56 protein-coding genes (2 of these 56 only partly in view) are annotated in these 56,836 nt (G+C 57.7%); 21 read left to right on the top strand and 35 right to left on the bottom strand.

Annotation, left to right across the window (positions count from 1 at the left end; all coding sequences use genetic code 11):
• Together AA74_RS0101055 and fkpA are read right to left on the bottom strand one after the other, a co-directional pair.
• Positions 1-612 carry the 5' portion of a transcriptional regulator gene (locus tag AA74_RS0101055; RefSeq protein WP_003861697.1) on the bottom strand. It extends 111 nt beyond the left edge of the window, so only the first 612 of its 723 coding nucleotides appear in the window; it begins with the start codon at positions 610-612; its stop codon lies off the left edge, out of view.
• Between the two features lie 165 nt (positions 613-777).
• Complete coding sequence (gene fkpA, locus AA74_RS0101050; RefSeq protein ID WP_008503008.1) at positions 778-1,596, bottom strand: FKBP-type peptidyl-prolyl cis-trans isomerase; 819 nt, start codon at positions 1,594-1,596, stop codon at positions 778-780.
• A 238-nt stretch (positions 1,597-1,834) separates the two neighbouring features.
• Between fkpA and AA74_RS0101045 the strand changes: the two genes are divergently transcribed.
• Entirely contained in the window at positions 1,835-2,053 is a 219-nt protein-coding gene (locus tag AA74_RS0101045) for a protein SlyX (protein ID WP_008503009.1), read from the top strand.
• A 51-nt stretch (positions 2,054-2,104) separates the two neighbouring features.
• Here AA74_RS0101045 and slyD read toward each other — a convergent pair whose 3' ends face one another.
• The 4 genes from slyD to kefG all read right to left on the bottom strand — a co-directional run bounded on the left by slyD (position 2,105) and on the right by kefG (position 5,363).
• Positions 2,105-2,695 (bottom strand): peptidylprolyl isomerase, encoded by a 591-nt coding sequence (gene slyD / locus AA74_RS0101040; protein WP_008503010.1) that lies wholly within the window; start codon positions 2,693-2,695, stop codon positions 2,105-2,107.
• Between the two features lie 94 nt (positions 2,696-2,789).
• Positions 2,790-2,990 (bottom strand): YheV family putative zinc ribbon protein, encoded by a 201-nt coding sequence (locus tag AA74_RS0101035; protein ID WP_010436300.1) that lies wholly within the window; start codon positions 2,988-2,990, stop codon positions 2,790-2,792.
• Positions 2,991-3,003: 13 nt separating this feature from the next.
• Entirely contained in the window at positions 3,004-4,809 is a 1,806-nt protein-coding gene (gene kefB, locus AA74_RS0101030; RefSeq protein ID WP_008503012.1) for a glutathione-regulated potassium-efflux system protein KefB, read from the bottom strand.
• Positions 4,809-5,363, bottom strand: a complete 555-nt coding sequence (gene kefG / locus AA74_RS0101025; protein WP_021242220.1) for a glutathione-regulated potassium-efflux system ancillary protein KefG — start codon at positions 5,361-5,363, stop codon at positions 4,809-4,811. Before kefG ends, kefB begins: the two co-directional genes overlap by 1 nt.
• 135 nt (positions 5,364-5,498) lie before the next feature.
• Between kefG and AA74_RS0101020 the strand changes: the two genes are divergently transcribed.
• Positions 5,499-7,403, top strand: a complete 1,905-nt coding sequence (locus tag AA74_RS0101020) for an ABC transporter ATP-binding protein (protein ID WP_025910353.1) — start codon at positions 5,499-5,501, stop codon at positions 7,401-7,403.
• A 13-nt stretch (positions 7,404-7,416) separates the two neighbouring features.
• On the top strand, positions 7,417-8,349 hold the full coding sequence (locus AA74_RS0101015) for a LysR family transcriptional regulator (RefSeq protein WP_021242218.1): 933 nt from the start codon (positions 7,417-7,419) through the stop codon (positions 8,347-8,349).
• A gap of 84 nt (positions 8,350-8,433) precedes the next feature.
• On the opposite strand, the gene mdcH is transcribed toward AA74_RS0101015, so the two are convergent.
• The 8 genes from mdcH to mdcA all read right to left on the bottom strand — a co-directional run bounded on the left by mdcH (position 8,434) and on the right by mdcA (position 15,479).
• A complete protein-coding gene (gene mdcH / locus AA74_RS0101010) occupies positions 8,434-9,330 on the bottom strand; it encodes a malonate decarboxylase subunit epsilon (RefSeq protein ID WP_025910351.1) in 897 nt (298 codons plus the stop codon).
• Positions 9,330-9,947, bottom strand: a complete 618-nt coding sequence (locus tag AA74_RS0101005; protein ID WP_025910350.1) for a malonate decarboxylase holo-ACP synthase — start codon at positions 9,945-9,947, stop codon at positions 9,330-9,332. Before AA74_RS0101005 ends, mdcH begins: the two co-directional genes overlap by 1 nt.
• A 2-nt stretch (positions 9,948-9,949) precedes the next feature.
• Complete coding sequence (locus AA74_RS0101000) at positions 9,950-10,909, bottom strand: AEC family transporter (RefSeq protein WP_021242215.1); 960 nt, start codon at positions 10,907-10,909, stop codon at positions 9,950-9,952.
• 122 nt (positions 10,910-11,031) lie between these two features.
• The gene (gene mdcE, locus AA74_RS0100995) at positions 11,032-11,832 is read right to left on the bottom strand and encodes a biotin-independent malonate decarboxylase subunit gamma (RefSeq protein ID WP_025910348.1); all 801 of its coding nucleotides are present in this window, start codon (positions 11,830-11,832) and stop codon (positions 11,032-11,034) included.
• Positions 11,832-12,665, bottom strand: a complete 834-nt coding sequence (locus AA74_RS0100990) for a biotin-independent malonate decarboxylase subunit beta (RefSeq protein ID WP_021242213.1) — start codon at positions 12,663-12,665, stop codon at positions 11,832-11,834. Before AA74_RS0100990 ends, mdcE begins: the two co-directional genes overlap by 1 nt.
• A complete protein-coding gene (gene mdcC, locus AA74_RS0100985; RefSeq protein WP_023294711.1) occupies positions 12,658-12,957 on the bottom strand; it encodes a malonate decarboxylase acyl carrier protein in 300 nt (99 codons plus the stop codon). Before mdcC ends, AA74_RS0100990 begins: the two co-directional genes overlap by 8 nt.
• 9 nt (positions 12,958-12,966) lie before the next feature.
• A complete protein-coding gene (locus AA74_RS0100980; RefSeq protein WP_023326217.1) occupies positions 12,967-13,824 on the bottom strand; it encodes a triphosphoribosyl-dephospho-CoA synthase in 858 nt (285 codons plus the stop codon).
• Positions 13,824-15,479 (bottom strand): malonate decarboxylase subunit alpha, encoded by a 1,656-nt coding sequence (mdcA, locus tag AA74_RS0100975; RefSeq protein ID WP_021242210.1) that lies wholly within the window; start codon positions 15,477-15,479, stop codon positions 13,824-13,826. Before mdcA ends, AA74_RS0100980 begins: the two co-directional genes overlap by 1 nt.
• 228 nt (positions 15,480-15,707) lie before the next feature.
• On the opposite strand from mdcA, the gene AA74_RS0100970 reads away from it, so the two are divergent.
• From AA74_RS0100970 to AA74_RS0100960, 3 genes are read left to right on the top strand one after another with little or no spacing between them, the layout of a single operon-like run.
• Positions 15,708-16,730 (top strand): hydrolase, encoded by a 1,023-nt coding sequence (locus tag AA74_RS0100970; protein ID WP_008503015.1) that lies wholly within the window; start codon positions 15,708-15,710, stop codon positions 16,728-16,730.
• Complete coding sequence (locus tag AA74_RS0100965) at positions 16,727-16,945, top strand: YheU family protein (RefSeq protein WP_008503016.1); 219 nt, start codon at positions 16,727-16,729, stop codon at positions 16,943-16,945. The genes AA74_RS0100970 and AA74_RS0100965 overlap by 4 nt, the downstream gene beginning before the upstream one ends.
• Before the next feature lie 30 nt (positions 16,946-16,975).
• Complete coding sequence (locus AA74_RS0100960; RefSeq protein WP_025910341.1) at positions 16,976-17,845, top strand: phosphoribulokinase; 870 nt, start codon at positions 16,976-16,978, stop codon at positions 17,843-17,845.
• Positions 17,846-17,930: 85 nt separating this feature from the next.
• On the opposite strand, the gene AA74_RS0100955 is transcribed toward AA74_RS0100960, so the two are convergent.
• Positions 17,931-18,335 (bottom strand): OsmC family protein, encoded by a 405-nt coding sequence (locus AA74_RS0100955; RefSeq protein ID WP_008503018.1) that lies wholly within the window; start codon positions 18,333-18,335, stop codon positions 17,931-17,933.
• Between the two features lie 311 nt (positions 18,336-18,646).
• Between AA74_RS0100955 and crp the strand changes: the two genes are divergently transcribed.
• Both crp and AA74_RS0100945 read left to right on the top strand, forming a co-directional pair.
• On the top strand, positions 18,647-19,279 hold the full coding sequence (crp, locus tag AA74_RS0100950; protein WP_000242758.1) for a cAMP-activated global transcriptional regulator CRP: 633 nt from the start codon (positions 18,647-18,649) through the stop codon (positions 19,277-19,279).
• Between the two features lie 57 nt (positions 19,280-19,336).
• Positions 19,337-21,424, top strand: coding sequence for a YccS/YhfK family putative transporter (locus AA74_RS0100945; protein ID WP_023345020.1), 2,088 nt, complete (start codon positions 19,337-19,339; stop codon positions 21,422-21,424).
• Here the strand turns inward: AA74_RS0100945 and AA74_RS0100940 are convergent.
• The 4 genes from AA74_RS0100940 to ppiA all read right to left on the bottom strand — a co-directional run bounded on the left by AA74_RS0100940 (position 21,421) and on the right by ppiA (position 24,584).
• Positions 21,421-22,641 carry an aspartate aminotransferase family protein gene (locus AA74_RS0100940; RefSeq protein WP_025910337.1) on the bottom strand — a complete coding sequence of 407 codons (1,221 nt, stop codon included), beginning with the start codon at positions 22,639-22,641 and terminating at the stop codon, positions 21,421-21,423. The two genes, AA74_RS0100945 and AA74_RS0100940, sit on opposite strands and share 4 nt — an antisense overlap.
• Before the next feature lie 86 nt (positions 22,642-22,727).
• The gene (gene pabA / locus AA74_RS0100935; RefSeq protein WP_008503021.1) at positions 22,728-23,291 is read right to left on the bottom strand and encodes an aminodeoxychorismate synthase component 2; all 564 of its coding nucleotides are present in this window, start codon (positions 23,289-23,291) and stop codon (positions 22,728-22,730) included.
• A 30-nt stretch (positions 23,292-23,321) separates the two neighbouring features.
• On the bottom strand, positions 23,322-23,906 hold the full coding sequence (locus tag AA74_RS0100930; RefSeq protein ID WP_025910334.1) for a putative adenosine monophosphate-protein transferase Fic: 585 nt from the start codon (positions 23,904-23,906) through the stop codon (positions 23,322-23,324).
• A gap of 105 nt (positions 23,907-24,011) precedes the next feature.
• Positions 24,012-24,584 carry a peptidylprolyl isomerase A gene (gene ppiA, locus AA74_RS0100925; protein ID WP_014885514.1) on the bottom strand — a complete coding sequence of 191 codons (573 nt, stop codon included), beginning with the start codon at positions 24,582-24,584 and terminating at the stop codon, positions 24,012-24,014.
• A 278-nt stretch (positions 24,585-24,862) separates the two neighbouring features.
• Between ppiA and tsgA the strand changes: the two genes are divergently transcribed.
• A complete protein-coding gene (gene tsgA, locus AA74_RS0100920) occupies positions 24,863-26,047 on the top strand; it encodes an MFS transporter TsgA (protein ID WP_025910332.1) in 1,185 nt (394 codons plus the stop codon).
• A gap of 18 nt (positions 26,048-26,065) precedes the next feature.
• Here tsgA and AA74_RS0100915 read toward each other — a convergent pair whose 3' ends face one another.
• Positions 26,066-27,367 (bottom strand): cytosine deaminase, encoded by a 1,302-nt coding sequence (locus tag AA74_RS0100915; protein WP_025910329.1) that lies wholly within the window; start codon positions 27,365-27,367, stop codon positions 26,066-26,068.
• Positions 27,368-27,606: 239 nt separating this feature from the next.
• Here AA74_RS0100915 and nirB point away from each other — a divergent pair, with 239 nt between their 5' ends.
• The 4 genes from nirB (at position 27,607) to AA74_RS0100895 (ending at position 32,289) form a co-directional block, all read left to right on the top strand.
• A complete protein-coding gene (nirB, locus tag AA74_RS0100910; RefSeq protein ID WP_025910327.1) occupies positions 27,607-30,150 on the top strand; it encodes a nitrite reductase large subunit NirB in 2,544 nt (847 codons plus the stop codon).
• On the top strand, positions 30,147-30,473 hold the full coding sequence (nirD, locus tag AA74_RS0100905; RefSeq protein WP_008503027.1) for a nitrite reductase small subunit NirD: 327 nt from the start codon (positions 30,147-30,149) through the stop codon (positions 30,471-30,473). The genes nirB and nirD overlap by 4 nt, the downstream gene beginning before the upstream one ends.
• 134 nt (positions 30,474-30,607) lie before the next feature.
• Positions 30,608-31,981 (top strand): siroheme synthase CysG, encoded by a 1,374-nt coding sequence (gene cysG / locus AA74_RS0100900; RefSeq protein WP_025910325.1) that lies wholly within the window; start codon positions 30,608-30,610, stop codon positions 31,979-31,981.
• Between the two features lie 137 nt (positions 31,982-32,118).
• The gene (locus tag AA74_RS0100895; protein ID WP_008503029.1) at positions 32,119-32,289 is read left to right on the top strand and encodes a YhfL family protein; all 171 of its coding nucleotides are present in this window, start codon (positions 32,119-32,121) and stop codon (positions 32,287-32,289) included.
• A gap of 142 nt (positions 32,290-32,431) precedes the next feature.
• Here the strand turns inward: AA74_RS0100895 and trpS are convergent, their stop codons facing one another.
• The 12 genes from trpS to pilM all read right to left on the bottom strand — a co-directional run bounded on the left by trpS (position 32,432) and on the right by pilM (position 42,400).
• A complete protein-coding gene (trpS, locus tag AA74_RS0100890) occupies positions 32,432-33,436 on the bottom strand; it encodes a tryptophan--tRNA ligase (RefSeq protein WP_023298773.1) in 1,005 nt (334 codons plus the stop codon).
• Positions 33,429-34,190: a phosphoglycolate phosphatase gene (gene gph, locus AA74_RS0100885; RefSeq protein ID WP_023326223.1), complete on the bottom strand. Its 762-nt coding sequence runs from the start codon at positions 34,188-34,190 to the stop codon at positions 33,429-33,431. Before gph ends, trpS begins: the two co-directional genes overlap by 8 nt.
• Entirely contained in the window at positions 34,183-34,860 is a 678-nt protein-coding gene (gene rpe / locus AA74_RS0100880; RefSeq protein WP_008503032.1) for a ribulose-phosphate 3-epimerase, read from the bottom strand. The genes gph and rpe overlap by 8 nt, the downstream gene beginning before the upstream one ends.
• A gap of 41 nt (positions 34,861-34,901) precedes the next feature.
• On the bottom strand, positions 34,902-35,714 hold the full coding sequence (gene dam / locus AA74_RS0100875; protein ID WP_008503033.1) for an adenine-specific DNA-methyltransferase: 813 nt from the start codon (positions 35,712-35,714) through the stop codon (positions 34,902-34,904).
• 67 nt (positions 35,715-35,781) lie between these two features.
• On the bottom strand, positions 35,782-37,083 hold the full coding sequence (gene damX / locus AA74_RS0100870; RefSeq protein WP_023294719.1) for a cell division protein DamX: 1,302 nt from the start codon (positions 37,081-37,083) through the stop codon (positions 35,782-35,784).
• A 92-nt stretch (positions 37,084-37,175) separates the two neighbouring features.
• Positions 37,176-38,264: a 3-dehydroquinate synthase gene (aroB, locus tag AA74_RS0100865; protein ID WP_023326225.1), complete on the bottom strand. Its 1,089-nt coding sequence runs from the start codon at positions 38,262-38,264 to the stop codon at positions 37,176-37,178.
• Positions 38,265-38,321: 57 nt separating this feature from the next.
• Positions 38,322-38,843 carry a shikimate kinase AroK gene (gene aroK / locus AA74_RS0100860; RefSeq protein ID WP_003861630.1) on the bottom strand — a complete coding sequence of 174 codons (522 nt, stop codon included), beginning with the start codon at positions 38,841-38,843 and terminating at the stop codon, positions 38,322-38,324.
• Between the two features lie 286 nt (positions 38,844-39,129).
• Complete coding sequence (gene hofQ, locus AA74_RS0100855) at positions 39,130-40,368, bottom strand: DNA uptake porin HofQ (RefSeq protein WP_025910313.1); 1,239 nt, start codon at positions 40,366-40,368, stop codon at positions 39,130-39,132.
• On the bottom strand, positions 40,280-40,648 hold the full coding sequence (locus tag AA74_RS0100850; RefSeq protein ID WP_371258210.1) for a HofP DNA utilization family protein: 369 nt from the start codon (positions 40,646-40,648) through the stop codon (positions 40,280-40,282). The genes hofQ and AA74_RS0100850 overlap by 89 nt, the downstream gene beginning before the upstream one ends.
• A gap of 25 nt (positions 40,649-40,673) precedes the next feature.
• Entirely contained in the window at positions 40,674-41,129 is a 456-nt protein-coding gene (locus AA74_RS0100845) for a hypothetical protein (RefSeq protein WP_025910309.1), read from the bottom strand.
• Between the two features lie 3 nt (positions 41,130-41,132).
• Positions 41,133-41,627: a PilN domain-containing protein gene (locus AA74_RS0100840; RefSeq protein WP_025910307.1), complete on the bottom strand. Its 495-nt coding sequence runs from the start codon at positions 41,625-41,627 to the stop codon at positions 41,133-41,135.
• Positions 41,624-42,400, bottom strand: coding sequence for a pilus assembly protein PilM (pilM, locus tag AA74_RS0100835; protein WP_025910305.1), 777 nt, complete (start codon positions 42,398-42,400; stop codon positions 41,624-41,626). The genes AA74_RS0100840 and pilM overlap by 4 nt, the downstream gene beginning before the upstream one ends.
• A 120-nt stretch (positions 42,401-42,520) precedes the next feature.
• Here pilM and mrcA point away from each other — a divergent pair, with 120 nt between their 5' ends.
• Positions 42,521-45,073: a peptidoglycan glycosyltransferase/peptidoglycan DD-transpeptidase MrcA gene (mrcA, locus tag AA74_RS0100830; RefSeq protein ID WP_025910304.1), complete on the top strand. Its 2,553-nt coding sequence runs from the start codon at positions 42,521-42,523 to the stop codon at positions 45,071-45,073.
• A gap of 80 nt (positions 45,074-45,153) precedes the next feature.
• On the opposite strand, the gene nudE is transcribed toward mrcA, so the two are convergent.
• Positions 45,154-45,714 (bottom strand): ADP compounds hydrolase NudE, encoded by a 561-nt coding sequence (nudE, locus tag AA74_RS0100825; RefSeq protein ID WP_008503041.1) that lies wholly within the window; start codon positions 45,712-45,714, stop codon positions 45,154-45,156.
• Positions 45,715-46,038: 324 nt separating this feature from the next.
• Between nudE and AA74_RS0100815 the strand changes: the two genes are divergently transcribed.
• From AA74_RS0100815 to pckA, 5 genes are all read left to right on the top strand, one after another.
• The gene (locus AA74_RS0100815; protein ID WP_008503042.1) at positions 46,039-48,174 is read left to right on the top strand and encodes an intracellular growth attenuator family protein; all 2,136 of its coding nucleotides are present in this window, start codon (positions 46,039-46,041) and stop codon (positions 48,172-48,174) included.
• Positions 48,175-48,241: 67 nt separating this feature from the next.
• Positions 48,242-48,925 carry a GMP/IMP nucleotidase gene (gene yrfG, locus AA74_RS0100810; protein WP_008503043.1) on the top strand — a complete coding sequence of 228 codons (684 nt, stop codon included), beginning with the start codon at positions 48,242-48,244 and terminating at the stop codon, positions 48,923-48,925.
• The gene (hslR, locus tag AA74_RS0100805) at positions 48,922-49,323 is read left to right on the top strand and encodes a ribosome-associated heat shock protein Hsp15 (RefSeq protein WP_025910302.1); all 402 of its coding nucleotides are present in this window, start codon (positions 48,922-48,924) and stop codon (positions 49,321-49,323) included. The genes yrfG and hslR overlap by 4 nt, the downstream gene beginning before the upstream one ends.
• Positions 49,324-49,341: 18 nt before the next feature.
• Positions 49,342-50,226 carry an Hsp33 family molecular chaperone HslO gene (hslO, locus tag AA74_RS0100800; protein ID WP_161958630.1) on the top strand — a complete coding sequence of 295 codons (885 nt, stop codon included), beginning with the start codon at positions 49,342-49,344 and terminating at the stop codon, positions 50,224-50,226.
• Between the two features lie 353 nt (positions 50,227-50,579).
• Positions 50,580-52,199, top strand: a complete 1,620-nt coding sequence (gene pckA, locus AA74_RS0100795) for a phosphoenolpyruvate carboxykinase (ATP) (RefSeq protein ID WP_021242192.1) — start codon at positions 50,580-50,582, stop codon at positions 52,197-52,199.
• Between the two features lie 66 nt (positions 52,200-52,265).
• Here pckA and envZ read toward each other — a convergent pair whose 3' ends face one another.
• Together envZ and ompR are read right to left on the bottom strand one after the other, a co-directional pair.
• Complete coding sequence (gene envZ / locus AA74_RS0100790) at positions 52,266-53,612, bottom strand: two-component system sensor histidine kinase EnvZ (RefSeq protein ID WP_008503047.1); 1,347 nt, start codon at positions 53,610-53,612, stop codon at positions 52,266-52,268.
• The gene (gene ompR / locus AA74_RS0100785; protein ID WP_001157751.1) at positions 53,609-54,328 is read right to left on the bottom strand and encodes a two-component system response regulator OmpR; all 720 of its coding nucleotides are present in this window, start codon (positions 54,326-54,328) and stop codon (positions 53,609-53,611) included. The genes envZ and ompR overlap by 4 nt, the downstream gene beginning before the upstream one ends.
• Positions 54,329-54,556: 228 nt before the next feature.
• Here ompR and greB point away from each other — a divergent pair, with 228 nt between their 5' ends.
• Positions 54,557-55,030: a transcription elongation factor GreB gene (greB, locus tag AA74_RS0100780; protein WP_008503048.1), complete on the top strand. Its 474-nt coding sequence runs from the start codon at positions 54,557-54,559 to the stop codon at positions 55,028-55,030.
• A gap of 88 nt (positions 55,031-55,118) precedes the next feature.
• Positions 55,119-56,836 carry the 5' portion of a Tex family protein gene (locus AA74_RS0100775; RefSeq protein WP_025910299.1) on the top strand. Its footprint extends 613 nt past the window's final position, so only the first 1,718 of its 2,331 coding nucleotides appear in the window; its start codon is at positions 55,119-55,121; its stop codon lies off the right edge, out of view.

The raw sequence follows: 56,836 nt of genomic DNA, 5'->3' as shown, positions 1-56,836 counted from the left end.
ATCAAAAATCCCTTTTTCATAGAGATTGAGCACGATCTGGCGATTCTTGGCGTTGTTCGAGACGTTGCGGTCGGCATTCACCTCTTCAATGGTGAACTCAAGCGTCTGCGTGACGAGATCTTCGACGGAAGAGGCAAAGTTAACAGAAGAGCCAACATCCGGCGTTTCGGGTGGAATAAAGGTGCTCATGATCTGCGAGAAAGGCACATCAAGGTTCATGTTGATGCACAGCAGCCCAATTACACGATGCTCGCGGTTTCGAATCGCGATGGTTTCTGATTTCATCAGCACGCCGCTTTTGGCGCGGGTGAAATAGCATTTGGAGACGCTGCTGTCCGCGCCGGTCATGTCATGCAACATACGCAATGCAAGGTCGGTAATTGGCGAGCCAATTTTACGGCCAGTATGCTCACCATTCGCAATGCGGATGGCGGAACACTTCAGATCTTGCAGGGAGTGCAATACGATTTCGCAGTGGGAGCCAATGAGCATCGCTAACCCGTCCACTACCGCTTCATAGGATTTCAGAATATCGAAGTCGGTCTGGTCAAAAGGACGTTGATCCAGCAAATCAAGTTCACTGGTTTCGTTGGTTAAAAGCGACCTGGACATGAAAAAAACACTCCTTTTCAGGAGCCTGTCGTTAGGTTTTCAGGGCAGGCTCATTATCTACACGGACAACTAAATTAATACAGCGTGCCTAACGCTTTCCAGTGTTAATTATATCTGCCCCACAATAAAAAACCGCCGCCTTAAAGGCGGCGGTTTTTTTCAGCATTACTTCTTAGCAGCAGCGGCTTTATCGTCAGCCGGTGCGTCTGCCTTGGCATCCGCTTTCGGTGCCGGTTTGATGTCCAGCAGCTCTACGTCAAAGACCAGCGTAGAGTTGGCAGGGATCCCCGGAACGCCGGTTTTGCCATAGGCCAGATCCGGTGGGATGACCATCTTGATCTTGCCGCCTTTCTTGATGTTTTTCAGGCCTTCAGTCCAGCCAGGGATCACACCATCCAGACGGAAGGAGAGCGGCTCACCACGGGTGTAAGAGTTATCGAACTCTTTACCGTCGATCAGCGTACCTTTGTAGTTCACGACAACCGTGTCGCTGTCTTTAGGCGCATCGCCGGTGCCTTCTTTCTCAACTTTGTACACCAGGCCAGTCGAAGAGGTTTTCACACCCTTCTCTTTAGCGAAAGCATCGCGGTAGGCTTTGCCTTTCGCTTCGTTGTCTTTTGCGTCCGCGTCCATCTTAGTCTGCGCGGCGCCCTTCACACGCGCTTCGAACGCCTGCAGAGTCTGTTCAATTTCCTGGTCAGACAGCTTGCTCTTATCGGCAAATGCGTCCTGAACGCCTGCGATCAGCTGAGCTTTATCCAGTTTGATGCCCAGTTTCTCTTGTTCTTTCAGAGAGTTTTCCATGTAACGACCCAGAGATGCGCCCAGTGCGTAGGCGGATTTCTGGTCGTCATTTTTGAACGCTGCTTTGCTGTCTGCAGTGGCAGCAGGCTTCGCAGCAGTATCAGCAGCGAATGACAGCGGCGCGTTCAGCGCAACAGCCATCGTCGTCGCCAGCAGCGTTACTTTAAACAGTGATTTCATCCATATCTCCAGGGCCTGGGGACTCTCACCCCAGCGTTAAACGTAAATGAGTGACGTACTATAAAACGTTGCAGAAGAAATCTACAGACAGACACGTCCAATTCTCGCCACTTTTCAGACTATTTTTGTTTAAATAAGTTTCTTGCCAGAGGGATGCGAACTGTACTTAAGGATAAACTCAGTTAAACTGCGCCGCCGCTGGGCCATTATGGCGAATCTGAAATAAACGAGGTGAATGATGAAGGATACAACGATAGAAGCGAGAATGGCTGAGCTGGAAAGCCGCCTGGCTTTTCAGGACATCACCATCGAAGAGCTAAACCAGACCGTGACCGCACATGAGCTCGAAATGGCGAAACTGCGGGATCATATGCGCCTGCTGACGGAAAAGCTGAAGGCTACGCAGCCGTCGAACATCGCCTCTCAGTCAGAAGAGACGCCACCTCCTCATTATTGAGGCGTAAAAAAAGCGGGATAATCCCGCTTTTTTATTTTCCGCATGACGGAATTAGTGGCAGCCGCAGCCGCCGTTACCGCAACCACCTTTACCGTGGCCGTGGTCATGACCATGGTCGTGGCCGTGACCACCGCAGCAGCCGTCGTGGCCGTGATCGTGGTCATGGTCGTGACCGTGCGCACCGTGAACGTGGCCATGAGCCAGCTCTTCTTCGGTCGCTTCGCGGATCGCAACAACTTCTACGTTGAACTTCAGGTTCTGGCCAGCCAGCATGTGGTTGCCGTCAACCACGACGTGGTCATCTTCCACTTCGGTGATTTCAACTGGAACCGGGCCCTGGTCGGTTTCCGCCAGGAAGCGCATGCCAACCTGCAGTTCGTCAACGCCCATGAATACGTCTTTAGGAACGCGCTGAACCAGGTTGTCGTCATACTGACCGTAAGCGTCGTTCGCGCCTACAGCAACGTCAAATTTGTCGCCAACTTCATGACCTTCCAGCGCGTTTTCCAGGCCGGAAATCAGGGAACCGTGACCATGCAGGTAGTCAAGCGGCGCACTCACCGGAGACTCATCAACCAACACACCGTCTTCTGTACGTACCTGATAGGCCAGGCTGACCACCAGGTCTTTTGCTACTTTCATGATATCTCCTGAGCGTGGGAAAATTGCTGGCGCAGATTGTAGCGGAAATCTGCACCTGTGTACCCTTTAGCTTAAAAAAACTCAGGGCATATCGCTAGTCCGGATGAAAAATCCCGATAACTTGCTCTTCTTTGCGAACGTGATCGCGGGCCTCTTTGTCGGCCTCACGCATCTGGTGACCGCACTTAACACACTCAACAACATCAATATTATTTTCCCGCCACATCGCCAGGGTATCTTGCGCCTGGCAGGTCGGGCATTTTGCACCCGCGATAAAGCGTTTACGTACAGCCATCTTTCGTTACCCTTTATTCAAATTCATCCCAGCCATCGAGCTGGCGTCGTTCCTGCTGCATCTCGCGCTGGAAGATCTCCTCCAGCTCGCGACGCGCTTCCCGGACGCGGGAGATCTGCGCCGTATCGGTATGGACCGGCATCAGCTCGCGCAGCATCCGCATATCCAGCCGGCGGAAGTGCATCTGGGCGCGCTGCGCCTGATGCGGATGCATGCCAAGCGAGATCAGCGCCTTGCGCCCCAGCTCCAGCGCGCTGGAGAACGTCTCACGGGAAAAGTGTTTCACACCCGCCTGCAATAATTCGTGAGCTTCAACACGTCCCCGCGCACGCGCCAGAATATGCAGATGGGGGAAATGCTGCTGGCAGAGATCCACCAGCTTCATCGTGTCTTCCGGGTCGTTACAGGTAATGACGATGGACTCTGCCGCCTCTGCCCCCGCCGAGCGCAGTAGCTCAAGCTGGGTCGCGTCGCCGTAGTAAACCTTGTAGCCATATTTGCGCATCAGGTTGACCGCGCTGATATCCCGCTCCAGCACCGTAATGCGCATTTTGTTCGCCATCAGCAAACGGCCGATTACCTGTCCAAAGCGGCCAAAGCCCACCACGATCACCTGGGGCTTATCGTCTTCCACCCACGGCGCTTCGTCTTCGTCGTCTGCCGGGTTCAGGCGGCGCGACAGCAGTCTATCCACCATCTTCATCAGCAGCGGCGTGGTCATCATGGACAGCGTGACCGTTACCAGCAAAAGCGCCATCTGATCGTCTTTAAACAGCTTCTGGGACGAGGCGGTAGAGAACAGCACAAACGCGAACTCGCCTCCCTGGCTCAACACGCTCGCAAACTGCATGCGCTCCGAGCTGCGCAGGCCGTAAATGCGCGCCATGACGTACAGTACCAGCGTTTTCACCGCCACCAGGATAGCGACGCTCACCACAACCCACAGGAGATGGGTATAGAGCACGCCAAGGTTGAGCGCCATCCCCACCGAAATAAAGAACAACCCCAACAGCAACCCTTTGAAGGGATCGATGGCAATTTCCAGCTCGTGGCGGTATTCACTTTCCGCCAGCAGTACCCCGGCGATAAAGGTCCCGAGCGCCATCGACAGCCCCAGCGCGTCCATAAACAATGCCGACCCCAGCACCAGCAGCAGCGTCGCGGCGGTAAACACCTCGCGCACGCCGGACGCGGCAATAAAGCGGAATACGGGACGTAACAGGAAACGTCCGCCAATCAGCATCCCCGCGAAGGCCAGCACCTTCATGGCGATTTTCGCCCAGTCAAAGTGGTCGTCGCCGGAGCCCGCCAGCAGCGGCACCAGCGCCAGCGCCGGGATGACCGCCAAATCCTGGAACAGCAGCACCGAAAAACCCAGCTGACCGGCTTCGTTACGGTTCATCCCCTTGTCGCGCATCAGCTGCAGGGCCATCGCCGTCGACGACATCGCAAGGCCTATTCCGCCGATCACCGCCGCCTGCCAGGAGAAATTCGTCAGCATTAACAGGCCACCCAGAATCGCGGCGCTGAGCAACACCTGAGCGGCACCTACGCCAAAGATTGAGCGTCGGAGCTGCCACAATTTAGAAGGGTTGAGCTCAAGGCCAATGATGAACATCAGGAACACCACGCCCAGTTCGGAGAAATGGAGAATTTCATCCACATCGCTGATGAATCCCAGTCCCCAGGGGCCAATCGCGATCCCCGCCAGCAGATACCCCAGCACCGCCCCGATGCCGATACGGGCGGCAAGCGGCACCGCGACGACGGCCGCAAATAAAAACAGCACCCCGGCGAGGAGCAAATTCGATCCTTCCATTAACGCCCTCCTGCCGGAATCGGTGACGCCAGCCATTCACCGTAGGCTCTGGCGTGGCTGGCCAGCTCTTTCGGATCCTGACGACGGGCCCAGTAGACAATAATCGGGCTCATCCAGTGCATACGGCACATGGCCGCCGTCAGCTCAAAAGGCCGCAGAATGTCGCTCATCGGATAGCGGTTCAGCCCGTCGTGGCGGTAGGCGCTTTCGGGTTCACCGGTCGTAATCACACTACGCCAGTACTTTCCCGCCAGCTGATTGCCCCCCACCCCGCTGGAGAAGCCCCGGCTAAGCACGCGGTCCAGCCACTCTTTGAGCAGCGCCGGACAGCTGTAGGTATAAAGCGGATGCTGGAACACAATCACGTCATGCTGACGCAGCAGTTCCTGCTCGTAAGGAATATCAATAAAGAAATCAGGATAGTGCGCGTAGAGATCGTGCACCGTCACGTTGCTGAGCTGAGTAGCCGGCTTAAGCAGCACCCGGTTTGCCACCGAGTCCTGAGATTCCGGATGGGCATACAGCAGCAGCACTTTTGCTGTCTGAGACATCATTCCCCTCCCGGTCTTGTTTCTGTTTTTGTGTATCGTCGCTGTTTTGGGCTACCATGGCGGCCCGGTGCGGAAAATGGCCCACACCTTACATTATCATAATGACAAATTAACATAGTCGGAACATACGGCGCTTCTATGATTGTTTTCTCCTCGTTACAAATTCGTCGCGGCGTGCGCGTCCTGCTGGATAACGCCACTGCTACCATCAACCCGGGCCAGAAAGTGGGTCTGGTCGGCAAAAACGGCTGTGGTAAATCCACGCTGCTGGCGCTGCTGAAAAACGAGATTAGCGCGGATGGCGGTAACTTCACCTTCCCGGGGAACTGGCAGCTCGCCTGGGTAAACCAGGAGACGCCCGCGCTGAGCGAACCGGCACTCGACTATGTTATCGACGGCGATCGTGAGTACCGAAAACTCGAAGCGGAACTCAATGCCGCAAACGAGCGCAACGACGGCCACGCCATCGCCACCGTTCACGGCAAGCTGGACGCCATCGACGCGTGGACCATTCGCTCCCGCGCCTCCAGCCTGCTGCACGGCCTGGGCTTCAGCAATGAGCAGCTGGAACGCCCGGTCAGCGACTTCTCCGGCGGCTGGCGTATGCGCCTCAACCTGGCGCAGGCGCTGATTTGCCGCTCTGACCTGCTGCTGCTCGATGAACCGACTAACCACCTCGATCTCGATGCGGTTATTTGGCTGGAGAAGTGGCTCAAGAGCTATCAGGGCACTCTGATTCTGATCTCCCACGACCGCGACTTCCTCGACCCGGTGGTGGATAAAATCATTCATATCGAACAGCAAACGATGTTCGAGTACACGGGCAACTACAGCTCCTTCGAGCGCCAGCGCGCGACGCGTCTTGCCCAGCAGCAGTCCATGTACGAAAGCCAGCAGCAGCGCGTAGCGCACCTGCAAAGCTTTGTGGATCGCTTCAAGGCCAAGGCGTCAAAGGCGAAGCAGGCCCAGAGCCGCATCAAGATGCTGGAGCGCATGGAGATGATCGCCCCGGCGCACGTCGACAACCCGTTCCACTTCAGCTTCCGGGCCCCGGAAAGCCTGCCAAATCCCCTGCTGAAAATGGAAAAGGTCAGCGCGGGTTATGCCGACCGCATTATTCTCGACTCCATCAAGCTCAACCTGGTGCCGGGTTCACGTATTGGTCTGCTCGGGCGCAACGGTGCCGGTAAATCCACGCTGATCAAACTGCTGGCGGGCGAGCTTAATCCGGTCAAGGGTGAAATCGGCCTGGCGAAGGGCATCAAGCTGGGTTACTTCGCCCAGCATCAGCTGGAATTTTTACGCGCGGATGAATCCCCGATTCAGCACCTTGCGCGTCTGGCGCCGCAGGAGATGGAGCAGAAGCTGCGCGACTACCTCGGCGGCTTCGGCTTCCAGGGCGATAAGGTCACCGAAAACACCGAGCGCTTCTCCGGCGGCGAAAAGGCCCGTCTGGTGCTGGCGCTGATCGTCTGGCAGCGCCCGAACCTGCTGCTGCTCGATGAACCGACCAACCACCTGGATCTCGACATGCGTCAGGCGCTGACCGAAGCGCTGATTGAATTCGAAGGGGCGCTGGTTGTCGTTTCGCACGATCGTCACCTGATCCGCTCCACCACGGACGATCTCTACTTAGTGCACGACGGCAAAGTCGAACCGTTCGACGGCGATCTGGAAGACTACCAGCAGTGGCTGACGGACGTGCAGAAGCAGGAAAACCAGCCGGAAGAGTCAGCGAAAGAGAACGCCAACAGCGCGCAGGCACGTAAAGACCAGAAGCGCCGTGAAGCGGAGCTGCGCACCCAGACGCAGCCGCTGCGTAAAGAGATTGCCCGTCTCGAAAAAGAGATGGAAAAGCTCAACGCCACGCTTGCTACCGTTGAAGAGAAGCTGGGCGACAGCGGTCTGTATGACCAGAGCCGTAAAGCCGAACTGACGGACTGCCTGCAAACCCAGGCGAAGACCAAATCCAGCCTTGAAGAGTGTGAGATGGCGTGGCTGGACGCGCAGGAACAGCTGGAAGCGATGCTGCAGGCTGACTGATACCGGGAGGGCTATGAGTTTCGATAACACGAGCGAGATTACATTCCGCAAGCTCAGCATCTTCATGACGTTTATGGAGAAGGGGAATATCGCGCGTACCGCCGAAACTCTGGGCCTGAGCGGCGTCAGCGTTCACCGTGCGCTGCACACGCTGGAAGAGAACGTGCGCTGTCCGCTCTTTACCCATAAGGGGCGCAACCTGATTGCTCTCCCTTCCGCCTGGACCTTACTGGAATATTGTCAGGAAGTGATGCAGGTGATGGAGCGCGGGCTGGAAGCGTCGCGCAAAATTGCCGGGATCGGCCAGGGGCGGCTGCGAGTCGGAACGCTCTACTCGCTCACCCTGGAAACCGTGCCGCGTCTGATCATGGGCATGAAGCTACGTCGTCCGGATCTGGAAATGGATCTGACGATGGGCTCCAACGAAACCCTGCTGCACATGCTGGATGAAGGCTCTCTGGACGCCATTCTTATCTCCATTTCCGAGAGCGATATCGACCGTAACAGCCTGGAAGTGCTCCCGCTGTTCCATGACGACATCTTCCTTGCCGCACCGGCCTCCGCGACGCTCAATACCCGCGGCCCGGCCGATCTGCGCGACTATAAAGATCGGAAATTTGTCTCTCTTGCGGAAGGGTTCGCCACCTATGCAGGCTTCCAGGAGGCGTTTCATATCGCCGGGTTCGAGCCGGAGATTGTTACCCGGGTGAATGACATTTTCTCCATGCTCAGTCTGGTGCAGGCGGGAGTGGGCTTTACGCTGATGCCGGGCAGGATGAAAAAGGTCTATGAGAATTCCGTGCAGCTCCTGAAGCTTGCCGAGCCGTACCAGATGCAACAGCTGATCGCCATCGTCTTTGCCCGCAACCGCGAGCAGGATCCAAGCCTGCGGGCGCTGGCCGCCGAAGGGCGGATGTATGCCCGCAGTTTGCAGGATAGTGCCTGATGTTATTGCCCGGTGGCGCTACGCTTACCGGGCCTACAGTCCGTAGTAGGCCCGGTAAGGCGCAGCCGCCACCGGGCTAAACCATCACGCACGGAGTCGCTTCGCCAGATGTACCGCCACGTCCACCCCGCTGCGCTCCAGTGAAATCGTCTCTCCTTCCCACGGCGCCTGACGCGTCAGGCAGGTCAGTACGCCGCCGGGGGGCATCTCGATCGCCAGCCGGGCTTCGCGTTCATTCGCTGAAATCATCGCCTCCTGCCAGCGCACCGTACGCGCCATGTTCATCGCCAGATCGTCGGCGATCTTTTCCGGCTGCCACAACACGCGCCCGGTGCTGCCGCTCAGGTAGGCGCAGCGTGGGCGTGAAAGCGTGACCGATTCAAACGCCGTTGCCAGCTTTTGCGCGGGTGCTGTCAGCAGTTCGCAGTGCGACGGCACGCTGACCGCCAGCCGTTTGGCCTTGCTCGCCCCTTTCGCCAGCGCGCGCGACGCCGCCTCCGCCATCCCTTCATCGGTTCCGGCAATCACGATCTGCGTTTCGGCATTCAGGTTGGCAATGTAGGTCCCGCTGCCCTGGATAAGGTCTTCCACCTGCGGCAGAGTGAGCCCCATAATTGCCGTCAGGCCGTAGCCGTGCGGATACGCCTGCTCCATCAGATCGCCACGCAGCGCCACCAGCTTCAGCGCATCCGTGAAGTCCAGCGCGCCTGCAATGACCGCCGCCGGATAAGCGCCGATGGACAGCCCGCTGACGATATCCGGCGCCACGCCGCGCCGTTCCAGCTCGCGCGCCCAGGCCACGCCTGCAATTAGCAGGCAAAGCTGAACCGCGCGGGTATGGCTTAACGCGTCTGCGCTATCCAGCGTATCCACTTCGGTGCCAAGCACCTCACGCGCCTGAGCCAGTTCCGTTCCCGGCAGGTTTTGCAGCATGCCTTCGTGCTGCGTGCCCTGCCCCGGAAAGGTAAACACTATTTTCATCACTCCTCCCTGCGCCACGGATCCGCCACCAGGCGCGGTCCACGGCGGGTTTTCAGCAGCGTTTTGCCGTCGCGCAGCCACTCCGCCAGCGCGAAACCGCCCTCGGGCGTATCCACCTGCGTATCGGCACGACACAGCGCACGGCTTAGCCGGGACTGCCACGTCGTCAGGGCGTCCGGTGAGATCGGCAGCGGAGCGCGGATAAGCAGATCGAGATCGCTGTCGGCATGGATCACCGGGATACCGGTCGCCAGCGCGTAGCCGGTACTGCCGGTAATGCCCCACGTCCACGGCCACGCCTGCTGAGAAAGCTGAAGCGCCACCTGAACGGGTGGCTGAGTCACAAAGGGCGAGCGCAGCAGTTCGGCCGCAACGCTCAGATCTTCTGGTGAAACCACGCGTATTACGTTTTCGGGCTTCCCCCATCCGGCCGCCCGCTGGTCGCGACGTAAACCGCGCACGCCAACGGGGATCCGGCCTTCGCTATCCACATCACGCCGCACCACCACCGGCAGGCCGGTATGCCAGGCGGCCTCCACCCAGGATTCAGTGATGCCTTCCAGCGCATCGCGGGAAGTAAGCCAGATAAGGTCGTGCGGGCGTAATGGGGTGGTCATGGTTACATTCCTGAAGTTAGCGAGATAAACAGCGGCAGCGACAGGATACACAGGACGGAGCTTAACAGCAGCACGGCTTCTGCATCCGGCGACTGCACGCCAAAGCGGTTACCGAACACGACGCCGAAGAAGCCCGCAGACAGCGCAATCATCAGGATAGCGGTGATCGCCACGGAGCCGTGCAGACCAAAGATCAAGACGATACCCCAGGCAATGGCTGGCTGAATCAGCAGCTTGGCGATCGTGGAGGTGATGACCATGGTATTAATCTGCAGCTTACGGGCAGAGAGGATCACCCCGGTCAGGAACAGCGCTGCAGCGGTCGCGGACAGCCCCAGCGGTTTGATCGCCGCCAGCACCAGCTCCGGCATTTTGATGCCGATGGCGGACAAAATCACGCCCAGCAGCGGGCCCATCACGATCGGTTTTTTAATGGAACGCCACATCAGCACCGGCAGCATCGAGAGCGTTGAGCCGGAGCTATTGCCTTCAGCGCGCGCTTTTTCACGCTCCAGAATGAGCAGGCAGAACGGGGTCATCAGCACCGAACCGCAGGCGATGGAGACCGCGACGGAGAGCGACGTAGAGGAACCTTCGCCCAGCACGCTGCCCAGAATCGGCAGACCCAGCGCTGCATAGTTGGGCAGCGCGACGGTGAGCGTCAGCACGGCCGCATCCTGTGGCGATTTCTTAAAGACGCCGGTGGCGAGGAAATAGATGACCGCATAGGTGATCCACATCGCCAGCGTCAGCACCAGGATCAGCGGCGACTGGGCAACGATGCCGGTCCACGGGGTTTGCACGGTGGCACTGAACAGCGCGGCAGGGAGTGCAAAATCCATTACGAAGATATTAAGCAGGGAAACATTTTTGTTATCGACCATCTTTGCCTTGCCGGCCCAGAATCCCAGCAGCATGATGACGAAAATCGGTGCAAGAGCATGAACAATTACGTAAGTCATAAATCACCTGTAGTAAAAAAGTTTTAGCACTGGCGCGATGATTATTATTTTCAGGATGCAGGTTCCCGCGTGGGCGCTGTCACGCGCCCACGGGTTGATGCATCTGGCAGGTCTCTTTTTACTTACCAGCTGGCTCGCATACGTTCGCGTACGAGCGCCGAGCTGCGGCGATTGTCAGCACCCAGACGGTTTTTCAACGTGGTGTCCTGACGAGCGTCACTGATGGCCTGTTGCAGGGTGGATTTCACCAGCGTCAGATCGTTATCGGAGGGGGCATCCGGGTTGCTGATATCCAGCAGGTTAGAGAGCAGCCCCAGCGTGGCGTAGTTGCTGATGTCGTAGGCCATTGGCGGAATGGTCGCCGCCAGTTTTTCCAGCGCCTCGACGGTACGCAGCGTGATGCGCGCCGCAGACTCTTTGCCCATCGCGTGGATCAGCACGCCTTTGTCGTTAAAGGCGATCAGACGGTTAGCCTGGTAGCCGTGCGCCAGGAACGCGCCGGACATCGCCTTGCCGACGATAAGCCCAATCACCGGGTGACCGGCCAGGCGGGCATTCGCATAGGCTGCTGCCGCACCGGCCAGCGCCTGATGAATCCCAAACGCCTCTTCGCGTCGGCCATAGGCCTGGCTTGGGACGTCGATCACCGCCACAATCGGGCGCTTCACGGGTTTGTCAGCATCCGCCGCGACGGTTTCACTGACCACTTTCGCCAGGGTCCAGCCTTCCAGCAGCCCCACTTCCCCTTTCGCCGCACGCGGGAAGTGGTTGTTGGCATCCGGCACCACGGCAACAAAGCGCACCGCCTCGCCGTTCAGCTCGCCGTCTGCCGCCTGGACGGACGGGCATAGCCCCTCGATACGTTTGGCGTTCGGGGCGAGGATGTCCAGCCAGCGTTCGCCACGGCTTATTGCGTTACTCATCATTTCACCTCCCGGGCAAAAAGCGCGTTAATCTGTTCGGCATCAGCCTGTTTGCGGGTGTCGAAATTCGTCAGACGGTTCAGGTAATCGTCGTAGTTATCGGTGCGATGTTTCGCGGGAACGCCTTTAGCAATCGCGTCGTTCATCGCCTGTTTCACCGCGTTGATACCGTCGCCGACGAGCGCATCCACCAGCCCGCTTTGATAGCGCACTTCACCGCCGGTCATGCTCCAGATAAACGGACGATCGCGGGAGTCGTACTCCTCAATGCCCGCCTCCTGTTCGATAACCTGCGGGCCGTTGAGGCCAAGACGCGCTTCGCGGGTCACGATCAGGTAGCTGCAGAGCGCCGCCGCGATGGACATCCCACCGAAGCAGCCCACGGTTCCGGCCACAATGCCAATAACCGGCGTGTAGCGACGCAGGTCCACAATCGCCGCGTGAATATCGGCAATCGCCGCCAGGCCGAGGTTCGCCTCCTGCAGACGCACGCCGCCGGTTTCGAGGCACAGTACCGCCTGAGTCGGAATGCCGTTGCGGTTATCCTCCGCCGCCAGCTCCAGCGCCGCCGCCATTTTGGCGCCGGACACTTCGCCCATGCTGCCGCCCTGGAACGCGCCTTCAATCGCCACGACGACGGCAGGCTTGCCGTTGATGGTGCCCTTCGCCACCACCATGCCGTCGTCCGCCTGCGGCACAATGCCCTGTGGCCCAAGCCACGGAGAAATAATACCTTCAAACGGATCCAGCAGTTCGCGGTAGCTGCCCTCGTCGAGCAGGGCCTGCGCGCGCTGGCGCGCTTTCAGTTCGATAAAGCTGCTGTCATCACGCATGGCTCACCCCCTCAAAAACCTGTTCGATGCGAATGCGCGCCACGCCCGGCGTCGCGCCGAAGTCGTGGATGGTCAGCTTCCCTGCGGGCAGGCTGCTGACGGTTTGCAGACGGTTGAACAGCGCCTCCCAGCGCCCCCGGCTGTTGTCCACGGAGGTGGTGATATCAATGGTTAACGTCTGGCCCGGTTCGGCGGTGAAGAGCACCTCCATATCCCCGGAACCGACTACCCCTGCCAGCGCCCTGCCGCTTAACGTGCGGCTGGCTGGCACGGTCAATGTGATTTTTTCCATAACATCCTCTTAATGCTTTGAATTTGGCGTTTCGATGCGGTCGAGAAACAGCGTGGCGGCAAGCAGGTCGGCAGCGCCGCCCGGTGAGGCGTTGAGCGCCAGCATCTGACGGTCTAACCTCGCCAGCGCCTGCTGGCCCGCAGGCGTTGCGCTGCCGCCGGCATTCAGCACCGCACGGGCGCCGTCCTGCATAGCATCAAGCCCTTCCATTCCGGCACGTGACAGCACGCAGGTGTCGGTGAGTGAGGTCATGATGGCCATCAGCGCGTCGAGCCTGGCGTGCGTTTCGCTGCTGCCGTTGAGGCGGCTCAGACGAAGCTGCGGCAGCGCGCGCTGCATAACGTGCGGGAACGCCTGCTGCGCCTCTTCACGCGCGCCCGGCACGCGGTAACGGTGCGTGGCGCGCAGGCCTTTACTGAACACCTTCGGCGCCGCGTCGTCCGGCAGTCTCGCCAGCTGTGCGGCGGTGCGGGCGACGTCTTGCGCCCTGGCATCACCGCCGAGCATCGCCACCGCGCTGACCAGCAGCCCCAGCGCCCAAATCGCGCCGCGATGGGTGTTTACGCCACCGGTTGCGGCCATCATCTGCTGCTCGCCTTCGCGACCGAGTCGCCCGACGGTTTGCCGAAGTGCGATATCTGCCGGGCGCTGCCAGCTTTGCAGCGCCAGCGCCTGAAACGTGGAGGTCAGGCTGTGCGCGGAGCGCTCCATCAGCGCAAGGGATAAATCGTGGTGCGCGCCGTTCCCCCGACTGTCCACCAGACCGGGTTTCGGGCTTAAACGTGCTTCGTCAATCAGACACTGCGTGGCGGTTCGCGCCAGCCATTCGGCACCGCCTTCAACCTCAATCTGGGGCAGAAGTTTCATTACCAGCTCCGGAATTTCGCAGGTGGGTTATAGAGACCGCCGGACCATTCCACCAGGTCCGACACGCTGCCTGCGGCCAGCAGAGATCGGGTGGCATCAGTGCGGCGGATCCCCATATCTTCCGGATAGAGCACCTTGCCGCTCTGACGCAGTTCCGCCACGCGTTTGGCATCCACGCCCAGACCGATGTCGGTGATCCCCGCGACGGCGGCGACCATGGCGCGACGCTCTTCCAGATCTTTCGCCCGATAGAGGTAGGCAATCCCCTCTTCCGTCAGCACGTGGGTGACGTCATCGCCGTAGATCATCACCGGCGCCAGCGGCATACCGGAGGCTTTCGCCACGTCAACGGCATCGAGTTTTTCCACGAAGGTCGGCTTCACACCCGCCTGGAAGGTTTCCACCATCTGCACGACCAGTTTTTTGCCGCGCTGCATTGGGTCAGGTTCGGTGATCATGTTCAGCCAGGCGGGCGTGGCGTGGCGACGACCGTGCGGGTCGTGACCCATGTTTGGCGCACCGCCGAAGCCGGACAGACGACCGCGGGTCACGGTTGAGGAGTTGGCGTAGCCGTCCACCTGCAGCGTAGAACCGATGAACATATCCACCGCGTACTGACCCGCCAGCTGGCAGAACGCGCGGTTGGAGCGCATGGAGCCGTCGGCACCGGTAAAGAAGACGTCCGGACGCGCGCGGATGTACTCTTCCATCCCCAGCTCGCCGCCGAAGCAGTGCACGCTCTCGACCCAGCCGCTTTCAATAGCCGGGATCAGCGTCGGATGCGGGTTCAGCGTCCAGTGTTTACAGATTTTGCCTTTAAGGCCGAGCTGTTCACCGTAGGTAGGCAGCAGCAGCTCAATCGCCGCAGTGTTAAAGCCGATCCCGTGGTTCAGGGACTGCACCTGGTGTTCCGCATAAATACCCTTGATGGCCATCATCGCCATCAGGATGTGTTCCTGTTTAATCAGGCGCGGGTCGCGGGTAAACAGCGGTTCGATAAAGAACGGCTTATCGGCCACCACCACAAAGTCAATCCACGAACCCGGAATGTCCACGCGCGGCAGGTCACACTCGTCATCCACCAGCTCGTTCACCTGCGCGATGACGATGCCGTCATGGAACGCGGCGGCTTCCACCAGCGCCGGGGTATCTTCGGTGCTCGCCCCGGTATAGAGGTTGCCTTTGCGGTCAGCTTTAAAGCCAGCAATCAGCGCCACGTTGGGCGACAGGTCGACGTAGAGACGGGAGTAGAGTTCGATGTAGGTGTGAATCGCGCCGATTTCGAGCTGACCATCCTCCAGCAGTTGGGAGATGCGCAGGCTCTGCGTCCCGGAGAAGGAGAAATCCAGCTTGCGGGCGATGCCTTTCTCAAAGATATCCAAATGTTCGCTACGGCCAACGCTCGGCATGATCATATGCAGGTCGTGGACGATCTGCGGGTTCACTTCGGCCAGCGAGCGGGAAAGGAAATCGGCCTGCTTCTGGTTGTTACCTTCCAGCACGACCTTGTCGCCTGGCGCGATCAGTTTTTCCAGCATGGCGACGAGATCGCCGGTTGGCAGTACCTTGCCCTGCACCGGTACGGAGGCCAGACGACGCGCTTTTTCGCTGCGTCGCGTGTTCCATTGCCGGGTGGGTGTTTGCCCAGATAACATTATTAACCTCCTGATTCAGCTAATCATTTTTATTTGCTTAACGTTGAGTAGAGTGTGCGTTCTGGTGAGAAAGGCATCAATTAAGCGTAGAGCTGAATCATTAGCCTGAGAGTAATAATCAAGGTAAATATTTGTGATCGGGATCAGTTCATGTTTCGGAAAACCAGGCTAAACGGGGTACAATTCGGAAAGTATCGTTAATTTCCGACAAGAATCAGCATCGCGCCTATGACCCAAATCATTCCATCAGGCTTCGACATTGCCGCCGAAGACAGCACTGAGTTCGTGCCTATGCGCGGCGTCGCCAATCGCCATTTGCAGACCATGCTGCCGCGACTGATCCGCCGCAAGGTTCAGTTCACCCCACACTGGCAGCGGCTAGACCTGCCAGACGGTGACTTTCTGGATCTCGCCTGGAGCGAAGCGCCGGATCAGGCTCGCCATAAGCCGCGGCTGGTGGTTTTTCACGGTCTGGAAGGCAGCCTGCACAGCCCGTATGCGCACGGGCTCATTGAGGCGGCCAAAGCGCGCGGCTGGCTCGGCGTGGTGATGCATTTTCGCGGCTGCAGCGGCGAGCCGAACCGGCAGAAGCGTATCTATCACTCGGGTGAAACCGAAGACGGCACGTGGTTTTTACACTGGCTGCGGGACAACTTTGGCACCGTGCCCACCGCGGCCGTAGGCTACTCGTTAGGCGGAAATATGCTGGCCTGCCTGTTAGCTAAAGAAGGGGAAAGCGTCCCGCTGGATGCCGCCGTCATCGTCTCCGCCCCGTTCATGCTGGAGCAGTGCAGCTACCACATGGATAAAGGCTTTTCCCGCGTCTATCAGCGCTACCTGCTCAACCTGCTGAAAGCCAACGCGGCGCGTAAGCTGAAGGCCTACCCGGACACCCTCCCGGTCAGCCTGCGCCAGCTGAAAAAAGTGCGCCGCATACGCGAATTCGACGATCTGATCACCGCGAAAATTCACGGTTTCGCCGATGCGATTGACTATTATCGTCAATGCAGCGCCATGCCGCTGCTCAGCAAGATCACGCAGCCGACGCTGATCATTCATGCCAAAGATGACCCTTTTATGGATCATCACTCGATTCCCGCTCAGGAATTCCTGCCCGACAACGTTCACTATCAGTTGACCGAGCACGGCGGCCACGTCGGGTTTATCGGCGGCACGCTGCGTCGCCCGAAAATGTGGCTTGAGGCGCGTATTCCTGACTGGCTAACCCCTTATCTGGACGGTGCAACATGATTATTCCCTGGCAGGATCTGGCTCCCGAAACGCTCGATAATCTGATTGAAAGCTTTGTATTACGCGAAGGCACCGATTATGGTGAACAGGAACGCTCGCTTGAGCAAAAGGTCAACGATGTAAAGCGCCAGCTGAAAAGCGGCGACGTGGTGCTGGTGTGGTCAGAACTGCATGAGACGGTCAATATCATGCCCCGCAACGCGTTTCACGGCTGATCTTCCACCCTTTTCAGTCAGGGAGTTGCTATGTCTGCCAGACATCCGGTTATTGCCGTTACGGGGTCGAGTGGTGCGGGAACCACCACCACCAGCCTCGCATTTCGCAAGATTTTCGCCCAGCTGAATCTCCGTGCGGCGGAGGTCGAAGGCGACAGCTTTCACCGCTACACGCGCCCGGAGATGGACATGGCCATCCGTAAGGCGCGCGATCTGGGTAAACACATCAGCTACTTCGGTCCGGAAGCCAATGACTTCGGCCTGCTGGAACAAACCTTTGTTGAGTACGGCCAGAGCGGTAAAGGGCAGTCCCGCAAGTATCTGCATACCTATGATGAAGCCGTTCCCTGGAATCAGGTGCCTGGCACCTTTACCCCCTGGCAGCCCCTGCCGGAACCTACCGACGTGCTGTTCTACGAAGGATTACACGGCGGCGTGGTCACGCCGCAGCACGACGTGGCGCGCCACGTGGATCTGCTGGTTGGCGTGGTGCCTATCGTTAACCTGGAGTGGATCCAGAAGCTGACGCGTGACATGAGCGAGCGCGGCCACTCGCGCGAAGCAGTGATGGATTCGGTGGTGCGCTCCATGGAAGACTACATCAACTTCCTGACGCCGCAGTTTTCCCGCACCCATATCAACTTCCAGCGCGTGCCGACGGTGGACACCTCCAACCCGTTCGCGGCCAAAAGTATCCCATCCCTGGATGAGAGCTTTGTGGTGATCCATTTCCGCAATCTCGAAGGCATTGACTACCCCTGGCTGCTGGCGATGCTGCAGGGCTCGTTTATTTCTCACATGAATACATTAGTCGTACCGGGCGGAAAAATGGGGCTGGCGATGGAGCTCATCATGACGCCGCTGGTGGAGCGATTGATGGAAGGGAAACAGATCGCGTGAGTTTTTTGCCCGGTGGCGCTGCGCTTACCGGGCCTACGGTCGTGCTTTTGTAGGGCGGGTCAGCGAAGCGCCACCCGCCAAAACATTAAGCCTCGATCACTTCATACGAATGGGTGATTTTTACCGCTTTCTCCAGCATTAACGCGACAGAGCAGTACTTCTCCGCAGACAGGTCCACCGCACGTGAAACCGCCGCGTCTTTCAGTTCTTTACCGGTGACCACAAAGTGCAGATTGATGTGGGTGAACAGGCGTGGCGCCTCTTCGCGGCGTTCTGACGTGAGTTTGACCTCACAATCCGTCACGTCATGACGGCCTTTTTGCAGAATCGACACCACGTCAATGGCGCTGCATCCCCCTGCCGCCATCAGCACCATTTCCATTGGGCTGGGCGCTTTATCGCCGGAGTTACCATCCATCAAAATCTGATGCCCTGACGCGGACTCGCCCAGGAACGTTAAACCTTCAACCCACTTCACGCGCGCTTGCATATTCTTAAACTCCAACGTTGCATTTTTGGTGACAGATTACGCGTGCGTTACATTTCTCGCAATGGAAGGCGACCTGCATCATGCTGAAGCGAGACACCAGGAGACACGCGGCGAAAGCTATGCTAAAACACTCAGGATGCTACAGTAATACATTGACGTTACACATGTATGCAGAGGACATCAAACTTTACTGGCTGCGAAACGTTACGGTAGCCGACTTCCCAGGGTATGGGTAAGAATTCGATTGCAACCCCAGAGTCCGGATGCATCTGATGACTCTGGTGACAGCTTATAACAGAGGATAACAGCGCATGGTGCTTGGCAAACCGCAAACAGACCCGACTCTCGAATGGTTCTTGTCTCATTGCCACATTCATAAGTACCCATCAAAGAGCACGCTGATTCACCAGGGTGAAAAAGCGGAAACGTTGTATTACATCGTTAAAGGCTCGGTGGCAGTGCTGATCAAAGATGAAGAAGGGAAAGAGATGATCCTTTCTTATCTGAACCAGGGCGATTTCATCGGTGAACTGGGCCTGTTTGAAGAGGGCCAGGAACGTAGCGCCTGGGTTCGTGCAAAGACAGCATGTGAAGTGGCTGAAATTTCTTACAAGAAGTTCCGTCAGCTGATTCAGGTTAACCCTGACATTCTGATGCGTCTCTCTTCCCAGATGGCGCGCCGTCTGCAGGTCACCTCAGAGAAAGTGGGCAACCTCGCCTTCCTGGACGTGACGGGCCGCATCGCACAAACTCTGCTGAACCTGGCGAAACAGCCGGACGCCATGACCCATCCGGACGGCATGCAAATTAAAATTACCCGTCAGGAAATTGGTCAGATCGTCGGTTGCTCCCGTGAAACAGTGGGCCGTATCCTGAAAATGCTGGAAGATCAAAACCTGATCTCCGCCCACGGTAAAACCATCGTGGTCTACGGAACGCGTTAATTCCGCTTAAACGGCGTGCCATCGCAAGGTGTCACGCCGTTTTTGTCTCTACTCCTCATGTGGCGCAGGCTGATCTATCACCCGGAAGTCAACTACGCACTGCGACAAACGCTGGTGTTGTGTCTACCCGTGGCCATCGGCCTGATCCTCGGACACCTTCAGCAAGGCCTGCTCTTTTCCCTCGTGCCCGCCTGCTGCAACATTGCCGGCCTGGACACACCGCATAAGCGCTTTTTCAAACGACTGATCGTGGGCGGCTGCCTGTTTGCTGGCTGTAGCCTTGCCGTACAGCTTTTACTGGCCCGGGACATCCCGCTGCCGCTGATCCTGACGGTGCTGGCGATGACGCTCGGCGTCACGGCGGAAATCAGCTCGCTGCACGCCCGCCTGCTACCCGCCTCGCTGATTGCGGCCATCTTCACGCTGAGCCTCGCCGGGAATATGCCGGTGTGGGAGCCGCTGCTGATCTACGCTCTGGGGACACTGTGGTACGGGCTGTTTAACTGGTTCTGGTTCTGGCTGTGGCGGGAACAGCCGCTGCGCGAATCCCTGAGCCTGCTCTATGTGCAGTTGGCGGAATACTGCGAAGCCAAATACACCCTGCTCACCCAGCATACCGATCCGGAAAAAGCCTTACCGCCGCTGCTGACGCGCCAGCAGAAGGTGGTGGATCTGATAAGCCAGTGCTATCAGCAGCTGCATATGCTCGCCGCCAACAAGAACCACGAGTACAAACGGCTGCTGCGCACCTTCCAGGTAGGCCTGGATCTGCAGGAGCATATCTCCGTTAGCCTGCACCACCCGCAGGAGGTGCAAAAGCTGGTTGAGCGCAGCCACGCCGAAGCGGTGATCCGCTGGAACGCGCAGACCGTCTCGGCACGCCTGCGCGTGCTGGCTGACGATATTCTCTACCACCGCTATCCCACGCGCTTTAACATGGAAAAACAGCTCGGCGCGCTGGAGAAAATCGCCCGTCAGCATCCGGATAACCCGGTCGGCCAGTTTGCCGCCTGGCACTTTAGCCGCATCGCCCGCGTGCTGCGCACCCAGCGCCCGCTTTATTCCCGCGACCTGATGGCAGATAAACAAAAACGGCTTCCCCTGTTGCCCGCGCTCAAAAGCTATCTGTCTCTCAAATCGTCCGCCCTGCGCAATGCCGCACGAATTAGCGTGATGCTCAGTATCGCCAGCCTGATGGGCATGGCGCTGCATCTGCCGAAGCCCTACTGGATCTTAATGACCGTGCTGTTCGTCACCCAGAACGGCTACGGCGCCACGCGGGTGCGTATTCTGCACCGGGCGGGCGGCACCATGGCCGGGCTGATCATTGCAGGCGTAACGCTGCACTTCCACGTGCCGGAAGGCTATACCCTGGCAGGCATGCTGGCGATCACGCTGGTGAGCTACCTGATTATCCGCAAAAATTACGGCTGGGCGATGGTGGGCTTTACGGTGACGGCGGTATACACCCTGCAGCTGCTTACGCTGAACGGCGAACAGTTTATTGTCGCCAGGCTGATTGATACCCTGATCGGCTGCCTGATTGCCTTCGGCGGCATGGTCTGGCTGTGGCCGCAGTGGCAGAGCGGGCTGCTCAGGCAGAACGCCCACGACGCGCTGGAGGCCGACCAGCAGGCCATTCGCCTCATCCTGAGCGACGACCCGCAGCCCTCCCCGCTGGCGTATCAACGCATGAAGGTCAACCAGGCGCACAACGCCCTGTTCAACTCGCTCAACCAGGCGATGCAGGAGCCGGGCTTTAACTCACATTATCTGGCCGATATGAAGCTGTGGGTAACGCACAGTCAGTTTATCGTTGAGCACATTAACGCCATGACGACGCTGGCGCGCGAGCACACGATGCTGACGCCGGATCTGGCGCAGCGCTACCTGCAGTCGTGTGAAATTGCGTTGCAGCGCTGCCAGCAGCGTCTGGAGTATGACTCACCGGGCGAGTCGGGGGATTTAAATATTCTGGAAGCGCCGGAGACGTTAACCCACGGGCCAATGAGCACCCTTGAGCAACACTTGCAGCGCGTGCTGGGGCATCTGAACACCATGCACACCATTTCGTCGGTGGCATGGCGTCAGCGTCCGCATCATGGGGTTTGGTTAACGCGCCGGTTGAAACGAACCGAATATTAGCCTTTAACGATCTTTGCAACCGCCGCGGCAAAGCGGGTTAAGCCGTCTTCGATGTCTTTGTCTTCCACCACCAGCGACGGCGCAAAGCGCATCACGTCCGGCCCGGCATTGAGCACCATCACCCCTTCGCGAGCGGCGGCGTGCAGGAAGTCGCGCGCGCGGCCCTTGTACTGCGGCTTCAGCTCGGCGCCAATCAGCAGCCCCATCCCGCGGATCTCGCTGAACACGTCGTACTGCTCGTCAATCTGCTTAAGGTGCTTCACAAACAGCTCGCGCTTCGCGCTAACGCCGTTTAGCACCTCTGGCGTGTTGATGATGTCGAACGCGGCACCCGCCACGGCGCTCGCCAGCGGGTTACCGCCGTAGGTAGAGCCGTGAGAACCGACGTGAAACGCGGAGGCGATCTCCTGCGTCGTCAGGACCGCACTCACCGGGAAACCGCCGCCGAGCGCTTTCGCGCTGGTCAAAATATCCGGCGTCACGCCGTAGTGCATATAGGCAAACAGGTCCCCGGTACGCCCCATCCCGCACTGCACTTCATCAAACACCAGCAGCGCCTGATGCTCGTCGCACAGCGCGCGCAGCCCTTTCAGGAATTCCGGGGTTGCCGCGGTCACGCCGCCTTCCCCCTGAATAGGCTCGACCACCACCGCGCAGGTGTGGTCGTCCATCACCGCTTTCACCGCGTGCAGATCGTTAAACGGCACGTGGATGATGTCGGCTGGTTTCGGACCAAACCCGTCGGAATACTTCGGCTGACCGCCAACGGAGACGGTAAAGAAGGAGCGTCCGTGGAAGGCATTGCGGAAGGCGATGATTTTGGTTTTGTACGGGCTGTGGCGCGTGGTCGCGTAGTAGCGCGCCAGCTTAAAGGCGGTTTCGTTGGCTTCGGTGCCGGAGTTCATAAACAGCACGCGCTCGGCAAACGTGGCATCAATGATCTTACGGCCCAGGCGCAGCGCCGGTTCGTTGGTGAACACGTTGCTGGTGTGCCACAGGGTTTCACCCTGGGTTTTCAGCGCCTCCACCAGCGCGGGATGGCAATGACCCAGCGCCGTGACCGCAATACCGCCCGCGAAATCCACATACTCCTTGCCCTGCTGATCCCAGACGCGGCTGCCTTTCCCCTTCACCGGGATAAATTCAGCCGGTGCATAAATCGGCAGAATCACTTCATCGAATGTCGCGCGGGTAATTGCTGGTTGTTCAGTTGCCATGTCATGCCCATCCATTTTATGTCACATTGATTGTGAAAATATAATCACAAAATATGCATAAAAAATCACAGCAAGGCAACAGATATTCAGCGATGGAGGAAATTTGCCAGCAGCGCGTGCCCCTGCTCGCTGAGGATGCTTTCCGGATGGAACTGCACGCCTTCGAGATCCCATTCGCGATGTCGAATCCCCATGATCTCCTGCGTATCGCTCCAGGCGGTCACCTCAAAGCCGTCGGGCAGCGTCGACGGGTCAATCACCAGCGAATGGTAGCGCGTCACGGTTAACGGATTATTGAGCCCCGTGAACACTCCGGTGCCCGTGTGGGTGACCGGCGAGGTTTTACCGTGCATGACTTTGGCGGCGCGCACGATGGTGGCACCAAAGGCCTGGGCAATCGCCTGATGGCCCAGACAAACGCCGAGGATCGGCAGCTTGCCGGCATAGTGCTGGATAACCTCCAGCGAAATACCTGATTCCGACGGCGTGCAGGGGCCGGGTGAAATCACGATTTTCTGCGGAGCCAGCGTCTCGATATCGGCCAGGCCAATCTCGTCGTTACGTCGGACAACCACCTCTGCACCCAGTTCGCAAAAATACTGGTAAAGGTTCCAGGTGAAGGAATCGTAGTTGTCAATCAGCAGAATCATGGCGGCTCCCGAAAAAAATGCCGCCCTATTCTACTCAGATTCCCGCGCTTCGCTCACTACTTTGGCAAAGATCGCGTTTAGCGCGGTTAAATCCCCCGTTGCGCCGCTGCGGTTAGCGGACACCCACTCCTCGGGATCGATATCGCGCCAGTCCAGTGAATAGCCCGCATGGAGCGCCAGCTGCTCAAAGAAAACGCGCTGAGCAATACCGTTACCACTCGCAAAAGGATGCAGCATGTTGATTTCACAATAATAATGGCTAATTTTTTCAATGAACGCCGCTTTCTCAAGGCCAGCCAGATACTTTTCGCTTTCCAGCGCCGCCATCAGTTCATTACCCATCTTCTCGATGTATTCGAAATGGCAGAAGGGAATATCACCTTTGAAAATATCGTCGGTACGGAACTCACCTGCCCGCTTCATCTCTCTGCGGTAGAGATGGCGGTGAATAAGGCACAGATGGGGTAACCCGGGCGCGGAAGGCCCAAGCGCCAGGCTCTCAATGTCGGGATCCGATGGACCATTACCTTTCTCAAGGAGACAACTGGCCTGAAAGTTGACGCTACGCTGCTGCTCCCAGAGACGGGATTTTTGCTTGTCGGTGAGTTTTTTCACTTAACGCCTCCCTGAATAGTCCGTTTGCCACAAGTATAAGCAGCAAAACGCGCTTTCGCAGGGAGGGGTCACAACACGGGCGAGCATCGCCCGCGTCGAAGAACGTTACGGCAGCACTTTTGCGGAGAGGATCACGACAGGTTTGGACGGCACATTCTGATACGGACCGACGTCATGGGTAGGCACCTGAGAAATCTTATCGGCCACGTCCATCCCTTTCACGATTTTACCGAACACCGCATAGCCGAAGTCGCGCTGGCCGTGGTCGAGGAAGGCGTTATCCGCCACGTTGAGGAAGAACTGGCTGGTCGCGCTATCTTTGTCTGCGGTACGCGCCATAGAGATCGTGCCGCGCTTGTTCAGCAGGCCGTTGTCCGCTTCGTTTTTGATTGGCGGGTTCGGCTGTTTCTGCTGCATCTGCTCGTTGAAGCCGCCACCCTGAATCATGAAGCCCGGGATCACGCGGTGGAAGGTGGTGTTGTTATAGAAACCACTGTTCACATAGTCGAGGAAGTTTTTCACAGAAACCGGAGCTTTCTGGCTATTCAGTTCCAGCTCAATATTCCCGGCGGAGGTGGTCAGCAGAACGTGAGGGTCCCCTTTTGCTGCCAGCGCAGCAGGGGAAACGGCAGAAAGAGCAAACACAGCTGCGACAGCCGCCAGTGTTGATTTGAGCATGAGAATTCCTTAACAAAGCGCAGTATAAAAAGCGAATGGCTTGATTCTAAAGAGCAGTATGAACGTAGACCAGCCTTTTACCTAATTTTACGAAATTGAAACAATTATTACTGCGCAAACGATTGGTTAGACCGCCACTTAATGTGATTTAGATCACATTAAAACCTGCAATGACACAATCATTACCCTTAAAAGATAGGAATGGATCACTTTAGCGACTAAAATCTGCCCGCTCTCAGCGCCCCTTCGGCGCTTTTCTTTTTTTGAACAGGCCAGACATGACTAACAGCAATCGCATCAAGCTCACATGGATCAGCTTCTTCTCCTACGCCCTGACCGGCGCGTTGGTGATCGTCACCGGGATGGTGATGGGGAATATCGCAGACTACTTCCAGCTGCCCGTTTCCAGCATGAGTAACACCTTCACCTTCCTCAACGCAGGGATCCTGATCTCTATCTTCCTGAATGCCTGGCTGATGGAAATCGTGCCGCTGAAAACCCAGCTTCGCTTCGGCTTCGTGCTGATGGTTGCCGCCGTGGCGGGTCTGATGCTCAGCCACAGCATCGCCCTGTTCTCAGCCGCCATGTTCGTGCTCGGCCTGGTCAGCGGGATCACCATGTCGATCGGGACGTTCCTGATTACCCATATGTATGAAGGCCGCCAGCGCGGCGCGCGCCTGCTGTTTACCGACTCCTTCTTCAGCATGGCCGGAATGATCTTCCCGATGGTCGCTGCCGTTCTGCTGGCGCGCAGCATTGAGTGGTACTGGGTCTACGCCTGCATCGGTCTGGTCTACGTTGCTATTTTTATTCTGACCTTCGGCTGCGACTTCCCGGTTCTGGGTAAAAAAGCGCAAACCACGGCAGAGCCTGTGGCGAAAGAGAAATGGGGTATCGGCGTGCTGTTCCTCTCCATCGCCGCCCTGTGCTACATCCTGGGCCAGCTGGGCTTTATCTCCTGGGTACCGGAATATGCCAAAGGTCTGGGCATGAGCCTGAACGACGCGGGTAAACTGGTGAGCGATTTCTGGATGTCTTACATGTTCGGCATGTGGGCGTTTAGCTTCATCCTGCGCTTCTTCGACCTGCAGCGCATTCTGACCGTGCTGGCGGGCCTGGCGACCGTGCTGATGTATCTGTTCATCAACGGTTCCCCGGAGCATATGCCATGGTTCATTCTGACCCTGGGCTTCTTCTCCAGCGCGATTTACACCTCGATCATCACCCTGGGCTCCCTGCAGACCAAAGTGGCCTCGCCGAAGCTGGTTAACTTCGTTCTGACCTGCGGCACTATCGGCACCATGCTGACCTTCGTGGTGACGGGCCCGATCGTTGCCCACAGCGGCCCGCTGGCCGCGCTGCACACCGCGAACGGTCTGTACGCCGTGGTGTTCCTCATGTGCTTCATCCTGGGCTTTGTGACCCGCCACCGCCAGCACAACGCGGCAGCGGCATCGCACTAAACCCTGCGCCCCTTTGCATTACGCAGAGGGGCTGTTTCTGGCGAAACTGACCTCTTCTCCTCCGGTATCCATCTGGATCCAGGTCTGCGCCAGCTGCGTGGTGGCGATAATCCGCCCCTGACGAATCGACCAGCGCACCGGCACCTGACAGCGCACCGCTTCAAACCCGCTCTCCGCAGGCAAAATAATCAGGTTTGCCGGGTTTCCCGTTTCAATACCGTAATCGCTCAGGCCGAAGGTACGGGCGCTGTTATGGGTGATCAGGTTCAGGCCGCTGTCGATTTGCGGATAGCCCATCATCTGGCAGACGTGTAGCCCCATATGCAGCACCTGCAGCATATTGCCGGTGCCGAGCGGGTACCACGGATCGAAGACATCGTCGTGACCAAAGCAGACGTTAATACCTGCTTCCTGCAGCTCTTTCACCCGGGTGATGCCGCGACGCTTCGGATAGTCATCAAAGCGCCCCTGCAGGTGGATGTTGACCAGCGGGTTCGCAACGAAGTTAATCCCCGACATCTTCAGCAGACGGAAGAGCCGCGAGGTGTAAGCGCCGTTATAGGAGTGCATGGCGGTGGTGTGGCTGGCCGTCACGCGCGGGCCGATGCCGGCCTCATACGCCAGCGTGGCCACCGTCTCGACAAACCGCGACTGTTCGTCGTCAATTTCATCGCAGTGGATATCCAGCGGGCGGTCATACTTCTTCGCCAGCTCAAAAGCGATGTGCAGCGACTGGACGCCATATTCCCGGGTAAATTCGAAGTGCGGGATCGCCCCCACCACGTCGGCTCCCAGTTTTAACGCCTCTTCAAGCAGCGCCGCGCCGTTCGGGTAAGAGAGAATACCTTCCTGCGGAAACGCGACGATTTGCAGCGTTACCCACGGGGCCACCTCCTGCTTCACCTCCAGCATCGCCTTCAGGGCGGTGAGCGTCGGGTCAGAGACATCCACATGGGTGCGGACAAACTGAATGCCGTTAGCGATTTGCCACTTCAGCGTTTTCCAGGCGCGTGCTTTCACATCCTCATGGCTGAGCAGCGCCTTGCGCTCCGCCCAGCGTTCAATGCCTTCGAACAGCGTGCCGGACTGGTTCCAGTTCGGCTCACCCGCCGTCTGGGTGGTATCAAGATGAATATGCGGCTCGATGAACGGGGGAATAGCCAGCCCACCGCGCGCGTTCAGTACCTCATAACTTTCGGCGTGGGTGTCGTCCATGGGGGTGATGTCACCAAATCGCCCGTTCTCGATGGCAAGTTGCCACAGCCCATCCCGACCCGGTAAACGCACATTCTGAACAAGCCATAACGGTGATGTAGACATAACTTTCCCCTCATAAACGCAGCTGATATTCAGGCGTATCGATTTTTGCAAAACCGCCCCTGATTTGTACACAAATTCAACGAACACGAAAAGCCTGCGATTTCCGCCACTTATAAAAATCCTGACAAATCAGTCATATACCACCTAGGGAGTAGGCGAAGGCGTATTTGATTTGCATCAATAAGCGCCCCTGCTGAATCGTTAAGGTAGGCAATAATAGAAAAGAAATCGAGGCAATAATGAGCAAAGTCAGACTCGCTATCATCGGTAACGGCATGGTCGGCCACCGCTTTATTGAGGATCTTCTCGATAAAGCCGATGCTGAGCAGTTCGATATTACCGTGTTCTGTGAAGAACCCCGCAAGGCATACGACCGTGTGCACCTGTCTTCCTACTTCTCCCATCATACCGCCGAAGAGCTCTCTCTGGTGCGTGAAGGTTTCTACGAGAAGCATGGCGTAAAAGTGCTGGTGGGCGAACGCGCTATCACCATCAACCGTCAGGAAAAAGTGATCCACTCCAGCGCCGGCCGTACGGTTTTTTACGATAAGCTGATCATGGCGACTGGCTCGTATCCGTGGATCCCGCCGATTAAAGGCTCGGAAACGCAGGATTGCTTCGTTTACCGTACCATTGAAGACCTCAACGCCATTGAATCCTGTGCGCGTCGAAGCAAACGCGGCGCGGTTGTTGGCGGTGGCCTGCTGGGCCTGGAAGCCGCGGGCGCGCTGAAAAACCTCGGCGTTGAAACCCATGTCATCGAATTTGCGCCGATGCTGATGGCCGAACAGCTCGACCACATGGGTGGCGATCAGCTGCGCCGTAAGATCGAAAGCATGGGCGTGAAGGTTCACACCAGCAAAAACACCAAAGAGATCGTTCAGGAAGGGACTGAAGCACGCAAAACCATGCGCTTTGCCGACGGCAGCGAGCTGGAAGTGGACTTCATCGTCTTCTCCACCGGCATCCGCCCGCGCGACAAGCTGGCAACGCAGTGCGGCCTGGCCGTCGCGCAGCGCGGCGGGATCATGATTAACGACACCTGCCAGACCTCCGATCCGGATATCTACGCCATCGGCGAATGCGCCAGCTGGAACAACCGCGTATACGGCCTGGTGGCGCCGGGCTACAAAATGGCGCAGGTCGCCGTGGATCATATCCTGGGCAGCGAAAACGCCTTCACCGGCGCAGACATGAGCGCCAAGCTGAAGCTGCTGGGCGTGGACGTAGGCGGTATTGGCGATGCGCATGGCCGCACGCCCGGCGCGCGCAGCTATGTCTACCTCGACGAAAGCAAAGAAGTCTACAAACGTCTCATCGTCAGCCAGGACAACAAAACCCTGCTCGGCGCGGTGCTGGTGGGCGACACCAGCGACTTCGGTAACCTGCTCCAGCTGGTGCTCAACGCCATCGAGCTGCCGGAAAACCCGGACGCGCTGATCCTCCCGGCGCACGCCTCCAGCGGCAAGCCGTCCATCGGCGTGGATAAACTGCCGGACAGCGCGCAGATTTGCTCCTGCTTCGACGTCACCAAAGGCATGCTGATCTCCGCGATCAACAAAGGGTGCCACACCGTTGCGGCGCTGAAAGCGGAAACCAAAGCCGGTACCGGCTGCGGCGGCTGTATTCCGCTGGTCACCCAGGTACTGAACGCCGAGCTGGCGAAACAGGGCATCGAAGTGAACAACAACCTGTGCGAGCACTTCGCTTACTCTCGCCAGGAGCTGTACCATCTGATCCGCGTGGAAGGCATCAAGTCCTTCGACGAACTGCTGGAGAAACACGGCCAGGGCTACGGCTGTGAAGTGTGTAAACCGACCGTCGGCTCCCTGCTGGCCTCCTGCTGGAACGAGTACGTGCTCAAGCCCGAGCATACGCCGCTGCAGGACACCAACGACAACTTCCTGGCCAACATCCAGAAAGACGGCACCTACTCCGTGATTCCACGCTCGGCCGGTGGTGAAATCACGCCGGAAGGGCTGGTCGCGGTGGGCCGTATCGCACGTGAATTTAATCTGTACACCAAAATCACCGGCTCCCAGCGTATCGGCCTGTTTGGCGCGCAGAAGGACGACCTGCCGGAAATCTGGCGTCAGCTGATTGAAGCGGGCTTCGAAACCGGCCACGCGTACGCCAAAGCGCTGCGCATGGCGAAAACCTGCGTGGGCAGCACCTGGTGTCGCTACGGCGTCGGCGATAGCGTGGGCTTCGGCGTTGAGCTGGAAAACCGCTACAAAGGCATCCGTACCCCGCACAAAATGAAGTTCGGCGTCTCCGGCTGTACCCGCGAATGTGCGGAAGCGCAGGGTAAAGACGTGGGTATTATTGCCACCGAGAAAGGCTGGAACCTGTATGTGTGCGGCAACGGCGGGATGAAACCGCGCCACGCGGACCTGCTGGCGGCGGATCTCGATCGCGACACGCTGATTCAGTATCTCGACCGCTTCATGATGTTCTACATCCGTACCGCCGATAAGCTGACCCGTACCGCCTCCTGGCTCGATAACCTCGAAGGTGGCATCGACTACCTGAAATCGGTCATTATCGACAACAAGCTGGGCCTGAACGAACATCTGGAAGCGGAGATGGCCCGCCTGCGCGAGGCGGTGATCTGCGAGTGGACGGAAACCGTCAACACCCCGGCGGCGCAGACGCGCTTCAAACACTTTATCAACAGCACCCAGCGCGACCCGAACGTACAGGTTGTGCCGGAGCGCGAACAGCATCGTCCGGCCACGCCGTATGAACGTATTCCGGTCACGCTGGTGGAGGAAAACGCATGAGCCAGTGGGTAAACATCTGCAATATTAACGACATTCTCCCCGCCACCGGCGTCTGTGCGCTGCTGGGCAACGAGCAGGTGGCGATTTTCCGCCCTCGCCACGATGAACAGGTCTTTGCTATCAGCAATATCGACCCGTTCTTCGAGGCCAGCGTGCTCTCCCGCGGCCTGATTGCCGAGCACCAGGGGGAACTGTGGGTCGCCAGCCCGTTGAAAAAGCAGCGTTTCCGCTTAACCGACGGACTCTGCATGGAAGATGAAAGCTTCTCGGTCAAACACTACGACGTCCGCGTGAAGGACGGCGAGGTGCAGCTGAAAGCGTAACCCCTCGCCTTTTCAATAGGAAAGGCTTATGACCCCTTATGGGTAACGGCAGGAAAAACCGTATGTTCTGTACGATTCCTGCTGTTATCCTGACGTCAATTCTTCCCCCGCCATGAATGCTGTGAGGTAACGTCGTGGATCACCTGCCGATTTTTTGTCAATTACGCAACCGCGACTGCCTGCTCGTGGGCGGCGGCGACGTGGCCGAGCGCAAAGCGCGCCTGCTGTTAGAGGCTGGCGCCCGCCTGACCGTGAATGCCCTGTCCTTCTCCCCCCAGTTTGACGTCTGGGCGCAGGAAGGGATGCTTACGCTGGAGCAGGGGGAGTTTAATGAATCCCTGCTGGATACCTGCTGGCTGACCATTGCCGCGACGGATGACGATGCAGTGAATCAGCGCGTCAGCGACGCCTGCGAAGCGCGCCGTATCTTCTGCAACGTGGTGGATGCGCCGAAAGAAGCCAGCTTTATCATGCCGTCGATTATCGACCGCTCGCCGCTGATGATTGCGGTATCGTCCGGGGGACGTTCGCCGGTTCTCGCGCGTCTGCTGCGGGAAAAACTGGAAGCCCTGTTGCCTCAACACCTTGGCCAGATTGCGCATTATGCCGGTCAGCTGCGTTCACGCGTGAAGCAAACCTTCGCGACCGTGGGCGAGCGCCGTCGCTTCTGGGAAAAATTCTTTGTGAACGACAGGCTGGCGCAGTCGCTGGCGAATCAGGACACCAAAGCCGTTGAAGAGACGACCGAGCAGTTGCTAAGCGAACCGCTGGACCATCGCGGCGAAGTGGTGCTGGTAGGCGCAGGCCCCGGTGATGCGGGCTTGCTGACGCTGAAAGGGCTACAGCAGATCCAGCAGGCGGATATCGTGGTGTACGACCGTCTGGTCTCCGATGACATCATGAACCTGGTGCGCCGCGACGCCGACCGCGTCTTCGTGGGCAAGCGCGCGGGCTACCACTGCGTGCCGCAGGAGGAGATTAACCAGATCCTGCTGCGCGAAGCGCAAAAGGGAAAACGCGTGGTCCGCCTGAAGGGGGGCGATCCTTTTATCTTTGGACGCGGCGGCGAGGAGCTGGAAACCCTGTGCGACGCGGGTATTCCGTTCTCCGTGGTGCCCGGCATTACGGCGGCGTCCGGCTGTTCAGCGTACTCTGGCATTCCGCTGACCCACCGCGACTACGCTCAGAGCGTGCGTCTGGTGACGGGCCACCTGAAGACCGGCAGCGAGCTGGACTGGCATAACCTGGCCGCCGAAAAGCAGACACTGGTGTTCTACATGGGGCTCAATCAGGCCGCCACGATTCAGGCGAAGCTGCTGGAGCACGGTATGAATGCGGATATGCCCGTCGCGCTGGTCGAAAACGGCACCGCCATTACGCAGCGCGTGGTGGATGGCGTGCTGACGCAGTTAGGCGAGCTGGCGCAGCAGGTCGAAAGCCCGGCGCTGATTGTGGTGGGCCGCGTGGTTGAACTGCGCGACAGGCTGAACTGGTTCTCGAATCACTAACGCATATTCTCCCTTCCTGGAGTAGTCCTTAAGCGGACTACTCCCCTCTTACGCCTACCGATAACATACCGCCCGCATAGTGGAACTTTTCCATTTATTCCCTCGTATTACATCCATTTTTTAGACAAGGAATGCATATGTTCAAACTGGCAAAAGCCGCCGTTCTGGTTGGCCTGTTATCGACTCTGACGGCCTGCACCGGTCACGTTCAAAACACCAAAAATAACTGCAGCTACGATTACCTGCTGCACCCGGCGATCTCCATTTCGAAGATCATCGGTGGTTGCGGCCCGGCGGCACAGCAGTAAGCGTTTTACAGGCGTAAAAAAACCGGGATATCCCGGTTTTTAGTTTTGGAGAGTGTGTTTTTTGTCGGGTGGCGCTGACGCTTACCCGACCTACACGGTCCCGTAGGCCGGGTAAGGCGAAGCCGCCACCCGGCACAGCGGCTTAAGGTTTCGCCACAAACCCAATTGCTTCATACACCGCTTTCAGGGTTTCGGACGCGCGCGCGCTGGCTTTTTCCGCCCCCTCTTTCATCACTTTCTGCAGGAACGCTTCGTCGTTACGGTAGCGGTGATAACGCTCCTGCAGCTCGGTCAGCATGCCGGAAACGGCATCTGCCACTTCGCCTTTCAGGTGGCCGTACATCTTGCCTTCGAAGTGTTTTTCCAGCTCAGGGATGCTCTGGCCGGTGACGCCCGAGAGGATATCCAGCAGGTTGGAGACGCCCGCTTTGTTCTGCACGTCGTAGCGCACAACAGGCGGCTCGTCGGAGTCCGTGACCGCGCGCTTGAGCTTTTTGACAACCGATTTCGGATCTTCCAGCAGGCCGATAACGTTGTTGCGGTTATCGTCAGACTTGGACATCTTCTTGGTCGGCTCCAGCAGCGACATTACGCGTGCGCCGGACTTCGGAATAAATGGCTCTGGTACTTTAAACACATCGCCGTAGAGCGCGTTGAAGCGCTGGGCGATATCGCGGCTCAGCTCCAGGTGCTGCTTCTGGTCTTCGCCGACAGGAACCTGGTTAGTCTGGTACAGCAGGATGTCTGCCGCCATCAGCACCGGATAGTCAAACAGGCCGGCGTTGATGTTTTCAGAGTAGCGCGCGGATTTATCCTTGAACTGCGTCATGCGGCTCAGCTCGCCAAAATAGGTGTAGCAGTTCAGCGCCCAGCCCAGCTGCGCGTGCTCCGGCACGTGAGACTGAACGAAGATGGTGCTCTTCTCTGGATCGATGCCGCAGGCCAGATACAGCGCCAGGGTGTCCAGCGTGGCTTTGCGCAGCTTCTCAGGATCCTGACGGGCGGTAATCGCATGGAGATCGACGATGCAGTAAATGCAATGGTAGTCATCCTGCATGCTGACCCACTGACGTAACGCACCCATGTAGTTACCAATGGTCAATTCACCTGAAGGCTGTGCGCCACTAAAAACGATGGGCTTAGTCATTGTTCAATTCCTGATGTTCACTGTGCGAAAGCCCGAGTGCGGGCAACAAATCTTTGAAGTGGTCGAAAACGACGTCCGGCTCACTCAGCGTGATGGCTTCACCGTAGTTGTAGCCATAGGTTAACCCCACGGAAGGACACCCGGCCGCGCGGGCAGCCAGAATATCATTGCGGGAATCGCCGACAAAGAGCAGCTCCGCAGGCGTTAAGGATAATTTTCCTGCCACCAGCAGCAGCGGTTCCGGATGGGGCTTTTTGTTCTGCACGTCGTCGCCGCCCACAATCACGGAGAAATACTTCGCGATATTGAGCGCTTCCAGCAGCGGTGCGACAAACGGCGTGGGTTTGTTGGTCACCAGACCCAGCGGGATGCCCTTCGCGTGCAGCGCGCTCAGCGTTTCCTGAACGTCAGGGAACAGGAAGCTGCCCTCCTCGACGGTCTCTTCATAGAAACGATCGAACAGTTTGCGCAGAATACGCAGCTGCTCTTCCTGCGGGATGTCCGCGTGATCGACGCTCGGTTTACCCTGGGCGGAACGCTGCGACGCACGCTCCTGACGCGCCCACGTCAACGCGCGCGCCATCAGAACATCGGCGCCGTTGCCAATCCACGTGACGACGCGCTCTTCACCCGCAACGGGGAGTTCAAGTGCATACAGCGCCTGGTCGACGGCGCTCGTTAAGCCCGGCGCGCTGTCAACCAGCGTGCCGTCGAGGTCGAATGCCACACCCCGAATAGCCTGTAATTTATCCATGACTTACCTTCGCCAGCTCGCGGCGCATTTCATCAATGACTTTTTTATAATCCGGTTGGTCGAAAATGGCAGAACCAGCAACGAACATATCCGCGCCTGCCGCCGCAATTTCACCAATGTTATTCACTTTCACGCCGCCGTCTACTTCCAGACGAATGTCGTAGCCTGACTCGTCGATACGACGGCGGACTTCACGCAGCTTATCCAGCGTGTGAGGAATGAATGACTGGCCGCCAAAACCGGGGTTAACGGACATCAGCAGGATCACGTCCAGCTTATCCATGACATAGTCGAGATAGCTCAGCGGCGTGGCCGGGTTAAACACCAGACCCGCTTTACAGCCGTTCTCTTTGATCAGCTGCAGCGTGCGATCCACATGTTCAGAGGCTTCCGGATGGAAGGTGATGATGCTGGCACCCGCCGCGGCGAAGTCAGGCACGATGCGATCAACCGGTTTCACCATCAGGTGAACGTCGATCGGGGCGGTAATGCCATAGTTACGCAGCGCCTTGAGCACCATCGGACCGATGGTCAGGTTAGGAACGTAGTGGTTATCCATCACGTCGAAATGGACGACATCCGCGCCAGCCGCCAGTGCGTTGGCGGTATCTTCACCCAGGCGGGCAAAATCGGCCGACAGAATTGAGGGAGCAATCAAAAACTGTTTCATCCGCTTCTCCTTGAAATGTGTTTACCGGCGGGCAAAACGGCTCAGGGGCGATAAAGAGCCAGGAGTTCGTCCACCTTTTTACGTGTGCCGCCGTTGCTGCTAATGCTACGCCGCACCTTAACCTGAAAATGCTTCGCGGCTTTGTACCATTCGCGCGTATCAGGCGTGTCGTGATTCGAAATTAACACCGGAATTCTTTTGCTGACCAGCTTTTCCGCCATCTCCGCCAGACGCGCCTGCTCGGCAGGGCTGAAGCTGTTGGTGTGGTAGGCGGTGAAGTTCGCCGTCGCAGACAGCGGCGCGTATGGGGGGTCACAGTAAACCACCGAATTGACGCCTGCCAGTTCCATACACTCTTCATAGGAGAGGCAATGAAACTCCGCGTTCTGCGCTTTTTCAGCAAAGTGATAAAGCTCGTCCTGTGGGAAATACGGGCGCTTGTAGCGACCAAACGGCACGTTAAATTCCCCGCGCAGGTTATACCGGCACAGGCCGTTGTAACCATGACGATTAAGATAGAGGAACAGCAGGGCTCTGCGGAACGGATCCTGGCTCTGGTTAAACTCCGCGCGGAACTGGTAGTAAACGTCCGGATTATTGTTCTCGGGCGTAAACAGCTTGCGCGCCTCTGCGACATACTCATCGGTACGGAGCTTAACGATGTTATAGAGGCTGATAAGGTCGCTGTTGATATCCGCCAGGATATAACGAGAAAAATCGGTGTTGAGGAACACCGATCCCGCACCCACGAAAGGTTCGATAAGACACTCGCCTTCAGGCAGGTGCTTTTTAATATCATCGAGCAGGGGGTATTTCCCCCCTGCCCATTTCAGAAAAGCGCGATTTTTTTTCATGCTGACTAACTGATTACACCTTCTCCGGCTGTGGAGAAAGCTCCGACAGCATCCTGCGCTTTAAACATTACTTCAGATCGGCCTGAACCTGATGAATCGGCTTCGCCCATGGGTTCTTCGCCTGAACGTCAGCTGGCAGCGCCGCTACGGCACGTTTTGCTTCATCTTTTGACGAATAAACACCGCTCACCAGCACATACCACGGCTGACCGTTACGGGTCGTCTGATAAACAACATAGTTTTTCAGATTTGATTTCTTCGCCCAGCTGTTGAGGTTGTCGTAGTTAGACGAACTGCTCAGCTGCAGCGTGTAGTTGCTGGAAGGCGCAGACTTCAGCGAACCGACGTTACCTGCCGTTTTACCTGCCGCGCTGCTGGATGCGGTTGCCGTCGCGGCTGGTGCCGCTGTGGCAGCCGGTGCCGTGGTGGTCGCCGTGGCTTTCGGCGCAGTCTGCGTGACGGGCGCTTTAGCAGGCTCGCTCACCGCAGCCGTTTCCGTGCGTTTCGGCTGGGCCGGTACGGCTTTCACTTCAGGCGCTTTTACCACTGCCTGAGGTTTGGTTTCACGCTTAGGCTCAATCACTGCCTGCTTACGCTCAGGACGTGTTGTAGTCTGCGTCTGGTGCGGTTTGGTTTCCGTCGCGGCCGTTTGCGGCTGAGCGTTACCGCCGCGAATCGGGGCAACGGTTGCAGGTTCAGTTGGCAGCGTAGAGTTAACCACGACGTTATCAACCTGCTGCTGGTTCTGCGGCTGCGTCAGCGCATTGTTCAGGTCTCCCTGAACTTCCACACGCTGCTGACCTTCAGGCGCAACAGGTGCCTGCCCCTGAGCTGGGGTTGAAGAAACGGGCGGCAGAGAAACATCCTGCGGCGCTGTGGTGTTACCGGCGGTCTGCTCTGCGGAAGTAGCACCCGGCGCTGGCTGTGCGCCATTCGCCTGATTGGACGCATCGTTACCGGAAAGGTTGATGCTCTTCTCAGCGGAAGCCGTTTGCTCGGTTGAGTTCGTTGACGGTGCTTTAAGCGCGGAGCCAATGCCGACAATCAGCAGCACAAGCACCAGAACGCCAAGGCCCATCATAATGTACTGGCGGGACGCCGGTTTTGGCGCAGCGGCTTTTTTACGTTTACGCGGGCGACGCTCTACAGGCTGTTCGTCCATTGAATCTTCTTCGGACTCATAATCCTCTTCTGCTCGCTCTTCGTGCGCGTTGCGGCTGCGCGAAGGGCGACGATCGTCTGCATCCAGATCAACATCGTCAAAGTTGATCTGCGGCTCGTTATCACGTTCTGAAGATTGACGAGAACGACCAGTACGACGATCGCTGGGATCGGGTTTCAGCTCGTCTTCTGGTTTGAATTCATCCATTTAACACCCCACTCAAAGGCTTATGCCAACGACTTTGCATTTCACCTGAAGCTAAACGACCACCTGCGACAGTGGCCTGACCTTTCTAGTTGTTACGCCTGCTGACAGTCAGCGATAGCGCCAAGAACGACATCGTGCGGCACTCCGCCGCGCACTTCACTCTTCCCTATTGCAAGCGGGAGTACAAGACGCATCTCACCTGCCAATACTTTTTTATCGCGCATCATGTGGGGTAAATACGCTTGCGCCGACATCTCCTGCGGCCCGTTCACCGGCAAACCTGCACGCTCAAGCAGCGCAATGATACGTGCCGTCTCTTCCGGTTTGAACTGCCCAAGGCGTTCAGAGGTGCGGGCAGCCATCACCATGCCGGCCGCGACGGCTTCACCGTGCAGCCAGTTGCCGTAACCCATTTCGGCTTCAATCGCGTGACCAAACGTATGCCCAAGATTCAGTAAAGCACGTAAGCCCGTTTCACGCTCGTCTGCGGCAACAACTTCTGCTTTCAGCTCACAGCAACGACGAATGCAGTATGCCAGTTTTGCCTCATCGAGGCCCAGCAGCGCATCCATATTCTCTTCAAGCCAGCTAAAGAACTCGCCATCCAGAATAATGCCGTATTTGATCACTTCCGCCAGACCCGAAGCCAACTCGCGCTTCGGCAGGGTTTTCAGACAGTCGAGATCCACCACCACCGATGCGGGCTGATAGAACGCGCCAATCATGTTTTTGCCGAGCGGATGGTTCACTGCCGTTTTGCCACCCACAGAGGAGTCGACCTGGGACAGCAGCGTGGTAGGGATTTGAATAAAGCGGACACCACGCTGATAGCTTGCGGCCGCAAAGCCGGTCAGATCGCCCACAACACCGCCGCCCAGGGCAAGCAGTGTTGTATCGCGACCATGCGGTTTTTGCAGCAATGCGGTAAAGACGGTATCCAGTACCGTCAGGCTTTTATACTGCTCGCCATCGGGGAGAATCACACTGTCGACTTTTACGCCCGCCTGCTCAAGCAGGTGGCGTACGCGGTCGAGATAAAGCGGAGCCAGCGTCTCGTTGGTGACCAGCATCGCCTGATCACCCGCTTTCAGTGGTAAAAAGGAAGCTGGGTCGTTAAACAAACCAGCCGCGATGGTGATAGGGTAACTACGTTCCCCGAGAGTAACTGTAATCCTCTCCATGACGCGACATCCACCTTTAATGCTATTACCCGCAGGCGAGTGTATATAAAGCCAGAATCAGTTGCTTTCCAGCATATGAATAATCTGGTTTGCAACCACTTTAGCGCTCTGGTCGTCGGTACGAATGGTCACATCGGCAATCTCTTCATACAGCGGATTGCGTTCATCGGCCAACGCTTCCAGAACTTCGCGTGGTGGCGTTTCAACCTGCAGCAGCGGGCGCTTTTTATCGCGCTGCGTACGTGCCAGCTGTTTCTCAATGGTCGTCTCAAGATAGACCACTACGCCACGGGCGGAGAGACGGTTGCGGGTTTCGCGAGATTTCACAGAGCCGCCGCCTGTTGCCAGAACGATGCCCTGTTTTTCCGTGAGTTCGTTGATCACTTTTTCTTCTCGGTCACGGAAACCTTCTTCGCCTTCTACGTCGAAAACCCAGCCCACATCAGCTCCGGTTCGTTTCTCAATCTCTTGATCAGAATCGTAAAATTCCATATTGAGTTGTTGAGCTAACTGACGCCCAATAGTGCTTTTGCCGGCACCCATAGGCCCAACCAGAAAGATATTGCGTTTCTCTGCCATTTTATCGGTACTACTAAGACTATTCGTTAATGGTAATCCCCGCTTCGCAGACACCCGGCGTAGCAGGACATGAACTGAAACCTCATATGCAATAGAGCGAGAGTCAGACTAAAAATTATCTCAATACTCCGGCTTGTTTGGCAACTGATTAAATCACCGCGCCGGGCGCATAAGGTAATAAGACGTAAGTCCAACTCAAATCGGTACTCCTTGTATGCTAATTCATGCCCCACGTCAAACATCTGCAACAAACTGAATGCAAAATCATTGCGGGGATCGTTACCCGTTAGCGAATACCGACCAGACGTGGTGTAATAAACACCACTAATTCACGCCGTTCGTTGTCTTTCCCGTCATGACGAAAAAGCGATCCAATCCAGGGGATGCTTCCCAGACCGGGTACGCTGTCACTGCCGGTTTTGTTCTTCTGGGAAAAAATTCCGCCCAACGCCAGCGTTTCTCCACTTTTTACCTCCACCTGGGTTTCTATCTCCTGCTTGTCGATAGCCAGCGTTTCGCCATCGGCCTGCTGCAGAACCTGTCCCGGCATATTTTCGCTGATGTGTAGTTTCAGGCGCACGCGTCCCCCCGGCAATACTACCGGTGTGACCTCCATTCCGAGTACCGCCTCTTTAAACTCAACGGAGGTGGCGCCGCTTTCCCCGCTTGAGACCTGATACGGAATTTCGCTGCCCTGCTTGATACTGGCCGGTTGCCCGTGCGAGGCCAGCAGCCGCGGGCTGGCGATGATATCGACCTGCTGTTTTTGCTCCAGCGCTGAAAGTTCCAGATCAAGCAACCTGCCGTTAATCCGACCGATATTAAACCTCACGTGGCTGGTGGCGCTGGCAACGGAAAGATCGCTGCCCAGCGTCGTGAGCTGTCCCACCTTGCCCGCGTCGGTAGCGTCGGCGAGATTCCACTTCACCCCCAGCTCGCGCAGGCTTTTTTCGTTGATGGTCACAATATGCGCCGCCAGTTCGACCTGCTCGACGGGAATATCCATCTCGGCGGCCCAGCGCTGCAGCGTATCCACCGCAGCCTGGTTATCCCGAATCAGCAGACGGTTAGTACGTTTGTCGACGGATAAACTCCCCTTTGGGCTCAGGAGTTTTTCCGCGGCTTTTTGCAGCTCCCCGGCATCCGCATAAGAAAAGGGAATGCCCTGAGTGACCAGCGGGGCATCAAGCTGTCGACGCGCCTGTTCCTGTTCTGAACGCTCCCGCTGCTCACGCTGCCAGGCCGCGGTATGCACATAAAAAATACCGCCCTCCTCGCGCAAGACGAGTCCGGCGCTGGAGACGATCGTCCGTAACGCCTGCCTCCAGGGAACGCGCGTCAGGTTAAGCGAAAGCGTACCGCTGACATCAGGCGATACCACCAGATTACGGTTCTCCTGTGCGACCAGGGCCTGTAACACCTGGACCACAGGCACGTCATCCACCACCAGCGTGACCGGTTTTGGCGCGGCGGCCCACAGCGGTTGGCTGAACGCCAGCAGCCACAGCATTATCCGTAAATTCATTTTTGTCCGTTCCTTCTCGTTGCCACGTCCATTTTCCCGGGTCACAGGTGTCACCCACATCAACCGCCAGCTCCGCTGCATTGACGGCGGTTATCCTCCAGCCTGACGGGAAGCGCTCATGCGTTTTCAGCCGGTACCAGCGCTTTTCCCCATCCTGTAAAATGCCGATAGTCTCCTGCCCTTCCACCATGCCGCGAAAGCGCCACTGCGCCAGCTCGCCAATGGCGCAAGGATCGTCCGGAGGACGAAACGGATCGCGCATACCGGTCAATAGCAGCACTGAGCAAACCAGCAAACATCGCGCGCTATTTCGCATGTTCCAGCTCCAGCTGCAGGCGTAACGCCCTACCTTGTGGCGCAATTGCGAAAGCGGCGATCTCCACATCCTGCTGTGCCAGCCGGGAAAAAAGTTCCGGAATGGCCTGCCACTCCGCATCCAGCGCCAGCTCCCCTCCATTCTGCAGCGGCTTCCAGTGAACCAGCGTCGTCTCATCGCCCTGAAAATTGAGCGGGGAGAACGGCGCCAGCTCCCGAGCCTTCGCAGAGTCCGGACGAAACGGCCCCTTTCTGACAACAGGCCATAACGATGCGTTAGTGCTTACATCCTCAATCAGCTGGCGTTGTTGTTCAGCACACTGCCTGTCTACCGGTCTGAGCAACGCCCCCCACGCGACCAGTCCTGCCAGGAGACTCCCCAGGCACCAGCAGAGTAGCCGATGCCAGGGACGGCTTTCGCACCAGCGTTCTAACAAGGTATTCACGCGTTACCCCTCGCTTTTGAGATGAAGCGTAAACATCCAGTGCCCCCGGCTATCCTGCCGAAGCTCGCCCGGCGTCCCGGGCGTAAAGCCCGCTATTTGGCCAAGCGCATCGCGCAGAGCAGAGAGGGCCGGCAGGGTGATGGCATAACCGGTCAAAATCAACGCAGGCGGCTGATAGCGCAGCTCTGTCAGCCAGACCTGTGAAGGAATGGCGCGGGAAAGGGAGGCCAGCACCGGTTGCCATGCGCGTCGTTGCCTGGTTTGCGCGGGTAGCTGCGCCTGTGCGGCCAGTTTTTGCCGGGCGACAAGCGCGTGCTGCACGGACTGCATTCCCGTCAGATCCGTTTGCAGCGCGCGCAGTTTCACGAACTGGTTCATCCGCAGACAAACAATGACTACGAACATCAACAGTACTGTGCCGATACACATTGCGCCCCAGAAGCGCAGGCATCGCGCGCGCCGCTGCTGTCGCCAGGGCAGAAAATTCAGGATGCTCATCCGGGCACCTCGCTCATGGCCAACGCCAGCGCGACGGTATAATCAGCCCCGCATTCCGGCAGCGGAGCATGGCAGCGTTCCAGGATTTCCCACGGATCACGTTGGCAATCAAACAGCGCGATGTCATCCGGACCAAGCGCCAGCAGCGCCGCCAGCTCGGCCACGTTTTCTGCTTCGGTAGTTAAGCGGCGTCCCCACTGGTGGCGCATCGCCCAGAGCCACTGCCGATCGTCCCGCCAGGCGACGCACTTCGCTGGCGCCACTGCGGGAAGAAGATTCGTCAGCGCGCTGGCATCCGGGGTAATGGTCACCAGCCGCAAACGCAGCGTTTTCGCCAGCGCCAGAAGGGTATCGACCTCGTTGTTTTGTGCGGCCGTCACGTGAAAGGTATTGCTGAAGGTATCCTGGGCGTAGTCGAAACAGAGGGTATCGGCAGACATCTCCAGTTCGCGGGCGAGCGCGCTACCCAGCCATGAGAGCTGCTCGCTGTCGCGCAGCGCAACGGTCGGGCGAGGAAGCGACCGCTGCAGAGTGCGTGCTGCCGGGAAAGAGAGGAACACCCGATGGGCGTGCGGCAGCGTTTTTCGCCAGTCGCGCAACGCATCGACCAGCTGTTCTGGCTGGCAAATTTTGCCGTCACGAATGATGCCTTCGCCCAGCGGGATTGCCCACCAGCGCCGCAGACGCCAGCCGGACTTATCCCGGTCCAGCGCCACGATCAGCACCCTATCCTGTTGAATATGAACGCCCGTTTGCCATGTTTTGAAGGCCATGCTTCACGATCTCCTTATCGCCCGTCGCCCTGACGGCTATATCAATGAATCAGGCTTGCCTTTATACTACCGCGCGATTGTTTAGAAACTGCCCAAGTGAAACCAAATGGGAAATCTCCGGTGAAGTTCGTAAAGTATTTATTCATCCTTGCAGTCTGTTGCATTCTGCTGGGAGCAGGCTCGATTTACGGTTTGTACAAATATATTGAGCCACAGCTACCTGATGTCGCCACGCTTCGCGATGTGCGTCTCCAGATCCCGATGCAGGTCTATAGCGCCGATGGCGAGCTCATGGCGCAGTATGGCGAGAAGCGTCGTATCCCGCTGACCTTAAACCAAATTCCACCCGTGATGGTGAAAGCCTTTATCGCCACGGAGGACAGCCGTTTTTACGAGCACCACGGTGTCGATCCGGTGGGGATTTTCCGTGCCGCGAGCATTGCGTTGTTCTCTGGTCACGCCTCTCAGGGGGCGAGTACCATTACGCAGCAGCTGGCGCGTAACTTCTTCCTCAGCCCTGAAAAGACGCTGACCCGTAAGATCAAAGAGGTGTTCCTGGCGATCCGTATTGAGCAGCTGCTGAGCAAAGATGAGATCCTTGAGCTGTACCTCAATAAAATCTACCTGGGCTACCGTGCCTATGGCGTGGGGGCGGCTGCGCAGGTGTACTTCGGTAAGCCTGTGGAGCAACTCACCTTAAGCGAAATGGCCACCATCGCCGGTCTGCCAAAAGCGCCGTCCACCTTTAACCCGCTCTACTCGCTCGATCGCGCCACCGCGCGTCGTAACGTCGTCCTGTCACGTATGCTGAGCGAAGGCTATATCAGCCAGAGCGAGTACGACCAGGCGCGCAACGACGTCATTGACGCTAACTACCACGCCCCGGAGATCGCCTTCTCTGCACCTTACCTGACCGAAATGGTTCGCCAGGAGATGGTGAACCGTTATGGCGACAAGGCCTATGAAGATGGCTATCGCGTGTACACCACCGTCACCCGTAAAGTGCAGCAGGCGGCGCAGGACGCGGTGCGCAACAACGTGATGGACTACGATATGCGTCACGGCTATCGCGGCCCGTCAAACGTGCTCTGGAAGGTGGGCGAAAGCGCGTGGGACAGCAAAAAAATCATCAGTACGCTGAGAGCACTGCCTACCTACGGGCCGCTCCTTCCTGCCGTGGTGACGCAGGCCGATCCTCAGGAAGCCGTTGCAACGCTCGCGGACGGTACGTCCGTCTCCCTGCGCATGGACGGTATCCGTTGGGCGCGTCCGTACCGCTCGGATACCCTGCAGGGCGCCACGCCGCGTAAAGTGACCGATGCGGTACAGACCGGGCAGCAAATCTGGGTGCGCAAGGTTGGCGAATCCTGGTGGCTGGCGCAGGTGCCGGACGTCAACTCGGCCCTGGTTTCTATCAATCCGCAGAACGGTGCTGTACTGGCCCTGGTCGGCGGGTTCGATTTCAACCAGAGTAAATTTAACCGCGCCACCCAGGCGCTGCGTCAGGTCGGTTCCAATATCAAACCGTTCCTCTACACGGCCGCGATGGATAAGGGGCTGACTCTCGCCAGCATCCTCAACGACGTGCCGATCTCCCGCTGGGATGCGGGGGCGGGTTCCGACTGGCAGCCGAAAAACTCCCCTGCGGAATATGCCGGCCCGATTCGTCTTCGTCAGGGTCTGGGACAGTCGAAAAACGTGGTGATGGTGCGTGCCATGCGCGCCATGGGCGTCGACTATGCCGCAGAGTATCTGCAGCGCTTCGGTTTCCCGGCGCAGAACATCGTTCGCACCGAGTCGCTGGCGTTAGGCTCAGCCTCCTTTACGCCGCTTCAGGTCGCGCGTGGATACTCGGTGATGGCCAACGGCGGCTTCCTGATTGACCCGTACTTCATCAGCAAGATCGAGAACGATCAGGGCGGCGTGCTGTTCGAGGCGAAGCCGAAAATTGCCTGCTCTGACTGCGATATTCCGGTCATTTATGGCAATACGCCGAAATCTGAAGTACTTGAAAACAAGGACATGGAAGACCCTGCCGTGTCGCAGGAGCAGCAGAGCGGCGTGGTGCCGCAGCCGCAGCTCGAGCAGGCGAACCAGGCGCTGGTGGCGCAGACCGGCGCGCAGGAATACGCCCCGCATGTGATCAACACGCCGCTGTCTTTCCTGATCAAAAGCGCGCTTAACACCAACATCTTCGGTGAGCCAGGCTGGCAGGGTACCGGCTGGCGCGCAGGACGCGATCTGCAGCGCCATGATATCGGCGGTAAAACGGGGACAACCAACAGCTCGAAAGACGCGTGGTTCTCCGGTTACGGTCCGGGCGTGGTGACCTCGGTCTGGATCGGCTTCGACGATCACCGCCGCGATTTAGGGCGTACCACGGCCTCCGGCGCGATTAAAGATCAGATTTCCGGCTATGAAGGCGGCGCGAAGAGCGCGCAGCCAGCCTGGGACGCCTACATGAAGGCCGTTCTTGAAGGCGTGCCGGAGCAGCCGCTGACGCCACCGCCTGGCGTGGTGACGGTCAATATCGACCGCAGCACGGGCCAGCTCGCCAACGGCGGTAATAGTCGCGAGGAGTATTTCATCGAGGGCACACAGCCAACCACACAGGCGGTGCATGAGGTGGGTACAGAGATTATCGATAACGGCGAAACGCACGAGCTGTTCTAAATGTAAAAATGCCCGGTAAAAACCGGGCAACACAGCGTAGGCCGGGTCAGGCGAAGCCGCCACCCGGCTTTTTTTATGGCCTACAGTCGCCCCTGCCCTTTCAACCACTCCCGTACCAGGAACAGCGCACTCACGTTGCGAGCCTCATTAAAGTCAGGGTCTTCCAGGAGGTCCATCAGGTGCGCCAGCGGCCAGCGAACCTGCGGCAGCGGCTCCGGCTCATCCCCTTCCAGCGATTCAGGATAGAGATCTTCCGCCACCACGATATTCATTTTGCTGGAAAAATAGGACGGCGCCATGCTCAGTTTTTTCAGGAATGAAAGCTCATTCGCCCCGAACCCCACCTCTTCTTTCAGCTCGCGGTTTGCCGCTTCAAAGACGGTTTCGCCCGGGTCGATCAGCCCTTTCGAGAACCCAAGCTCGTAAGATTCCGTTCCCACAGCGTATTCGCGGATCAAAATCAGATGATCGTCGACAATCGGCACAATCATCACCGCTTCGCGCGACGAGGGGCGCATACGTTCATAAACGCGACGCACACCGTTGCTGAACTCCAGATCCACACTTTCGACATTAAACAGGCGCGATTTGGCGACTGTTTCAACATTCAGAATGGTGGGTTTTTGTAGTGGTTTGCTCATCGTGATGGGTCTTAGCAGTGAGAACTGGCGTTATTGTGCGATACGCCGCACGGTTTCGGCAATGTCAATCGTTCTTTATTTACATTTATGCAACGTAGCAGGGATCAATCCTCAATTCAAAACAAATGTCAAGAGGTTGAAATGTTTCCAGGAATTTGCTGATATCGCGCCATAACAGGCTTTGCTATCATCACCGGTCACTGGGATGCGCTTCAGAATGCTCAAGTTCGACTCCATACTTGCCGATAGCCAGCCACAGACTCTCATTCAATGTAAAGGTGCTACTGACTACACCTGTAAGAAGATAAGTAAGATGGGGAAAGCATGAGCACCATTTTGATTGTTCTCGCTGCTATGCTGGCCGGCGCATTGGTTGCAGGGTGGTTGTACAGGCGCCGCATACAGCGCCGTTATCGCCTGCCTTTTTTAACTGCATTTGCGGGCGCGACCACGCGTAAACTCACGCAAGACGAGCGCGATGCGGTTGAAAACTATCTCGAAATCCTGAACCGTACTCAGCTCACGCCTGGGCCAACGGGTGCCACCGCAGCGCCCGTGGCGTTAAAGCTTAATGCGCAGAGTGATACCGTGCTCTGCGTGACGCGATCCATCACGCGCTACGGCATCACGACTGATGACCCCAACAAGTGGCGCTATTACCTTGATTCCGTCGAAGTGCATCTCCCTCCGTCCTGGGAGCAATACATTAATGACGAAAACAGCGTTGAGCTGATTCACACCGATTCATTGCCTCTGGTTATCTCGCTTAACGGCCACACGCTGAATGAATATCTTCAGGAAGCCCCGCGTTTTGCGCTGGAGCGCGCCAGTTCGACGCAGGCTTCTATTCGTGGCGAAGAGACAGAGCAGATTGAACTGCTGAACATTCGTCAGGAGACGCATGAAGAGTACGCCCTGAGCCGCCCGGACGGCATTCGTGAAGCCCTGCTGATCGTCGCCGCCTTCCTGCTCTTTTTTTTCTGCCTGCTGACGCCGGATGTGTTTGTCCCCTGGCTGGCGGGCGGTGCGGTGCTGCTGCTGGCGGGCGGGCTTTGGGGGCTCTTTGCTCCGCCGGCCAAAACCTCGTTGCGCGAGATCCACTGCCTGCGCGGGACGCCAAAGCGCTGGGGTCTGTTCGGTGAAAACGATCAGGAACACCTCAACAATATCTCGCTCGGGATTATTGACCTGATTTACCCGCGCCACTGGCAACCGTGGATCGCGCAGGATTTAGGCCAGAAAACCGATATTGATATCTACCTTGACCGACACGTTGTGCGTCAGGGACGCTTCTTATCCCTGCATGATGAAGTGAAAAATTTCCCGCTTCAGCACTGGCTTCGCAGCACGGTCATTGCCGGGGGCGCGGCGCTGGTCTTAGTCATGCTGCTGCTTTTCGTGCCGCTGGATATGCCCATCAAATTCACTCTGTCGTGGATCAAAGGGGCGCAAACCATTGAAGCGACCAGCGTCAACAAGCTGGATGAAGCCGGTGTACGCGTGGGAGACACGCTGCGCCTGAAGGGAACCGGGATGTGTAATATTCACACGCCGGGTGCATGGAACACGCGTCAGAACTCGCCGTTCATGCCTTTCGATTGCTCGCAAATTATCTGGAACGACGCACCGCCGCTGCCGCTGCCGGAATCAGAAGTGGTGAATAAAGCCACGGCGCTTACCCAGACGGTTAACCGCCAGCTGCACCCGAAACCGGACGATGATTCGCGCGTCAGCCCTGCGCTGCGTTCGGCCATTCAAAAATCAGGCATGGTTCTGCTGGATGATTTTGGTGACATCGTTCTGAAAACGCAGGATCTCTGTTCTTCGCAGGATGAGTGCATACGTCTTAAAAATGCCCTGGTCAACCTGGGGAACAGTAAAGACTGGGACTCGCTGGTAAAGCGCGCCGAAGCGGGACGACTGGATGGCGTCAACGTGCTGCTGCGTCCGGTGAGCGCTGAATCGCTGGATAACCTGGTCGCCACCTCCACATCACCGTTTATGATGCGCGAAACCACCCGGGCGGCTCAGGCGCTGAACAGCCCGGCACCGGGCGGCTTTGTGATTGCAAGCGATGAAGGCAGCGACCTGGTCGATCAGCCTTACCCGCAGGTGGCGCTTTATGACTACCCGGCGCAGGAGCAGTGGAGCCAGTTCCAGCGCCTGGCGCAGATGCTGATGCAAACGCCGTTCAGCGCAGAAGGGATTGTCACGAGTGTTTATACCGACGCCAACGGCACTCGCCATATCGGCCTGCACCGGATGCCGGATAGCGCAGGTTTATGGCGCTACATCGGCACCTCTCTGCTGATGACCGCGATGCTGATCGCCATTTTCTGGAACGGCTTTATGGCCCTGCGACGCTACCAGCGCTCGCGCACCCGGCTTGCAGAGATCCAGCAATATTATGAAAATTGCCTCAATCCTAAGCTGATCCCCTCCTCTGAGAGCCTGATCTGATAACGTCGTTGCGCGACAAGATGTGCTACCCTGTCGCGCACGATTCTTCTGGCTGGAGTTCCCCCCTATGCATCTTGATATCGACTGGCAGCAGGTCGACACCGTTCTGCTGGATATGGACGGCACGCTGCTCGATCTCGCCTTTGATAACTATTTCTGGCAAACGCTGGTGCCGGAAACCTATGGCGAGCAGCAGGGAATCTCTCCGGCAGAAGCGCAGGCATTCATTCGTTCGCAATATAGCGCCGTGCAACATACGCTAAACTGGTACTGTCTGGACTACTGGAGCGAGCGCCTCGGTCTGGATATTTGTGCCATGACCACCGCCCAGGGTCCACGCGCCGTGCTGCGCGAGGATACGGTTCCGTTCCTGGATGCGCTGAAAGCAAGCGGCAAACGCCGTATTTTGCTGACCAATGCGCATCCCCATAACCTGGCCGTGAAGCTGGAGCATACGGGTCTGGCATCACACCTTGATTTATTACTTTCCACCCACACATTTGGTTATCCGAAAGAGGATCAGCGGTTGTGGCATGCGGTGAAGGAAGAGACGGGCTTGCAGCCGGAACGTACGCTGTTCATTGACGACAGCGAGCCCATTCTGGATTCCGCGGCAAGGTTTGGCATTCGCTATTGTCTGGGCGTCACCAATCCTGACTCTGGCCTGGCTGAAAAAAGCTATCTGCGCCACCCGGGACTGAACGACTACCGCCAGATGATCCCCTCACTGACCGTGAAGGAGAGGCCATGAAAGATAAACCCTCTGACGGGGTAAGACTGGATAAATGGCTGTGGGCGGCGCGTTTTTATAAAACGCGCGCCCTTGCCCGCGAGATGATTGACGGCGGAAAGGTGCATTACAACGGCCAGCGCAGCAAACCAAGCAAGCTGGTTGAGCTGAATGCCACCTTAACGCTGCGTCAGGGCAACGATGAACGTACGGTAGTGATTAAAGCCATTACCGAACAACGACGGCCCGCCCCGGAAGCCGTCCTGCTTTATGAAGAGACGGCGGAAAGCATTGAAAAGCGCGAGAAGACCGCGCTGGCGCGCAAAATGAATGCGCTGACCATGCCCCACCCGGACCGGCGACCGGATAAAAAAGAGCGCCGCGATCTGATGAAATTTAAACACGGTGAGAGCGAGTAACCCTCACCCGCACGAGAGATGAAAATGGCCCAACACGACCAATTACACCGCTATCTGTTTGAACAATTCGCCGTGCGCGGCGAGCTGGTCACCGTATCCGAAACCTGGAAACAGATTCTGGAAAACCACAACTACCCGCTGCCGGTGAAGACCCTGTTGGGCGAACTGCTGGTTGCCACCAGCCTGCTGACCGCAACGCTGAAGTTTGCCGGCGATATCACCGTGCAGCTGCAGGGTGACGGCCCAATGTCGCTGGCGGTAATCAACGGCAATAACCAGCAGCAGATGCGCGGCGTGGCGCGCGTTCAGGGCGACGTGCCTGAAAATGCTGACCTCAAAACGCTGGTAGGTAATGGCTACCTGGTGATCACCATCTCCCCGGAGGAAGGTGAACGCTATCAGGGCGTGGTCGGTCTGGAAGGCGATACTCTCGCAGCCTGCCTGGAAGATTACTTCATGCGTTCTGAACAGCTGCCGACGCGTCTCTTCATCCGCACCGGTGAAGTGGACGGTCAGCCTGCTGCTGGCGGCATGCTGCTGCAGGTTCTGCCTGCGCAGGACGCGCAGACCAATGATTTCGAGCACCTGGCGACGCTGACCGAAACCATCAAGGCGGAAGAGCTGTTCAACCTGTCGGCGACCGACGTGCTGTGGCGTCTGTACCACGAAGAAGAAGTGACCGTCTACGACCCGCAGTCCGTGGAGTTTAAGTGCACCTGCTCCCGCGAGCGCTGCGCTGGCGCACTGAAAACCCTGCCGGATGAAGAGATCGACAGCATCATGGCGGAAGACGGCGAAATTGATATGCACTGTGACTACTGCGGTACGCACTATGTGTTCAATTCGATGGATATCGCTGAGATCCGCAACAACGCCTCCCCGGCGGATCCGCAGGTTCACTAAACTTCTTTCCCCTCACCCTCTTCCGTTTGGGAAGAGGGCTGGGTTGAGGGGTAAAAAACACCCCCCAAGCTGAATCGTTTTCCCAATGTAACTCTTACGTAATTTTCTTACGTGTATGCGATTACATTCACATTCTTTCCGATAAAATCACCAGCCTTTAACCTTTTCGGAACATTTTCCCCAACAAAAAAGCGATTCCTGCGATAATCCGCCTGCGCTGTGACTGGAGTCGCAGCGTTTTCCGTTAGTAAGGGTTTTGTCCAGATGCGTGAATCTATGAGCCCCGTCGCGGTAAACAACCTCAGAAAAACCCTACAATTTCAGGCAGTACATATTGGCTAAGGAGCAGTGATATGCGTGTTACTGGTTTAACCCCGCAAGATCTCAAGGCTTATGGTATTCACGACGTCCAGGAAGTCGTCTACAACCCCGACTACGATACGCTGTATCAGGAAGAGCTCAATCCAGCACTGGAAGGATACGAGCGCGGTGTGTTGACGAACCTTGGTGCTATCGCCGTCGATACCGGTATTTTTACCGGTCGTTCGCCGAAAGATAAGTATATCGTCCGAGACGAAACCACCCGCGATACGCTGTGGTGGGCTGACAAGGGCAAAGGGAAGAACGACAACAAACCGCTCTCTCCGGAAACCTGGCAGCACCTGAAAGGGCTCGTCACCCATCAACTTTCCGGCAAGCGTTTGTTTATTGTCGACGCTTTCTGCGGCGCTAACGCCGACACCCGTCTCTCCGTACGTTTTATCACCGAAGTGGCCTGGCAGGCGCATTTCGTGAAAAACATGTTTATTCGTCCAACCGACGAAGAGCTGCAGGACTTCACCCCTGATTTCATCGTGATGAACGGCGCGAAATGCACCAACCCACAGTGGAAAGAGCAAGGTCTGAACTCCGAAAACTTTGTTGCCTTCAACCTGACCGAGCGTATCCAGCTGATCGGCGGTACCTGGTACGGCGGCGAAATGAAGAAAGGGATGTTCTCGGTCATGAACTACCTGCTGCCGCTGCGGGGCATCGCCTCCATGCACTGCTCGGCTAACGTCGGTGAAAAAGGCGACGTGGCGGTCTTCTTCGGCCTGTCCGGCACCGGGAAAACCACCCTGTCTACCGATCCAAAACGTCGTCTGATTGGTGATGACGAACACGGCTGGGATGACGACGGCGTATTCAACTTTGAAGGCGGCTGCTACGCGAAGACCATTCGCCTGTCTGAAGAGGCCGAGCCGGATATCTTCCACGCGATCCGTCGCGATGCGCTGCTGGAAAACGTCACCGTGCGTGCCGACGGCTCCATCGACTTCGACGATGCGTCGAAAACGGAAAACACCCGCGTCTCTTACCCCATCTACCACATCGACAATATCGTGAAGCCGGTGTCAAAAGCGGGTCATGCCACGAAGGTTATTTTCCTGACGGCGGATGCGTTTGGCGTGCTGCCGCCGGTGTCTCGCCTGACGGCCAGCCAGACGCAGTACCACTTCCTCTCCGGTTTCACCGCCAAGCTGGCGGGTACCGAGCGCGGCGTGACGGAGCCAACCCCAACCTTCTCCGCCTGTTTCGGCGCAGCCTTCCTGTCGCTGCACCCGACGCAGTACGCTGAAGTGCTGGTGAAACGCATGCAGGCATCCGGCGCGCAGGCATACCTGGTGAACACCGGCTGGAACGGTACCGGCAAACGTATTTCCATCAAAGATACCCGCGCCATTATCGACGCTATTCTGGATGGTTCTCTGGACGACGCCGAAACCTTCACGCTGCCGATGTTTGACCTGGCGATCCCAACGTCGCTGCCGGGTGTGGATACGCATATCCTCGACCCGCGCAATACGTACGGTTCGCCTGAACAGTGGCGCGAGAAAGCGGAATCGCTGGCGAAGCTGTTTATCGAGAACTTCGAGAAGTATACCGATACCCCGGCGGGTGCTGCGCTGGTGAGCGCGGGTCCAAAACTGTAGTCCATGTCGGGTGGCGGCTTCGCCTTACCCGACCTGCAAAAAAGGGTGGCTCGTGCCACCCTTTTTTCAACTCTCTTTCACCTGCCCCCGCGTGACCGGAACCGGCAACCAGGCGCGAATGCTCAATCCACCCCGCTCGCTGGTACCAATCTCCAGCAACCCGTTATGGTTATCCACAATACGCTGCACAATCGCCAGGCCTAAGCCCGTACCGCTGGTGCTGCGCGCGCTGTCGCCGCGCACAAACGGCTGAAACAGATGCTTACGCTGCTCGGGCTTGATGCCCGGACCGTCGTCTTCCACCTGGAACCAGGCGCGGTTGAGTTCAGACCCGCTGCTGACTTTGATCCAGCCGTTACCGTAGCGCGCCGCGTTGACCACCATGTTCGCCACCGCGCGCTTAATGGAGAGCGGGTGCATACGAACCTGAATTTCACCGGCCTGAAGGTCAGTATCAATTTCACGCTCGTAGCCGCTTTCTGCCGCCACCACTTCACCCAGCACCGCGTTCAGGTCCGCCATTTCCATCGGCATCTCCTGGCCGGTGCGCAGGTAGTCGATGAACTGCTCGATGATGGCGTTGCACTCTTCGATGTCCTTGTTGATGGACTCGGCAAGGTAACCGTCCTCTTCCCCCATCATCTCCGTCGCCAGACGAATACGCGTCAGGGGGGTGCGCAGGTCATGGCTCACCCCCGCCATCAGCAGCGTACGGTCATCCGCCAGCTGCTTCACGCCTGCCGCCATATGGTTAAACGCACGCGTCACCGAGCGGACTTCCGAGGCGCCATACTCGCGCAGCGGAGGAGGAATAATGCCTTTACCGACCTGCAGCGCAGCGTGCTCCAGGTCGACCAGCGGTCGGTTTTGTATTCGGATAAACAGCCAGGCTCCGCCTATCGCCAGCAGCATAATCGCCAGGGTATAGCGGAACAGCGGCGAGAAATCGCCCTGATGGATTTCGGTCAGCGGGACGCGCACCCAGATGTTGGGTGACAGCCAGGTTTTCAGCCAGACAACGGGCGAGCTTTTGTTGACCTCGACGCGCACTTCCGTCGGGCCACCCAGCTGCTGCGCCATCTGCTGGCTGAGGAATTCATAGTGCTGCGCCCAGCGCAGACCCGCGTCTTCCGCCGCTTCATTCGAATAGAGCGAGATGCCCAGTTCACGGTAGATTTCACGACGAAACGCCGGGGGAACAACCAGCTGCGTGCCGTCCTCCAGCTGCAGCTTATCGGTCATCAGCATACGCACTTCGTAGGCCAGGACCTTATTAAACTGCTGGAGGCTCGGCAGGATCGCAAAGTTCAGCACCACCAGGTAGGTCGTCACCAGGCTGACGAACAGCAGGGTGACGATCAGTAACAGGGTGCGGGCAAACGAGCTTCGCGGCGAGAAGCGCATTCGCCTCATGCTTTAGAGCCGTCCGGAACGAACACGTAGCCCAGACCCCATACGGTCTGAATATAACGAGGATGCGCCGGATCTTCTTCCACCATGCGGCGCAGACGGGAGATCTGCACGTCGATGGAGCGTTCCATTGCGGAGTATTCGCGACCGCGCGCCAGGTTCATCAGCTTGTCGCGGGAGAGCGGCTCACGCGGGTGGCTAACCAGCGCTTTCAGCACCGCGAACTCGCCGCTGGTGAGCGGCATTGGCTCGTCTTCACGGAACATTTCGCGCGTGCCGAGGTTCAGCTTGAACTTGCCGAAGGCAATAACGGCTTCTTCCTGCGACGGTGCGCCCGGCAGCTCGTTCGCCTGACGGCGCAGCACGGCGCGAATGCGCGCCAGCAGTTCACGCGGGTTAAACGGTTTTGGAATGTAGTCGTCGGCGCCGATTTCGAGGCCCACGATACGGTCAACTTCTTCGCCCTTCGCCGTTACCATAATGATCGGCATCGGGTTGCTCTGGCTGCGCAGACGGCGGCAGATAGAGAGCCCGTCTTCGCCTGGCAGCATCAGGTCGAGAACCATCAGATGGAAAGATTCACGGGTCAACAGACGATCCATTTGCTCAGCGTTCGCGACGCTGCGAACCTGGAAGCCCTGCTCGGTCAGATAACGCTCCAGCAGCGCACGCAGGCGCATGTCGTCATCCACGACCAGAATTTTATAGTTTTCTTGCATTGTGTGTACTCCCAAAGGTTCGGATAGTCTTTGTAACAGCGTATTCTAAAAAAGTGCACGTATTCGACCAGTTAATTCTGGTATAAATTCTAGTCGAAATTGTTACAAAGCATATTTAACAGCAGCTTATCTTTTCATTTCACCACATAAATTATTATTAATCCTGTCTGTTACACTGTGTGGTACGTATTGTGCGCAAAACAGAGAACCGGCAGCAAAGGCAGCACCATGAAAACGCCCCTGATCACCCGCGAAGGGTACGAGAAGCTCAAAAAAGAGATGGATTTCCTCTGGCGCGAAGAGCGTCCTGAGGTGACCAAAAAGGTGACCTGGGCCGCGAGCCTGGGCGATCGCAGCGAAAACGCTGACTACCAGTACAACAAGAAGCGGCTGCGCGAAATTGACCGCCGTGTACGCTATCTGACGAAGTGCCTTGAGAACCTGAAAATCGTCGATTACTCCCCGCAGCAGGAGGGCAAAGTCTTTTTCGGCGCGTGGGTGGAGATTGAAAACGACGACGGTGACACCCTGCGTTTTCGCATCGTCGGCTACGATGAAATTTTTGGTCGTAAGGATTACATCTCCATCGACTCCCCGATGGCCCGCGCGCTGCTGAAAAAGGAAGTGGGCGATCTGGCCGTCGTGCAAACCCCAGCCGGTGAAGCCAGCTGGTACGTTAATGAGATCGTCTACGTAAAATAGTCCGAGAGCGCCCTCCCCGGCTGGCATTTTGCCGTGTCAGCCCGTATAACTATCCCCTGATTTTTTCGACTCAACAGATGATAAAGCCATGATGAAAGATTCGCTCTGCCGCATTATTGCGGGTGAACTTCAGGCCAGAGCCGAACAGGTAGAAGCTGCCGTTCGCCTGCTTGATGAAGGGAACACCGTGCCGTTTATTGCACGCTATCGTAAGGAAGTCACCGGCGGTCTGGACGACACGCAGCTGCGTAACCTGGAGACCCGTCTGGGCTATCTGCGCGAGCTGGAAGAACGTCGTCAGGCGATCCTCAAATCTATCGGCGAACAGGGCAAGCTGACCAGCGAGCTGGAAAGCGCCATTAACGGCACCCTGAGCAAAACCGAACTCGAAGACCTCTATCTGCCGTACAAGCCGAAGCGCCGCACGCGCGGACAGATTGCAATTGAAGCGGGTCTTGAGCCGCTGGCCGACCTGTTGTGGAACGAGCCGTCCCACGATCCGGATACCGAAGCGGCGAAATTCATCGACGCCGACAAAGGCGTAGCGGACACCAAGGCCGCCCTCGACGGCGCACGCTACATTCTGATGGAGCGCTTCGCTGAAGATGCCGCCCTCCTCGCTAAAGTGCGTGATTATCTGTGGAAGAACGCCCACATCGTCTCTACCGTCGTCGCGGGTAAAGAGGAAGAAGGCGCGAAATTCCGCGACTACTTCGATCACCACGAACCGATTTCCACCACCCCTTCTCACCGCGCGCTGGCAATGTTCCGCGGCCGCAACGAAGGCGTGCTGCAGCTCTCCCTGAACGCCGACCCGCAGTTTGACGAGCCGCCGAAAGAGAGCCACTGCGAGCAGATCATCATCGACCATCTCGGCCTGCGCCTGAACAACGCCCCGGCTGACAGCTGGCGCAAAGGCGTGGTGAGCTGGACCTGGCGCATCAAGGTGCTGATGCACCTCGAAACCGAGCTGATGGGCACCGTGCGCGAACGCGCCGAAGATGAAGCCATCAACGTCTTCGCCCGCAACCTGCACGACCTGCTGATGGCCGCCCCTGCTGGCCTGCGCGCGACCATGGGTCTCGATCCGGGTCTGCGTACCGGTGTAAAAGTCGCTGTCGTTGACGGCACCGGCAAGCTGGTCGCCACAGACACCATCTATCCGCATACCGGCCAGGCAGCGAAAGCGGCCGTCGTGGTGGCGGCGCTGTGCGAAAAATACAACGTCGAACTTGTCGCCATCGGCAACGGTACGGCGTCCCGCGAAACCGAACGTTTCTATCTCGACGTGCAGAAGCAGTTCCCGAAAGTGACGGCGCAGAAAGTGATCGTCAGCGAGGCCGGGGCGTCCGTCTATTCCGCGTCCGAGCTGGCGGCACAGGAGTTCCCGGATCTGGACGTTTCCCTGCGCGGTGCGGTCTCGATCGCTCGCCGCCTGCAGGATCCGCTGGCGGAACTGGTGAAGATCGACCCGAAATCGATCGGCGTGGGCCAGTATCAGCATGACGTGAGCCAGACTCAGCTGGCGCGCAAGCTGGACGCGGTGGTGGAAGACTGTGTAAACGCCGTTGGCGTTGACCTGAACACCGCCTCCGTCCCTCTGCTGACCCGCGTAGCGGGCTTAACCCGCATGATGGCGCAAAACATCGTCGCCTGGCGCGATGAGAACGGCCAGTTCCAGAACCGTCAGCAGCTGCTGAAGGTAAGCCGTCTGGGGCCAAAAGCGTTTGAGCAGTGCGCGGGCTTCCTGCGCATCAACCACGGCGATAACCCGCTCGATGCCTCCACCGTTCACCCGGAAGCGTA

The sequence above is a fragment of the Enterobacter sp. 5-4 genome, assembly GCF_000612205.1.
GTDB classification, from domain to species: domain Bacteria; phylum Pseudomonadota; class Gammaproteobacteria; order Enterobacterales; family Enterobacteriaceae; genus Enterobacter; species Enterobacter roggenkampii.
Note: the sequence above shows the minus strand (reverse complement) of the source record. Positions and strands in the feature narration are given on the sequence as shown.

Coding starts and splice junctions, on each gene's coding strand:
- fkpA (WP_008503008.1), bottom strand. CDS start 1,596: ATGAAATCACTGTTTAAAGTAACGCTGCTGGCGACGACGATGGCTGTT.
- AA74_RS0101045 (WP_008503009.1), top strand. CDS start 1,835: ATGAAGGATACAACGATAGAAGCGAGAATGGCTGAGCTGGAAAGCCGC.
- slyD (WP_008503010.1), bottom strand. CDS start 2,695: ATGAAAGTAGCAAAAGACCTGGTGGTCAGCCTGGCCTATCAGGTACGT.
- AA74_RS0101035 (WP_010436300.1), bottom strand. CDS start 2,990: ATGGCTGTACGTAAACGCTTTATCGCGGGTGCAAAATGCCCGACCTGC.
- kefB (WP_008503012.1), bottom strand. CDS start 4,809: ATGGAAGGATCGAATTTGCTCCTCGCCGGGGTGCTGTTTTTATTTGCG.
- kefG (WP_021242220.1), bottom strand. CDS start 5,363: ATGATGTCTCAGACAGCAAAAGTGCTGCTGCTGTATGCCCATCCGGAA.
- AA74_RS0101020 (WP_025910353.1), top strand. CDS start 5,499: ATGATTGTTTTCTCCTCGTTACAAATTCGTCGCGGCGTGCGCGTCCTG.
- AA74_RS0101015 (WP_021242218.1), top strand. CDS start 7,417: ATGAGTTTCGATAACACGAGCGAGATTACATTCCGCAAGCTCAGCATC.
- mdcH (WP_025910351.1), bottom strand. CDS start 9,330: ATGAAAATAGTGTTTACCTTTCCGGGGCAGGGCACGCAGCACGAAGGC.
- AA74_RS0101005 (WP_025910350.1), bottom strand. CDS start 9,947: ATGACCACCCCATTACGCCCGCACGACCTTATCTGGCTTACTTCCCGC.
- AA74_RS0101000 (WP_021242215.1), bottom strand. CDS start 10,909: ATGACTTACGTAATTGTTCATGCTCTTGCACCGATTTTCGTCATCATG.
- mdcE (WP_025910348.1), bottom strand. CDS start 11,832: ATGAGTAACGCAATAAGCCGTGGCGAACGCTGGCTGGACATCCTCGCC.
- AA74_RS0100990 (WP_021242213.1), bottom strand. CDS start 12,665: ATGCGTGATGACAGCAGCTTTATCGAACTGAAAGCGCGCCAGCGCGCG.
- mdcC (WP_023294711.1), bottom strand. CDS start 12,957: ATGGAAAAAATCACATTGACCGTGCCAGCCAGCCGCACGTTAAGCGGC.
- AA74_RS0100980 (WP_023326217.1), bottom strand. CDS start 13,824: ATGAAACTTCTGCCCCAGATTGAGGTTGAAGGCGGTGCCGAATGGCTG.
- mdcA (WP_021242210.1), bottom strand. CDS start 15,479: ATGTTATCTGGGCAAACACCCACCCGGCAATGGAACACGCGACGCAGC.
- AA74_RS0100970 (WP_008503015.1), top strand. CDS start 15,708: ATGACCCAAATCATTCCATCAGGCTTCGACATTGCCGCCGAAGACAGC.
- AA74_RS0100965 (WP_008503016.1), top strand. CDS start 16,727: ATGATTATTCCCTGGCAGGATCTGGCTCCCGAAACGCTCGATAATCTG.
- AA74_RS0100960 (WP_025910341.1), top strand. CDS start 16,976: ATGTCTGCCAGACATCCGGTTATTGCCGTTACGGGGTCGAGTGGTGCG.
- AA74_RS0100955 (WP_008503018.1), bottom strand. CDS start 18,335: ATGCAAGCGCGCGTGAAGTGGGTTGAAGGTTTAACGTTCCTGGGCGAG.
- crp (WP_000242758.1), top strand. CDS start 18,647: ATGGTGCTTGGCAAACCGCAAACAGACCCGACTCTCGAATGGTTCTTG.
- AA74_RS0100945 (WP_023345020.1), top strand. CDS start 19,337: ATGTGGCGCAGGCTGATCTATCACCCGGAAGTCAACTACGCACTGCGA.
- AA74_RS0100940 (WP_025910337.1), bottom strand. CDS start 22,641: ATGGCAACTGAACAACCAGCAATTACCCGCGCGACATTCGATGAAGTG.
- pabA (WP_008503021.1), bottom strand. CDS start 23,291: ATGATTCTGCTGATTGACAACTACGATTCCTTCACCTGGAACCTTTAC.
- ppiA (WP_014885514.1), bottom strand. CDS start 24,584: ATGCTCAAATCAACACTGGCGGCTGTCGCAGCTGTGTTTGCTCTTTCT.
- tsgA (WP_025910332.1), top strand. CDS start 24,863: ATGACTAACAGCAATCGCATCAAGCTCACATGGATCAGCTTCTTCTCC.
- AA74_RS0100915 (WP_025910329.1), bottom strand. CDS start 27,367: ATGTCTACATCACCGTTATGGCTTGTTCAGAATGTGCGTTTACCGGGT.
- nirB (WP_025910327.1), top strand. CDS start 27,607: ATGAGCAAAGTCAGACTCGCTATCATCGGTAACGGCATGGTCGGCCAC.
- nirD (WP_008503027.1), top strand. CDS start 30,147: ATGAGCCAGTGGGTAAACATCTGCAATATTAACGACATTCTCCCCGCC.
- AA74_RS0100895 (WP_008503029.1), top strand. CDS start 32,119: ATGTTCAAACTGGCAAAAGCCGCCGTTCTGGTTGGCCTGTTATCGACT.
- trpS (WP_023298773.1), bottom strand. CDS start 33,436: ATGACTAAGCCCATCGTTTTTAGTGGCGCACAGCCTTCAGGTGAATTG.
- gph (WP_023326223.1), bottom strand. CDS start 34,190: ATGGATAAATTACAGGCTATTCGGGGTGTGGCATTCGACCTCGACGGC.
- rpe (WP_008503032.1), bottom strand. CDS start 34,860: ATGAAACAGTTTTTGATTGCTCCCTCAATTCTGTCGGCCGATTTTGCC.
- dam (WP_008503033.1), bottom strand. CDS start 35,714: ATGAAAAAAAATCGCGCTTTTCTGAAATGGGCAGGGGGGAAATACCCC.
- damX (WP_023294719.1), bottom strand. CDS start 37,083: ATGGATGAATTCAAACCAGAAGACGAGCTGAAACCCGATCCCAGCGAT.
- aroB (WP_023326225.1), bottom strand. CDS start 38,264: ATGGAGAGGATTACAGTTACTCTCGGGGAACGTAGTTACCCTATCACC.
- aroK (WP_003861630.1), bottom strand. CDS start 38,843: ATGGCAGAGAAACGCAATATCTTTCTGGTTGGGCCTATGGGTGCCGGC.
- hofQ (WP_025910313.1), bottom strand. CDS start 40,368: ATGAATTTACGGATAATGCTGTGGCTGCTGGCGTTCAGCCAACCGCTG.
- AA74_RS0100840 (WP_025910307.1), bottom strand. CDS start 41,627: ATGAGCATCCTGAATTTTCTGCCCTGGCGACAGCAGCGGCGCGCGCGA.
- pilM (WP_025910305.1), bottom strand. CDS start 42,400: ATGGCCTTCAAAACATGGCAAACGGGCGTTCATATTCAACAGGATAGG.
- nudE (WP_008503041.1), bottom strand. CDS start 45,714: ATGAGCAAACCACTACAAAAACCCACCATTCTGAATGTTGAAACAGTC.
- AA74_RS0100815 (WP_008503042.1), top strand. CDS start 46,039: ATGAGCACCATTTTGATTGTTCTCGCTGCTATGCTGGCCGGCGCATTG.
- yrfG (WP_008503043.1), top strand. CDS start 48,242: ATGCATCTTGATATCGACTGGCAGCAGGTCGACACCGTTCTGCTGGAT.
- hslR (WP_025910302.1), top strand. CDS start 48,922: ATGAAAGATAAACCCTCTGACGGGGTAAGACTGGATAAATGGCTGTGG.
- hslO (WP_161958630.1), top strand. CDS start 49,342: ATGAAAATGGCCCAACACGACCAATTACACCGCTATCTGTTTGAACAA.
- pckA (WP_021242192.1), top strand. CDS start 50,580: ATGCGTGTTACTGGTTTAACCCCGCAAGATCTCAAGGCTTATGGTATT.
- envZ (WP_008503047.1), bottom strand. CDS start 53,612: ATGAGGCGAATGCGCTTCTCGCCGCGAAGCTCGTTTGCCCGCACCCTG.
- ompR (WP_001157751.1), bottom strand. CDS start 54,328: ATGCAAGAAAACTATAAAATTCTGGTCGTGGATGACGACATGCGCCTG.
- greB (WP_008503048.1), top strand. CDS start 54,557: ATGAAAACGCCCCTGATCACCCGCGAAGGGTACGAGAAGCTCAAAAAA.